This is a genomic window from Streptomyces sp. NPDC058751, from assembly GCF_042746485.1.
GTDB lineage: Bacteria > Actinomycetota > Actinomycetes > Streptomycetales > Streptomycetaceae > Streptomyces.
Genome location: NZ_JBHYPZ010000009.1, coordinates 1 through 57,671, shown reverse-complemented (window position 1 = coordinate 57,671; position 57,671 = coordinate 1). Strand labels below are relative to the sequence as shown.

The following is a 57,671-nucleotide window of genomic DNA, read 5'->3' as shown; positions in this document are numbered from 1 at the left end:
GCGTCCGGGTCGAGGCGGCTCGCGGCCGCGTCCAGCTCGGCCTGCACGTCGGCACCGGCGCGGGCCACCTCGCGCACCAGCGGGCCGGCGTCCACACCGCCCGTCGGCCGCATCCGCAGGCCCGGCCGCGCCCGGTCGAGCCGGGAACGCAGTACGTCGTGCCGGTCCAGGACGGCTTGCAGGGTGGCGACCAGTCCCGCGCGGTCGATTCCTTCCGGCAGGGTCAGTAGCGCGGACATGCAGAACCGTCCGATGCCGCCGCCCAGCGCGAGCACGTGCGCCGCCGTCGGCGGCAGCGGCGCCCAGCCGACGCCCCCGCCCTCCAGCTCGGCCAGCGTCACCCGCTCCTGTTCGGCCCGGCCCTCGACCAGCTCCGCGAGCCGGGCGACCGTACGGTGCTCGAAGATCTCCCGCGTACTGACGACGACGCCGCGTGCCCTGGCCCGTGCCACCACCTGGATGGAACGGATGCTGTCCCCGCCGCCGGCGAAGAAGTCGTCGTCGGCACCGATCCGTCCGGGCCCGGCGCCCAGTACGTCGGCGTACACCTCGGCGAGCACCCGCTCCGTCCCGCCGCGCGGCGCCCGGTACTCGGTACCCGCGAACTGCGGCTCCGGCAGGGCCGCCCGGTCCAGTTTCCCGTTGGCGGTCAGCGGCAGTCCGTCGAGGACCACGAGCTGGGCGGGCACCATGTAGTCGGGCAGCCGCCTGGCCGTGAACCGCCGCAGGTCCGCCATCGAGACGCCGGCGTCCAGGGCGAAGTCGCCGTCGCCGGCACCGCCGTCGACCGGCACCACGTAACCGACGAGGCGCCTGCTGCCGGAGGGGTCCTCGCACACCGTGACCACCGCCCGGCTGACCGCGGGGTGCCGGGTCAGGACGGCCTCGATCTCGGTGGGTTCGACGCGGATGCCGTTGACCTTGACCTGGTCGTCGGCGCGTCCGACGTGGTGGAGCCGGCCGTCGGCGTCCCACCGGGCCAGGTCACCGGTGCGGTACATGCGGGTGCCGGGCGGGCCGAAGGGGCAGGCGACGAAGCGTTCGGCGGTGGCGGCGGCGTTCCGGTGGTAGCCGCGGGCGACCGGTCCTGCCACGTACAGCTCCCCGGTCACGCCCGGTGCGACGGGGGCCAGTTCGGGTCCGAGGACGTGGGCGCGCATGTTGGCCAGCGGGGTGCCCACCGGCACCGAGCCGGTCCCGGTCCACTCCTGCGGGACCGTGAAGGTGGAGGCGTAGAAGCTCTCGGTCTGGCCGTAGGCGTTGACGACGCGGGTGCCGGGCAGCGTCCGGTGCACCCTGCGGACCAGGTCGCCGGAGAGCGCCTCACCGGCGAACACGACGGTGTCCACGTCGAGGCGCGGGCCTGCCGCGGGGTCGTCGGCGGTGGCGAGCTGGTCGAGGAGGGCGGCGAACACGGCCGGTACGGCGCTGACCGTGGCGCCCGACCAGGTGTCGCGCTCGGCGAGTTCGAGGACGTCGCGGACGATCTCGACGCACGCGCCGGCGGTCAGCGCGGTGAAGATCTCGAAGACGCTGACGTCGAAGTTCACCGAGGTCGCGGCCAGCATCAGGGAGCCGGCCTCGACGCCGGTGCGCCGGGCGAGGTCCCGTACGCCGTTGACGACGGCGGCGTGGGTGAGGGCGACGCCCTTGGGGGTGCCGGTCGAACCGGACGTGAACATCACGTACGCCAGGTGGTCGGGCCCGACGCCGGCCGTCGAGGCGTCGACGACGGGGCCGTCCAGGTCCAGGTCGAGGTCCAGGTCGTCGAGGTCCAGCAGCGGGGCTCGGTGACCGGCCACGGTGTGCGCGGCGGTGTGGTCGGTGAGCACCAGGGCCGGGCGGGCGGTGTCGAGCAGGAGGGAGACGCGTGCGGAGGGGTGGTCGGGGTCGACGGGCAGGTAGGCGCCGCCGGCCTTGAGGACCGCGAGCAGGGCGACGGCCAGGTCCGCGGAGCGGGGCAGGGCCACGGCGACCAGGACGTCCGGTCCGACACCGTGCTCGCGCAGCACCGCGGCCAGCCGGCCCGCGCGGGCCTCCAGCAGCCCGTACGACAGCGAGGTGCGGCCGTCCGCCACGGCGGTCGCGTGCGGGACCCGCGCCGCCCGGTCGGCGACCAGCTCCGGCACCGTCGTGGCCTCGACGGGTGCGGCCGTGTCGTTCGACCGGGCCGTCCGGACCCGCTCGTCCTCGGTGAGCACGTCCACCCCGCCGAGCCGCGTCCCGGGATCGGCGACCACCTGCCGCAGCACGCGCACGTAGCGGTCGACGAGGCTCTCGGCCGTGGCGTGGTCGAACAGCTCGGTCGCGTACTCCAGGCGTCCGTACGCCCGCCCGGAGGCGTCGGGGACGATGTTGAGGAACAGGTCGAACTTCGCCGTCTCGGTGCCCGGCCAGACAAGGGTGCCCCGCAGCCCCGGAACCTCGATCCGCGGCCACACGAACTGCCAGGCCAGCATCACCTGGAACAGCGGCTGGTAGGCGGTGGTGCGCTCCGGGTTGAGCAGCTCCACCAGGTGCTCGAAGGGGACGTCCTGGTGGTCGTACGCGGCGAGCGCCCGCTCCCGCACCTGGTCCAGCAGATCACCGAACGCGGGGTTGTGCGACAGGTCGACGCGCAGCACCCAGGTGTTGGCGAAGTACCCGATCAGGTCCTCGAGCTGTTCGTCGGGGCGGCCCTCGATCGGGCTGCCGATGGTCAGGTCGTTGCCGGCGCCGAGGTGGTGCAGCAGTACCGCGAGTGCGGCCTGGGCGACCATCGGCGCGGTGGCGCCGTGCTCGGCGGCCAGCTTCCGCACCCCGGCCAGCAGCTCGGGTTCCAGCTCGAACATGACCTCGTCGCCGCGGTGGCCGGCCGAGCCGGACCGGGGCCGGTCCAGCGGGAGCTGTACCGGCTGCGGCACACCGGCGAGTTCGCTCCGCCAGTGCTCCAGCTGCTCCGCGGCCACGCTGTCCGGGTCGCCCTCGTGGCCGAGCATCCGCCGCTGCCACACCGTGTAGTCCTTGTACTGGACCGGCAGCGGAGCCCAGTCCGGCGCGGTGCCCTGCCCGCGAGCCGCGTACGCGGACAGCAGATCCCGTACGAACGGCGCCATCGACGCCCCGTCCGCCGCGACATGGTGGAACACGAACACCACCACGTGTTCCAGCGGAGAGACACGGAACACGGTGGTCCGCAGGGGCAGGTCCCTGTCCAGCTCGAACCCCGCACGCACGGCCTCGCGCATCGCGTCGTCCACCGCGTCCGCGGCCACGCCGACCACCCGGAACGGCGGTTCCGCCTCCCCGGCGGGCAGGATGCGCTGCTCGGGAACGCCGTCCTCGTTCTCCACGAGCAGGGTGCGCAGGCTCTCGTGCCGGGAGACGACGTCCGTCACCGCCGCGGCCAGGGCCTCCGTGTCCAGCTCCCCCTCCAGGCGCAGCGCGAAGGGGATGTTGTACGTCGCGGACGGCCCCTCCAGACGGTGCAGGAACCACAGCCGTCGCTGAGCGAAGGACAACGGGATCATCGTGCTACTCCTCGGCGTTGGTCTGGCGCAGCTGGAGGCGGTCGCACCCGGCCGGTTCCCCGGTCCACCGAGCTCGTTGCGCATGCGGCCGACCAGCCGGGGTGACCAACAGAGGATGCCCACCACAGGAGGGAAATCGAAGGCCGTACGGCCTTTTCCCTATTGGTCGACTCGGCGAACTACCATCAGGCGCCATCGAATTGACTTTCCGGTCGAGCCATCGGCCGTCCGGGGAGCCGGCGGGCGAGCACCTTTTCGGCAGGGGCCGGTCGACGTGACAGGCATGACACGGGCACTTCCCGGCACGGTCCCGCGGACCGTGGCCCGTACTGCCGACGGGACATCCCGCACCGTCCACATGTGACCGGTCCGCCCCGAATCACAGAAACGCATATACCATGGGCATAATTCGCACGTGTCGGGCCGAGACGCGATCCAGTACGCCCCCGACGCGGGCCTCCTCATGATCCCGGGCGATCCCGCGAAGGACTTCGCCACGGGGTTCGCGGTCTTCGACGACTCCGTCCCCGCCCTGCGCGCGCTCGTCCTGGACCGGCTGCGGAAGGAACACGTCAGGCCGGCACCGCCCGGGGCGAAGTGCGACGCCGTCATACCCGTACGCGCGGGTCTCGTCCCCCGGCCCGACAACGACCACGACACGCGTGCCGTGTCGGTCGCCGCCTCGCCCCACCACGGCGGGTCCGTCCTCGACCGGCACATGGGCTACCTCTGAGGACGGCGAGGACGCGGACGACGCGGACCGGGTGCCCGACCGCGACGAACCGGTGTCGTGGACAGAGCAGAAGGCCTTCGGCCACGCGGTCGGTTCCGTACGGGTCCTGCTGCCCGGGCGTCAGACCGTGCGCGCCCTCGTCGACTCGCACCTGGCCGCTCGCCGGCAGGAGGCCGGCCGGCGCACGGAGAAGGAGCCGGCCCCGGCCGGTGTCGAGCGGGGCCTGCGCGGGCGCTCGCCGAACGGCTCGCCATCCGGCTGCGGGCGGACCTGAGCCACCGCGCCGCCGTCACCCTCACGGCCGAGGACCTGGGCCGCCTCCCGGAGATCTTCGCGGACTGGCTCCCCGAGAACCCGGCCGGCCGATCCCGGCCGGGGTGACCCATCAGCCCCGCCCCGGCGACCCGGTGTGGTCCCGCCCTTCACCCCGACCTGGCACGACTCCGAGTTCGCACGCCGCGCACCGGCGGACGTCGCAGGGTCAGTCGACGGGCGGAAGCATCGGGTCGGGGCGTGTGCTTCTCCACTGGTCGAGCAGACGGCGCGTGGAGGCGGCCGTCGGGTTGCCGGCGCCGAGCGCGCGTTCCATGTCGTCGACGACGGCGGCCAGTTCGTCGACCGCGGCGGCCGCGTCCGCGGGCGTGGCGTCGGAGCGTTCGTGGCGCAGGATCGTCAGGGAACTGCGGGCGACGAGGGTGATGTCGCTGTCGGGTCCGACGTTCCCGGTCGCCGTGGTGACGACGTCGGCGAAGGCCGTCTCGGCCTCGTCGGTGCGGCCGTCCTGGGAGAGCCATTCGGCGCGGCAGTAGCGGGCGGCCAGTGTGTCGGGGTGGCCGGGACCGAGGACCCGGGTGAGGTCCCCGATCAGGTCCTCCATCGCGGCGAGCCGGTCCGGCAGACCGCCGTGCTCCCCCCGCATCTGGAGGTTCAGGCTCCGGGCGGAGAGGGTGTCGGGGTGGTCCGGCCCCAGCACGCGGACGAGGTCCGGCAGCGCACGCTCCAGCCGGTACACCGCCAGGCCCACCTGCCCCCGCTGCAGTGCCATCGCCGCCGACATCGTCCGGGCGCGCAGCACTTCGGGGTGGTCCCCGCCGAGCCGCCACTGTGCCACGGCGATCGGGAGGGGAATCTCGCGGTGCGCGAGACGCACGAGTGTGAAGACCGCGCTCACGGCCACGCAGAGGTGCAACCAGAGCAGCACGCCGATCGGCACGAACAAGGCGCCCACCGCGGAAGCCACGAGGCCGCCCAGGGGCCAGCGCCATGCCCTGGACAGTCGCCTCACACGCCGCACCTGCTTCACACTCCCCATGCGAACAGCATGTCGTCCCCCGCGATCGAAAGGCAAGACCGAAAGGCAAGACCCGAAGTCCCCTGCCCCGGGCTCCCGTTGGGGCAGGACGACGGTGGGTCCGAGCCTTCGCGACGGACCGGGGAGCACGGCTTCGCCGCCTCATGTGTGAGGGGGTGTCAGCCGTGTCCTCGATGATCGGCCGGGCCGTCAGCGTCGTTTCGGCGAGAGGCGAAAGGGGTCAGCGCTCCAGGTCCGCGCGCATCGCGACGAAGAGCTTCCCCGCGTCGGCGAGGGTGCTGTTCTCGAAGAGCGCGACGGCTGCCGTCCCCTCGTCGGCCCAACCGCAGATGACGTTGCCGTCCTCGCTGAGCGAGGCGAGCAGGCACTCCACCGAGCCGCCGAGCGGTCCCGTCTCCACCGGCTCCGCCTGCGGGTTCCCCAGCTCCGGATCCCACTGGATGTGCTCGAGCATGCCCCGGAACAGGTGCTCACGGCGCTTGTTGGTGTCCTCGGGCACGTGGTCGACGCCCTCGAACAGCACCGGTGCGCCCTTCACGTCGCCGTAATTGCCGGTGACCAGTTTCATGCCGTCCCGCATCTCGCCCGGGTCGACGGGCACGTCCGTCAGGGCCTTGTCGCCCGTCAGCTTGTCCAGACCGCCCGCCGTGGACGCGTCCACCAAGGTGCGCGGACCACTGGGCTTAGCGGTGGGCTTAGCGGTGGGCGTCGGCGACACGGATCCGGAGGCGTTTCCGCTCGGAGAAGCGACGGGAAGATCCGCCTCCTCTCCCTTGCAGCCACCGACCGTCAGGATCGCCAGTGCCACAACGGCCGTCAGGCCCGCTCTTCTCGCGGATGCACGCTTCATGGAATTCCCTGCTGCTCGACTCACGGTTCATCGCCGCCAGGGCGGCGACCATGACCAGTGACGAGTCTTTCCGGCCACACGGTTCCCGCCTCCCCGGACTGTCCGTGCGGGGTGCCGTCGCCTCGGTCGGCCGGATGGGGGGACGGGCGTCGTCCCCTGCAGGTGCGTCGTCGTCTTCGCCGGGAGAATCAACCTGTTCGAACGCGGCCGTGCCGGCCGGGCCGATCGAGCGGGAGACAGCCCATCAGCTGGTGGGCGGCCTCGAAGTCGTCGGCGGGAACGCCTCGTACGGTGTGATCGAACGTCCTGTGCCCGCGGGCCGCCGTACCGTGGTCGTCCGCTCGACCGGCCGGCAGGCCGAAGCCGGCGGTCAGGACGAGGCGGGGCGGTCGCGTCATCTCGTCCTGACCGCCGGCTTCTCGCGGGCCGACGGAGTTCAGCCGACCGTCGCGCCGTGCCCCGTCATCTCGCCGTCGACTTTCATACGACGCGTGCGGGCCGAGCTCGCCATCTTCTCGGCGGCCACTTCGGCGGTGAGGCCCTGAATCTCCTCGCCCGCCTCGATGACCGCACGCCTGACTTCGAGGCTCAGACCGACCGACGCCTTGATGACACCTCGTACCAGAGGTTTCCCCACTCTTTTGACCAGGGGGGCCGCCAGCATGCCGGCGATGAAGGGAGGAACTGCAGGGAGCATGTGTGAACCCTCTTCTTGTGTACACAGCACGACTGCCGACGCCGCACGAGCCGATACCGTCTGGCCGGCATGGCCGGGCAGGAATTTCACCCCCCACGAAAAACACGATAGTCGGGCCTCTACCGATGTGCCCGTAGACGCCGGGACTGTTCATTCGTTCGGGCGGAAGCGCTCCGGAGCGGGTCGTCGCCGCGCAACGGGATCAGGACGGGTCCGGCGCACCCGGGCCGCACCGGTCCAGCAGTGAGTCCACCACCTGTACGACGAACTCGGGTACCCGGTCAGGGAAATCGTGGCCGGTCCCCTCGGGGGTGTAAACCCTCCGGCTCCTGCTGGAGGCCATGAGGAACCGGTCTCTCACGGTGAGGAAGAAGTGCCGTACCCGGGCGCTCTCCTCCGGATCGTCGACCGCGTCGAAGATCTCTCCACCGCCCGTCAGATCCCGTGGCGCCACGAGAAGAAGGGGAAGCGAGCCGAGTTCACCGTCGTGCACGGCCGTCTGCCAGCCGTCCCTGGTGATGCCGTCCGGCGACAGCTCTCTCAGGATCGACGCCGCGGCGCAGTTCGCCCTGGTCCTGAGCTCGATCATGGCGAGAACCCGCGCCGGGTCCTCGGGGGCGTGCGTCTCCTCCTTGCCCGCGAGGGCGTGGAGGCCGAAGAGGTGGCGCAGTGCGAGGACGGTCTGGTCCCTCGAGGCACGCCGCAGCCCCGGAAGAGCCGGGCCGAAGGCGACGGCGTCGAACGGGGTGGGGTCGAGCAGCACCAGACCGGCCATCAGGTCGGGGCGGCGCCTGGCGGCGTTGGCCATGAGCAGTCCCCCGAACGAGTGCCCCACGAAGACGTAGGGCCCCTTCTCACCGGCCCGTTCCAGTGCCGTGAGCAGTTCGACGGCTTCCGTCGCCGTCGTACGCGGGAACGGGCCCGGGTCGCTCCAGCCGGACCCCGGACGGTCCACCAGGACCGAACGCGTCCGTTCCCGTGCCAGCGCGTGCAACCGGTACATGGCGTACCCGCCGGCATGGCCGCCGGGCATCCAGACCACGGTGGGCCCAGGTCCGGTGTCCCCCTCGGCCAGGACGTGCATGCGGTGGCCGCCCACGTCGACCATGCGTCCGGGTGCCGGATACCTCACCCGTACCCGGGTCACGTGCACCAGATGGCGGAACGACCCGAGGCCGAGCGCGAGGGACGCGCCCACCAGCGCACCGCCGAGAATCCGCCGGCCGGGCCCCCGGGTGACACACCACGCACCCGCGACCGCCGGCGGCAGAGCGATGGCCAGTCCGGCCCAGTCCCGGCTGAGCAGTCGGAGTGCCACGTCGGCGGCACGTGTGCCCGGTCGCATCGTTCCCTCTCCGTCCCGGCCTTCTCATGGCCGATGCCGGAAACGCCGCGCACGTCTCGGCGCCCGGCACGACCATCGTCCCCCGGGAACCCCGCGCGCGCCATGCGCGGTGTCGGGCGCCGCCTCCCGCACAGCCCTGCGGGCAGCCGCCGACGCCGTGGATCCACGGGTTCCCGGCACGGGCGTACCCCGTCAGGTCCGGGCCGCGTCGCACGCGCGCGCGAGGCGTGCCGCCACGTCCGTAACCACTTCGGCTTCCCGTGGCACGAGGTAGAAGTGGTCCCCGGGGAACGATCGCAGCTCGAAGGAACCCGGTGCGGCGAGGTCGGACCAGGCGAGGACCCGGTCGAGCGCGCAGCTCGAATCGTCCTGGCCGACGTATGCGGTGATCGGGGCCTTGACCGGAGCCGGGTTCGGGGGGTGGTAGCCCTCGATCAGCCGGTAGTCCGAACGGAGGGCGGGCAGCAGCAGGTCACGCAGCTCCGGGATGTCGTAGGCCTCCGAGTGCAGGTCTCCGAGGCCCCGGACATGGGTGATCAGGGTTTCGTCGTCGGTGTCGTGCAGCGCGGCGCGTTCGGCCCGTCGGGGGGCTTCGTGCGCGGAGACCAGCAGGTGTTCGGGGACGATGCCGCGGGCGTCGAGCCGCAGGGCCACCTCGTAGGCGACGCAGGCGCCCATGCTGTGCCCGAAGAACGCCAGCGGCCGGTCGAGCCAGGGCCGCAGTGCGTCCTCGACCGTGTCGGCCAGGGTGGCCATGTCCTCGACGCAGGCTTCCGCCAGCCGGTCCTGGCGTCCTGGGTACCGGACGGCGAGCACCTCGACGTCCTCCGGCAGCAGTGCGGGCCAGTTGTGGAACAGCTGCGCCGTGCCGCCTGCGTGGGGGAAGCACACCAGCCGGAGCCTGGGGTCCGCCGCGCGCCGGTGGACCCGGAACCATTTCTTCGCGTCGGTCGCCGTCATCGCCGACGGAACCCACGCAGGTTCGGGGAGTCGAGCTTGGAGAGAAAGGCGGGAAGCTGCTCCACCGCCCTCCTGGACACGTACGCGGTCTGCACGGTGTGGCGCAGGCGATCGGTCACGACGAGTTTGTAGGCACTGCCTTCCTGGACGAGTTCCGCGGAATACAGGGGGATTTCGGTCGTGGACATCTGACCTGCCTCCAAGGGAAATCACGTTCTCGCAGAGAACCGTGTCCGGGATCAGTGCGCCTTGGCCGCGGCCGGTGCGGCGCCGTGGGCCTTTCCGGTGGATCTGTTCTCGCCGACGCCCCGCGGGGCGTCGGTGCCGTGCTCGGCTCCTTGTGTCATCTGGTCCGCGAGCATTTCGGCTGTCGCCTCGGCCGCGAGGTCCTGGATTCCCTCGCCGGCTTCCCGGACGGCCCGCTGGAATTCGACTCCCAGGCTCACCGACGTCTTGACGATCCCCCGCACCAAGGGCTTGCCCAGCCTTTTGGCCAGGGGAAGAACGATCAGGCCGATCAGAAAGGGAGGTACTACAGGAGGCATGGCACAACATCCTTCTCTTCTGCCGAGGAGGTGGTGACGGAAAGGACGATGAAAGACGAACAGAGGAAACAGGAGGTGAACGGGGAAGAATTCGACGGAACGCACACGTCCCGCATCACCGGCCCCACGTCCTTCATCACAGAGAGTATCCGAGGCCGGGAAGGCGGCTACGAATTCCCCGCCGCCTTCACTCATTCGAGTAGGGCGGCCTTCCCTGACGGCGGTTCAGGCCGTTCGACGGCCGGGCCCGAGGTCGTACGCCGCCTCCGGACGACCGCCGTCGCCTCGCCGGCGGTCGAACGCCCCGCGCAGTTCTCTCGCCGCCCGTCGGCGCAGGGCGGGGAACGGCAGCGTGCCGCCGGACAGCACGACCTCGTGGAAGGCGCGCACGTCGAACGCGGCGCCCGCCTCGCGTTCGCACGCCGCCCGCAGCGCCGTGAACTCCGCATGACCCGCCCGGTACGTCAGCGCCTGCCCCGGCAGGTCGGTCGCGTAGCGCAGCGACTCGGTCGTGATCTGCCCTTCGGACTCGGCCGCCGCGTGGGCGCGCATGAAGGCGCGCGCCTCCTCCAGCGTCATCGTCCCGAGGTTGAGGCCGGTGTCGACGACGAGGCGCTGCGCGGTGAACCGTTCGTGGGCCAGTCGTCCGTACGCGTCCCACGGGTCGTCGTACAGCCCCATCTCCCAGCCGAGCCCCGCCGCGTACTCCGCCCATCCCTCCTCGAACCCGCTGAAGGCCGTCAGTTCGCGCCGCAGGTCGGGCAGTGCGGTGTTCTCGGCCTGACGGGCGAGGTGGAAGTGGTGCCCCGGCGACAGCTCGTGGTAGATCAGCGCGGCCGCGCCGAGCAGTGACCGGTGTGCCAGGTCCGAGGCGTTGTAGCGGTAGCGTCCCTCCGGTCTCCCGGGGGTCGGCGGTTCGTAGTAGCCGAACGTCATCGACCCCTCCAGCGCCGGGTCGAGCCGGGCCACGCCGTAGGGGGCGCGGGGCAGCACCGCGAACCAGCGCGGCAGCAGCGGCGCGAGGCGGTCGAGGTGTCCGCGGTAGCGGGCCTCGACCTCCTCCGGGGCGGCGGCGTACAGGCGCGGCTCGGTCGCGAGCCGTTCGTTGAACTCCGCCTCCGTCCCCGCGAAGCCGAGCGTGCCGCGCATCTCCCGCATCCGCTCGCCGAGTTCGCGGCACTGCTCCCGGCCGAGTTCGTGGAGGCGTTCGGGCGGCACGTCGCTGGAGGTGTACGTCCTGACGAAGGCCCGGTAGGCCGCCTCGCCCTCCGGATAGCGGGCCCAGCCGACGGCCTGCGGCGCCCTCCGGAGGTGGTCCGGGTCGCTCACGAGGGCGACGAGGCGGTCGAACGCCGGCTCCAGTTCGGTGGCCACGAGCCGTTCCACCGTGTCGCGCAGGCTCACCCGGCCCGCCGCGTCGAGCCGGGTGAGCCGCCCGTCGTCCGCCCGGACGCACCGTGCCGACGAGGCCCGCAGACGGGTGAGTGTGGTGCGGACGCCGGTCAGGGCCGGAGCGGGGATGCGGAAACCCCGCTCCGCCTGCCCGGCGACCTTGTCCCCGATCGTCACGACACAGCGGGCCAGGTCCCGTACGAGGGTCACGTACCGGTCCGCGTCGGCCCGGCGCTCGAAGCGGAACGGGCGGAAGACCGTGTCACCGTACTGCTGGAGGCGGAAGAGCTGGTACGGCGTGGCGGTGGGGGTGAGCCAGTGGAAACGTCCCGCCTCCGTCTCCTGCCCGGCCAGCGCCCGGAGGAAGCCCGCCGTGTCGGCCGCGGGCCCGGACGGCTCCGCGGGCCGCAGCGCGTCCAGTCGGCTCAGCACTCCCGCCGCGAACCCGGCGCGCTCGTCGGCCTCCGCCGCGGAGACCCCCGGCAGCGACTCGACCGGCAGCCCGCGGCGCGTCCGCAGCAAGGGCTCGCGCGTGAGCAGGAAGTCCCAGTACGAGGTCGCGAGCCGGTCGACCTCCCGCGCCGCCGGGTCGTCCGATGGGTCCCCTGGGTCGATCACCATGACGCCAGTGTGCACCAGGAGATGACGAGGCGTCAGAAACAGGGGCGTGGACCGCGCGTCGGGCGGCCTCAGCCGAACCGTGCCGTCTCCCGGGGCCCGGTGGAGGGCCCGGTGCCGTTCCCTCTCGGCCCGGGGCACGGGATCGCCCGCCGGTGGCCGATGCCCCCGACGCGGGCTTCGTCGACGATCCCCGGCTCGCGGCGCAGAACCTCGCGGACGCGGCGGCCCGCGCCGGGGTGCGTTTCCTCTTCCGGCGCGCGGTCGTCGGTGTGCTGCGCGGCGGGGACCGGGTGGCGGGCGTCCGGCTCGCCGACGGCACCGCGATCACGGCGCCGGTGGTGGTCAACGCCGCCGGACCCTGGTCGGCCGCGTTCAACCGGACGGCCGGGGTCGGGGCCGAGTTCACCGTCGGGGTGCGCCCGCTGCGCCAGGAGGTCCACCAGGTGGCCGCGCCGGTCCGGTCGTGGCCGATGTCGGCCTCGGGGTCTGTCTGCGCCCCCACGGCGGACACCTCCTCGTCGGCAGCACGCTGCCCGCCTGCGACCCCAGGGAGTGGATCGACGATCCCGACGGGTGCGACCCGCGCCCGACGCCCGCCCGGTTCGAGACCCAGGTGACCCGGGCCGCGCGCCGGTTCCCGCTCCTCGGCGTTCCGAACCGGCCGTCCGGCGTCGCCGGTGTCTACGACGTCGCCGACGACTGGTCCCCCGTCTACGACCGCACCGATCTGGCCGGCTTCTACGTCGCCATGGGCACGAGCGGCAACCAGTTCAAGAACGCTCCCCTGGCGGGCCGGTTCCTCGCCGCCCCGGTCGACCGCGTCGAGGCCGGCCACGACCACGACCGCGATCCGCTGCGGTACACGGGGGAACACACGGGCCTCGTCGTCGACCTGGGTGCCTTCTCCCGCAAGCGGCCCCTGGCCGAGGGCGCCGCCTCCGGGACGGTCCTGGGCTGACGTCCGGCAGGGGTACGGGGCCGGCATCGGACGGCGGTTGACGTGCCGTCGGGCACCGGCCCCGTGAAGCCGGGAGCGGTCTACCAGAGGCCGCGTGCCGACGCCGCGCCGAGCTTGGAACTCAGCACCGACAGGAAGACCGGGAGCTTGGCCACCGCGGATTCGGGAACCGGGGTGACCTGGACCGTGTCCCGCACCACGTCCTGCACCACGAGCTTGTAGGCGCCGTCCTCCCGGACGAGTTCGGCGGCGTAGAGCAGTGTTTCCACCAGAGGTCCTTCGGTCGTGTCGTGCGGAGGTCAGGCGCCGTTGAGCCAGGCGTTCCAGGCCTTGGTGGCCAGTTCCTCGTCCGTGTCCTCGGCGAACAGGTGGTGGCCCAGCCAGATCGGCACGTTCCAGGAGCTGCCGTTGAAGAACCGGTACAGCGCGTCCGGGCCCCGCAGGCCGAGGAAGTCGGGGCTCAGCCAGTCCACGACCACCTCCGTCGGGCCGCCGTCCGTGCCGGGGAGGTCGAGCGACAGCCGGTCGCCGACGGCCGTGTCGTCGGCGAGGCCGAGGCGCCGGCGCAGGGCGGCGAAGTCGGCCGGGTCGGTGGTGGCTTCGGGGCGGATCGCCCTGACGTAGACGGCGGGGCGGCCGGCGAAGTGCGTCAGGTACTCGGGAAGGGAGTGCTGGTAGAAGTCGACGTGCTTCTCGGCCGCGTCCGCCTTGGTGTCCCAGTTCCAGGCGTCGTCGACGACGCCCGTGTGCACCCAGTGGATCCCCATCCGCAGGTGGCTCGTGCCGCCGTCGGCCGGCTCGATGCGGTAGGTGAGCGTGTTGGAGAACCCGCCGTCCTGGGTCGCCCGGACCGCGAAGTGGCGCGGCGGTTCCCACGCCACGACGGTGCTGTCGCCGCGCGTGGCCTTCCCGCCGACGCGCGGTTCGACCTCCATCGGGTACAGCCAGCCGAGGTTGCCCGCGCCGGTGGCGACCGCGTCCCAGACCTGCTCGGGCGTGGCGGGCAGGTCCTGTTCCCGGCGGACCTCGAGCTCTTTGGCCATGGTCGGTTCTCCTTCGTCGTCGTTCATGGGTCAGTAGGTGAGCGGAAGCGCGGTGAGCCGCCGTTGCAGCGGGTTGGGCCGCCAGTCGAGGACCGCGTCGTCGGCCAGCCGCAGGTGCGGGAGCCGGCGGACCAGCGTGCCGACGGCCACCTCCGCCTGGAGCTTGGCCAGCGGGCCGCCGAGGCAGAAGTGCGGGCCGTTGCCGAAGCTGAGGTGCCGGTTGCCCGGGCGGGTCAGGTCGAGCCGGTCGGGGTCGTCGAAGCGCTCGGGATCCCGGTTGGTCGCGGCGAGGAACAGGTACGCCAACTCGCCCTCGCGCAGCGTCCGTCCGCCGATCTCGACGTCCTCGGCCACGACCCGGACGATCGCCTGGGTCGGCGTGTCGTAGCGGGCGAGTTCGTCGACGGCCGCGCGGATGAGTGCCGGGTCCTCGCGCAGCCGGGCCAGTTGGCCGGGGTGGCGCAGCAGGGCGAGCATGCCGTTCCCCACCAGGTGGGTGGTGGTCTCGTCGCCGGCGGTGATCAGGACGAAGCAGGTGGCCAGCAGTTCGGAGTCGGTGAGGCGGTCGTCCTGCGCCTGGGTGGCGACCAGGGCGCTGATGAGGTCGTCGCCGGGGTCGGCCCGGCGGCGGCGGACGAGGTGGGCGAGGTACTCCTCGTACTGCTCGATCGCCGCTTCGGACTCGTCGATGTCCTCGCTGAGCCGGCCGAAGCGGCGGAACCAGGTCTTGACCTGCGGGAGGTCCTCGGGCGGGATGCCGAAGAGCTCGCAGACGACGGACATCGGCAGCGGGGAGGCGACCGCCCCGATCAGGTCCATGGACGGCCCCGCCGCGACCGCCTCGTCGACGAGGCGGTCGACGATCCGCTGGATGCCGTCGCGCAGGGCTTCGACGCGCCGGGCGGTGAAGGCCCGGTTGGCCAGCTTGCGCAGCCGGGCGTGGTCCGGCGGGTCGGTGTTGCTCATCACCCGGCCGAGCCGGTCGGTGAGCCTGCTGAACGCCTTGAGGTCGCCGCCGAGCGCGGTGTAGGCGCGGGTCATCCGGTCTCGGTCGTTGGACAGCCGCAGGTCGCCGAGGGCCGCCTCGACGTCGGCGTAGCGGGTGAGGTACCAGATGCCCTGGGGGCTGCGGTGGACCGGGTCCTCGCGGCGCATGCGGGCGTAGAAGGGGTACGGGTCCCGGCGGGCCTCGGGCGTGAGCAGGGCCGCGGCGAGGTCGTCGGACCGGGCGGGGCCCGCGCTGTCGCGGGCCCCGCCGGTGGTTTCGGTCAGTGTCACTGCGAGGCCGCGCTACCGCTGGGCGTTCATGGCGTCGGCGAGGCTCCTGGGCCGCATGTCGGTCCAGTTCCGCTCCACGTACTCCAGGCAGGCGGCGTGGGTGTCGGGTCCGTGGGCGGCGCTCCAGCCGTCGGGGACGTCCGCGAACTGCGGCCACAGCGAGTGCTGGTTCTCGTCGTTGACGAGCACGAGGAAGGTGCCGTCCTGGTCCTCGAACGGGTTGGTCATGGGTCAGTCCTCCTGGTGGGAAAGGGTGGTGTCACCGGTGGCCTCGGCGAGGCGGGCGGCCAGGATCGGACCGATCTGGGCCAGTGAGCCGGCTTCGGTCATCCGGTTGTGCCGGGTGGTGATCTCGTGCGATTCGATCCGGCCGGCGATGTACGGGCGCCAGGTGTCGGGCCCCGCGTCGTCCCCGTCGCGGTCGATCGTGGAGTTGAACAGCAGCAGGTCGCCGTCGAACCCGGCGGGGACGAAGTCGACCGCCAGCTTCGAGTTGTTGATCATGATGTGGACGATGACCTCGATCTGCTGCTCCGTCAGGCCCTGCAGCGCGCTGCCCCGCCGGTTCAGGACCTCGGCGACCTCGCCGTAGGTCAGCTCCCGGTCGCCCAGCTCGTCCGGGTCGACGTCGAGCACGCCGACGAGCACGTCCCGCTCGGTGGGCACGGGCATCTCCTCGAACTTCACGTCCTTGACCGGGTAGGCGTCGAGGATGGCGAGGAGCGCGGTCCGCTCGCCGCGCGCCTGCAGCTCGCAGGCGAGCGCGTGGGCGATCAGCCCGCCGGCGGACCAGCCGAGCAGCAGGTACGGGCCCTCGGGCTGGATCTTGCGGATCTGGTCGGCGTAGTCGGCCGCCATCTCCTCGAAGGACGCCGGCAGGGGTTCGGGGCGGCCGAGGCCGCGCGCCTGGATCGCGTAGACCGGGTGCTGGGGACCGATGTGGTTCAGCAGCCCGCTGTACGACCAGCTGATGCCGCCGCCGGGGTGGACGCAGAACAGCGGCGTGCCGGTCCCGGTCGAACGCAGCGGCAGCACCACGTCCAACGCGTCGTCGGGATTGTCCATGACCAGGCGCTCGCTGAGACCGGCCACGGTCGGCGCCTCGAACAGCATGCGCAGGCCCAGCTCCAGGCCGAGGGTCTCGCGGACGCGGGAGGCCAGGCGGGCGGCCAGCAGCGAGTGCCCGCCCAGATCGAAGAAGTTGTCGTCGATGCTCACCTGTTCCCGGCCGAGGACCTCGGCGAAGAGGCCGCACAGCAGCTGTTCCCGCGGTGTCCGGGGGCCGCGTCCGGTGCCCGTCGTCCCGTACTCGGGGGCGGGCAGGGCGGCCCGGTCCAGCTTGCCGTTGGCGGTCAGCGGCAGCGCGTCCAGGGTGACGAACGCCGACGGCACCATGTAGTCGGGCAGGTCACGGCGCAGCCGCCCGGAGAGCTCGGCCGCCTCGGGCGCGCCCCCGGGGGCGGGCACCAGGTAGGCCACGAGCCTCTTGTCGCCGGGCCGGTCCTCGCGGGCGATCACGGCCGCCTGGGCGACGCCCGGGCAGCCCGCGAGGATCGCCTCGATCTCGCCGGGTTCGATCCTGAGGCCGCGGAGCTTGACCTGGTGGTCGGTGCGTCCGGCGAACTCCAGAGGACCTTCGGCGGGCCACCACGCCAGGTCGCCGGTGCGGTACATCCGGCTCCCGGGCGGCCCGTACGGGTCTGCGGTGAAGCGCTCCGCCGTCAGGCCGGGGCGGCCGAGGTAGCCGCGGGCCACGCCGGTCCCCGCGAGGTAGAGCTCGCCGACCAGGCCGGTGGGCACCGGCCGCAGGCGGTCGTCGAGGACGTAGGCGCGCATGTTCGCCATCGGCCCGCCGATCGGCACGGTCGCGGCGTTCTCGGGCAGGCCGTGCACCGGGTGGCGGGTGGCCAGGGTCGTGGCCTCGGTGGGCCCGTAGCCGTTGACCACCTCGATGCCGGGGCAGACCTCCAGCACCCGGGCGACGGCGGCCGGGGAGACCACGTCACCGCCGGTCCACACCTCGCGGACCCCCGCGAGCAGGGCCGGCCGCTCCTCGGCGACCAGGCGGAACAGGCCCGCCGTCAGCCACAGTCCGGTCACCCCGTGCGTGCTGATCGTGTGCTGGAGCAGGTCGAGGTCGAGCCGCTCGGGCGGTGCGACCACGATCCGGCCGCCGTTGAGGAGCGGCACCCACAGTTCGTAGGTCGAGAGGTCGAAGGCGGTCGGGGAGTGCATCAGCACCCGCTCGTGTCCCCCGCCGCGGTACTCGGGGGTGAGCGCGAGGCCCACCACGTCGCGGTGGGTGACGGCCACGCCCTTCGGCCGGCCGGTCGAGCCGGAGGTGTACATCACGTACGCCAACTGACTCGGGTCGCACGGGACTTCGGGATCGGACGCGTCGGGCTCACCCTCGACCAACGCGGTCAGCACGTCCTCGGTGAGGACCAGCGCGGCCCCGGACTCCCGGAGGATCAGGGCGATCCGGGACTGCGGGAAGCGCGAGTCGAGGGGCGCGTAGGCGCCGCCCGCCTTGACGATCGCCAGGAGCGCCACGACGAGGTCCGCCGAGCGGTCCAGCAGCACCGCGACCGGTGTCTCCGGTCGTACGCCCTGGCGGACCAGTGCCCGCGCGAGGCGGTTGGACCGCCGGTCGAGTTCCCGGTAGGTCAGCTCGGTGGCGCCCGCCACGACGGCCACCGCGTCCGGGGTGGCGCGCACCTGCCGGGCGAACAGCTCCGGCAGCGCCGCTTCGGGCAGCTCGAACGCGGCGCCGGTGGACTCGGACAGCAGCCGGCGGCGTTCCTCGCCGGACATGATGTCGATCCGGCCGATCGGCCGTCCGGGGTCGGCGACCACCGCGCGCAGCAGCCGTGCCCAGCGCTCGAACAGCAGCTCCACGGTGGCCGGTTCGAACAGGTCGGTGGCGTACTCCACCGCGCCGACCAGGCCGTCGGGGCTGCCGTCAGGACGGAACCGCTCGGCCAGGCTGAAGGTCAGGTCGACCCGCGAGGTCCCGGTCGACGCCTCCAGGTGGCCGGTCTCCAGGCCCGGCAGGGTGAACTCGCCCACCGGCGCGTTCTGCAGGGCCAGCATGATCTGGAACAGCGGGTGGTGCGACAGCGAACGGGCCGGGTTGACCACCTCGACCAGGTACTCGAACGGCACGTCCTGGTGGTCGTACGCGGCGAGCGCCTTCTGCCGTACCCGGCCGAGCAGTTCGGAGAAGCCGGGGTCGCCGCTGGTGTCGGTGCGCAGCACCAGGGTGTTGACGAAGAAGCCGACGAGGTCGTCCAGCGCCTGGTCGGTACGGCCGGCGATCGGACTGCCCACGGGGATGTCCGTGCCGGCGCCGAGCCGGGTGAGCAGCGCGGCGAGGCCGGCCTGGAGCACCATGAACATGCTGGCGCCGCGCTCGGCGGCCAGGTCCCGCAGTGCCTGGTGCAGTTCGGGTTCCATCCCGACCACGACCCGGCCGCCCCGCTGGGAGGCCACCGGCGGCCGGGGCCGGTCGGCGGGCAACTGCACCTGCTGCGGGATTCCCGCCAGCTCGTCCTTCCAGTAGGCCAGTTGCCGGGCGAACAGGCTGTCCGGGTCGGCGGCGATGCCGAGCAGGTCGCGCTGCCACAGCGTGTAGTCCGCGTACTGCACCGGCAGCGGGGCCCACCGCGGCTCCTCGCCCCGGCAGCGCGCCGTGTAGGCGGCCGCGAGGTCGCCGGAGAGCGGCCCCATCGACCAGCCGTCGGCGGCGATGTGGTGCACCACGACCAGCAGCACGTGCCGGTCGGGCGCGAGCGCGTACAGCTCGGCCCGGACCGGCGGCTCGGCGGCCAGGTCGAAGCCCCGCCGCGCCGTCCGCTCCAGCCGTTCGGCCAGCCGGCTCTCGTCGAGCTCGACCACCGGCAGTTCCGGGTACGCCCGCGAGGCGCTCAGCACGACCTGGTACGGCACGCCGTCCGTCTCGCGGAAGACCGTGCGCAGGCTCTCGTGCCGGGCGATCACGTCCGCGAGCGCGGCGTGCAGGGCGAGGCGGTCGAGTTCACCGTTCAGGCTCAGCGCGAGCGGCATGTTGTAGGTGGCGCTCGGCCCGTCCATCCGGTGCAGGAACCACAGGCGGCGCTGGGCGAAGGACAGCTCCACATTCCCCCGGCCTTCGGCCGGGGGTGCCCCCATGGGTCGCGGTTGTGCGGTCAGCGCGGGCCGCGCCGTGCCGGAGCCGTCGAGGCGGGCCGCGAGTCCTGCCACGGTGGGCGTCTCGAACAGCGTCCGGACCTCGAGCTCCGCGCCGAGGGCCGCCCGGACGCGGGAGGCCAGGCGGGTCGCCAGCAGCGAGTGTCCGCCCAGGTCGAAGAAGCTGTCCTCGACGCCGACCCGGGCCAGGCCGAGCACCTCGGCGAACAGCCCGGCGAGGAGCTGTTCCTGCGGGGTGCGCGGTGCCCGCCCGGCCGCGGCCGGGCCGAGGTCGGGCGCGGGCAGCGCGCGGCGGTCGAGCTTGCCGCTGGCCGTCAGCGGCAGCGTCTCCAGTGCCACGAACGCCGACGGGATCAGGTAGTCGGGCAGCCGCCCGCGCAGCCATTCGCGGAGTTCGCCGATGAGGGCGCCGGTGCCGCGGCTGCCCGTCGGACGGTTGGTCAGCGACGACAGCGGCCTGTCGGCGGTCCGGGCCGGCCGGTACGTCTCGGCCGGGGAGCCGTGCCGCGCCCGCTGGTCGGCGAAGACGACGTCCACGGCGTCGGCCGCGGCGGCCGACCAGGTGACGCCCACCCAGTGGTCGGACTCCCGCCCGAGGGCCCGGAAGTCCTCCGGGTCGGGGAGTCCGCTCTCCTCCGGGCCGTGCAGCCGCTCCAGCAACTCGGCGAGCGAGCCGTCGCCGTTCTGCACCGCCCGGGAAAGGGCGGCCTCGCGCAGCACCCGGCGGTTCGGCACCCCGGTGATCCGCAGCACGTCGGCGGACGGCCGGTCGAGGAGTTCGCGCAGCTCGTCCAACCCGGTGACCTGCCGCCCCCACTCCAGCTCGACCGTCCGGCCGGGGGCCGCCGGAACGACCGGGGCCTTGTGCAGCGTCACGTCGTAGCGGTAGCGGGTCAGTTCGTTGTGGTGGCGGCCGCTCTTGACCTCCACGGCCACCGCGCCGATGTCCGTGCCGTGCTCCCGCAGGACGGTGAAGAAGTCCGGGTCGACCAGGAGTTCCTTCTCCACCCTGACGGCCTGCTCCACCGCGCGGCGCACCGCCGCGAGGTCGCCGTCGGCACTCGTGCGGTGCAGCTGGACCGCGGTGGCCAGCGGGCGCAGCAGCCGCAGGTTGCGGACGTCGCCGACGAAGAGCGTCCCGCCGGGGGCGAGCAGCCGCATCAGCTTCCCGATCACGTCCGCGAGGTAGTCGGCGGACGGGAAGTACTGCACCACCGAGTTGATCACGATGGTGTCGAACCGCCCGGCCGGCAGACCGTCGGTGTCGTGCGCCGGGCGGGTCTCCAGCACGACGCGCCCGGTCAGATCGGCTTGCCGGGCGACCTGCGCGGTCAGCGCGTCGACCGCCGTGGCGGAGAAGTCCGTCGCCCAGTAGGACTCGCAGTGCGGCGCGATCTGCGAGAGCAGCAGTCCGGTGCCGACGCCGACCTCCAGCACCCGGCGGGGGCGCAGGGCCAGGATGCGGGCCACGGTGGCGTCCCGCCACTGACGCATCTGCTCGACCGGGATCGGGCTCGCGTCGTAACTGCTGTTCCAGCCGACGAAGTTCTGGCCGAAGCCCGCTTCCTCGGGGGCGATGGGCAGGGCGTCGTAGATGTCCTGCCACTCGCCCACGTGGTCCGCCTCCAGACCGCTGTCCCGGGTCTCGTCCTGCTTCGGGACGACGTAGCCGACGAGCCGGTCGTCCTTCGCGAGGACGGCGGCCCGGGCCACGGCCGGGTGCTCGGACAGCGCCGCCTCGACCTCGCCGGGCTCGACGCGGAAGCCGCGCACCTTCACCTGGTCGTCGGCACGGCCGACGTACTCCAGCTCTCCGGTGCCCAGCCAGCGCACCAGGTCCCCGGTGCGGTACATGCGCTCACCGGACCCGAACGGACAGGCGACGAACCGCCCGGCCGTCAGCCCCGGCCGGTTCAGGTACCCGCGCGCCAGTCCCGCGCCCGCGACGTACAGCTCCCCCGCCACGCCCGTCGGCACCGGCCGCAGCAGTTCGTCCAGCACGTACACCCGGGAGTTGGCGATCGGACGGCCGATCGGCGGCACGCCCGACCCCGGCGAGAGCGGGTCGCTCATGGTCGCGCACACCGTCGTCTCCGTCGGACCGTACGCGTTGATCATCCGGCGGCCCGGTGCCCAGCGGTCCACCAGCTCCGGCGGGCATGCCTCACCCGCCACCACCAGCGTCGGCACGTGCGCCGAGCCCTCCGGCACGGCGGCGAGGACGGACGGGGGCACGGTCACGTGGGTGACCGCGAGGTCCCGGTCGGTCAGCGCGGCCACCGGGTCCGCCGTCGGGGGCAGCACCAGGGCCGCGCCCCGCAGCAGGGCGGTGTAGATCTCCGACACCGAGGCGTCGAAGCTGGGCGAGGCGAACTGGAGCACCCGGCTGCCGGGTTCGATCGCGAAGCGCTCGATCTGCGCGGCGACCAGGCTCGCGACGCCTCCGTGGGCGACCACGACGCCCTTGGGACGGCCCGTCGAACCCGAGGTGTAGATGACGTAGGCCGGGTGCCGGACGTCGAGCGCGACCACGGGGTCGGGCTCCGGCCGGGAGGACACCTCGGTCACCAGCGCCGGGTCGTCGACCATCAGGGCCGGCCGCGCGTCGTCCAGCATGTACGCGATCCGTGCCGCCGGATACGCCGGATCCACCGGCAGGTACGCGGCCCCGGCCTTCAGCACGCCCAGGACGGCCACCACGGACTCCACCGAACGCGGCAGGGCCACCGCCACGACCTGCTCCGGACCGACACCCCGGGCGATCAGCGCGTGCGCGAACCGGTTCGCCCGGGCATCGAGTTGACGGTACGTCAACTCGACGTCACCGCAGACGAGCGCGACCGCGTCCGGCGTCGCCGCCACCTGCTCCGCGAACGCTTGGGGCACGGGAACGGCCGCCACCTCCCGGGCGGTCGCGTTGCCCCGCTCCAGCAGACGGTGCCGCTCGTCGGCGTCGAGGAGTTCGATCCCGCCGATCGACCGGTCCGGGTCGGCGGTAACCGCTTCGAGAAGCCGCGTCCAGCGAGTGACGAGCGTTTCGACCGTCGAGCGGTCGAACAGGTCGGTGGCGTACTCCACCGCGCCGACGATCCCCGCCGGGCTGGGGGCACCTCCCGGGCCGTCAGGCCCAGGCGGACCGTCCGGAGCGAACTGTTCGACGAGGCTCACGCCGAGGTCGAACTTGGCGGTGCCGGTGGCCACCGCGTAGGTGGCGACGTCCAGACCGGGCAGGGAGAACCGGCCCATCGGGGCGTTCTGCACGGCCAGGATGGTCTGGAACAGGGGGTGGTGGGACAGCGAGCGGGACGGGTTGAGTACTTCCACCAGGTGCTCGAAGGGCACGTCCTGGTGCGCGTACGCCGACAGCGCCGTCTCCCGCACCCGCCCCAGCAGCTCGGCGAAGCTCGGGTCGCCGCTGGTGTCGGTGCGCAGCACCAGCGTGTTCACGAAGAAGCCGACCAGATCGTCCAGCGCCTCGTCGGTGCGCCCCGCGATCGGAGACCCGATCGGGATGTCCGTGCCCGCACCCAGCCGCGTGTACAGCGCCGCCAGCGCCGCCTGCAGCACCATGAACAGGCTCGCGCCCGACTTCCGTGCCAACTCCACCAGGGAGGCGTGCAGTTCGGGACTCAGCTCCAGGCCGACGTGGTCCCCGTGCCGGCCTGCGACGGCCGGCCTCGGCCGGTCGGCGGGCAGCCGGAGCAGCTCCGGCAGATCGGACAGCTGACGCTTCCAGTAGTCGAGTTGTTCGCCGAACCGGCTCTCCGGATCGGCGGCGTCGCCGAGCAGGTCACGCTGCCACAGCGTGTAATCGGCGTACTGCACCGGCAGGACCGGCCAGTTCGGTGTGCGCCCTTCGCACCGGGCGGCGTACGCCTCGGCCAGGTCGCGGGCCAGCGGGCCGGTGGACCAGCCGTCACCGGCGATGTGGTGCATCACCAGCAGCAGCACGTGCTCGTCCGGCGCGAGCGCGAACAGCTCCGCCCGCAGGGGCGCCTCGGTCTCCAGGTCGAAGGGCCGCCGGGCGAACTCGGCGAGCCGCTCGAAGAGTTCGGCCTCCGGCACCTCGGTCAGCCCCGCCCGGGGCCGCGCCTCGGCCGGGTCCAGGACGCGCTGGCACGGTACGCCGTCGACCTCCGGGAAGGCCGTCCGCAGGCTCTCGTGCCGGACCACCACGTCGGCCAGCGCCTCGTCCAGCGCCGCCCGGTCGAGCGTCCCGGTCAGCCGGAGCGCCAGCGGGATGTGGTAGGTCGCGGCGGCGCCGTCCATGCGGTGCAGGAACCAGAGCCGGCGCTGCGCGAAGGACAGCGGCAACGCCTCCGGCCGCTCGTGCGCGGTCAGCGCCGGGCGGGCGTGGCCGGCTCCGGCCAGCGCCTCGGCCAGGCCCGCCACGGTGGGCGCGAGGAACAGCGCCCGCAGCCCCAGTTCCACACCGAGCACCGAGCGCACCCGCGCGGCCAGCCGGGTGGCGAGCAGGGAGTGCCCGCCCAGGTCGAAGAAGTCGTCGTCGACACCGACCCGCGGCACACCGAGCACCTCGGCGAACAGCTCGCACAGGATCTGCTCCTGCGGGGTGCGCGGCGCCCGGCCGGCCTCGGCCGGTCCGGGGTCGGGAGCGGGGCCGGGAGCGGGCAGGGCCGCCCGGTCCAGCTTCCCGTTCGGCGTCAGCGGCAGCACGTCCAGCACCACGAAGACGGCCGGCACCAGGTAGTCGGGCAACCGGTCACGCAGGTGCGCCGCCAGTTCCGCGGGACGGACAACTGTGCCGGGACGGGCCGCGACGTAGCCGACGAGCCGGTCGTCCTTCGCGAGGACGGCGGCCCGGGCCACGGCTGGGTGCTCGGACAGCGCCGCCTCGATCTCACCGAGTTCGACGCGGAAGCCGCGCACCTTCACCTGGTCGTCGGCACGGCCGACGTACTCCAGCTGATGGTCGCCCAGCCGGCGCACCAGGTCCCCGGTGCGGTACATGCGCCCACCGGTCCCGAACGGACAGGCGACGAACCGCCCGGCCGTCAGCCCCGGCCGGTTCAGGTACCCGCGCGCCAGTCCCGCGCCCGCGACGTACAGCTCCCCCGCCACCCCCGGCGGCACCGGCCGCAGCCGCTCGTCGAGGACGTACACCCGGAAGCCCGCGACCGGCCCTCCGATCGGCGGCACGCCGGAGCCCGGGGACAGCGGGTCGCTCATGGTCGCGCACACCGTCGTCTCCGTCGGACCGTACGCGTTGATCATCCGGCGGCCCGGTGCCCAGCGGTCCACCAGCTCCGGCGGGCAGGCCTCACCCGCCACCACCAGGGTGGTGGCCGTGAGGTCGGCGCTCTCCAGCGCGGCCAGGGCCGAGGGCGGAAGCGTCACGTGGGTGACGTCGAGCCGGCGGCCCGTCAGGGCCTCCAGCGGGGTCTCGGACGGGGCCAGGACGAGGGCGGCGCCGGTGAGCACGGCGCTGCACAGGTCCCAGAAGGACGCGTCGAAGCTGGGCGAGGCGAACTGGAGCACCCGGCTGCCCGGCGCGACGCCGAGCCTCTCGACCTGTGTCGCCACCAGGCCCGACACTCCGGTGTGGCTCACCACGACGCCCTTGGGCCGGCCCGTCGAACCCGAGGTGTAGATCACGTACGCCGGGTGCCGGGCGTCCACCACGACACCCGGATCGGTCTCCGGCCGGCTGAAGGCCTCGGCCACCAGTGCCGGGTCGTCGACCATCAGGGCCGGCCGCGCGTCGTCCAGCATGTACGCGATCCGTGCCGCCGGATACGCCGGATCCACCGGCAGGTACGCGGCCCCGGCCTTCAGCACGCCCAGGACGGCCACCACGGACTCCACCGAACGCGGCAGGGCCACCGCCACGGTCTGCTCCGGACCGACACCCCGGGCGATCAGCGCGTGCGCGAACCGGTTCGCCCGGGCATCGAGTTGACGGTACGTCAACTCGACGTCACCGCAGACGAGCGCGACCGCGTCCGGCGTCGCCGCCACCTGCTCCGCGAACAGCTCCGGCAGGCTCGCCCCGGCCGCTCCTCCCCCGACGGCGGGCAGCAGTTCGCCGCGCTCCCGGTCGGACAGCAGGTCGATCCCGCCGATCGGCCGGTCGGGCGCGGCGGCGACCGCGGCCAGCAGCCTGGTCCAACGGGCGGCCAGGGCCTCGACCGTCGGGCGGTCGAACAGGTCGGTGCTGTACTCGACCGCACCGCTCAGCCCGGCCGGCGCTCCGTCGGGTCCGTGCTCCTCCGCGAACCCGAAGGTCAGGTCGAGCCGCGCGGTTCCGGTGAGCACGGTCACCCCGGAGACCTTCAGGCCCGGCAGTTCGAAGTCGCCGCCCGGCGCGTTCTGGACGACCAGCCCGGTCTGGTACAGCGGGTGGTGGGACAGCGAGCGGGACGGGTTCAGCGCCTCCACCAGGTGCTCGAAGGGCACGTCCTGGTGCGCGTACGCCGACAGCGCCGTCTCCCGCACCCGCCCCAGCAGCTCGGTGAAGCTCGGGTCGCCGCTGGTGTCGGTGCGCAGCACAAGGGTGTTGATGAAGAAGCCGACCAGATCGTCCAGCGCCTCGTCGGTGCGCCCCGCGACCGGGGACCCGATCGCGATGTCCGTGCCCGCCCCCAGCCGCGTGTACAGCGCCGCCAGCGCCGCCTGCAGCACCATGAACAGGGTCGTACCCGAGCGTCGCGCCAACTCCGCCAGCGCCGTGTGCAGTTCGGCGTCGATCCGGAGTTCCAGCAGGTCGCCGCCGTACGACATGGTGGCCGGGCGCGGCCGGTCGGCGGGCAGTCGCAGCTGCTCGGGCAGCCCGGCCAGCGCCTCGGTCCAGTGGGCGACCTGGCGGGCGAACACGCTGTCCGCGTCGTGCTCGTCGCCGAGGATCTCGTGCTGCCACAGGGTGTAGTCGCCGTACGTCACCGGCAGCGGCGGCCATGCCGGCGCCCCGCCGGCCCGCCGGGCGGTGTAGGCGGTGGTGAGGTCGCGGGCCAGCGGGCCCATGGACCAGCCGTCACCGGCGATGTGGTGCATCACCAGCAGCAGCACGTGCTCGTCCGGCGCGAGCGCGAACAGCTCGGCCCGCAGCGGTACTTCCGAGGTCAGGTCGAACGCCCGTACCGCCGCCTCGCGCAGCAGGGCGGGCAGCTCCGCCTCGCCGGCCGCGCGCACGGTCAGCGGGGCGGCGGCCTCGGTGGTGTCCAGCACCCGCTGGTACGGGACTCCGGCGGTGTGCGGGAAGACCGTGCGCAGGGTCTCGTGCCGGGCCACCACGTCCGCGAGCGCGGCGCTCAGCGCGGCCCGGTCGAGGTCGCCGGACAACCGCAGGGCGAGCGGCATGTGGTACGTGGCGCTCGGCGCCCCGAACTGCTGGAGGAACCAGAGCCGGCGCTGGGCGAACGACAGCGGCATCGGTTCGCGGCGGGGCCTGGGGGCCAGGGCCTGTCGCGCGGTGCCCGCGTCGTGCAGCCCGGCCGCGATCCCGGCGGGCGTCGGCGCCAGGAACAGGCCGCGCAGCTCCAGCTCGACCCCGAGGGTCGCCCGGACCCGCGAGACCAGCCGGGTGGCGAGCAGCGAGTGCCCGCCCAGGTCGAAGAAGTCCTCGTCGACCCCGACCCGGGCGAGGCCCAGCACCTCGGCGAACAGCTCGCACAGGATCTGCTCCTGCGGCGTGCGCGGCGCCCGGCCGCCGGTGGTCGTGCCCGGCTCGGGCGCGGGCAGCGCCGCCCGGTCCAGTTTCCCGTTCGGGGTCAGCGGCAGCGCGTCGAGCAGCACGAACGCGGACGGCACCAGGTGGTCGGGGACGCGGTCGCGCAGGTACGCCGTCAGCGCCGTCGCGGTCGCCCCGGTCCCGGCCAGGGGAACGACGTACGCGACGAGCCGGTCCTCCCGGGCGAGCACCGCGACCTGGGCGACGCCCGGGTGCGTGGTCAGCTCGGCCTCGATCTCGCCCGGTTCGACCCGGAACCCGCGGATCTTCACCTGGTGGTCGGCCCGGCCCGCGAACTCCAGCTCCCCTTCGGCACTCCAGCGGACCAGGTCACCGGTGCGGTACATCAGCGCGCCGGCCGGACCGTACGGGTCGGCGACGAATCGCGTGGCGGTGAGCCCGGGCCGGTTCAGGTAGCCGCGGGCGAGGCCCGCTCCGGCGAGGTACAGCTCGCCCAGCACACCGGGGGCGACCGGCCGCAGCGCCGAATCCAGCACGTACACCCGGCAGTTGGCGATCGGCCGGCCGATCGGAACCGGCAGCGGGCAGTCGGCGGGGTCGGCCGGCAGCGGGTAGGCGGTGATCACATGGGTTTCGGCGGGGCCGTAGTGGTTGTGCAGCTCCCGGCCCGGCCGCCGGGCCTGGAAGAGGCGTACGGCGGCGCCGAGGCGCATCGCCTCGCCGGCCTGCGCGATCAGCCGCAGCTTCGGCAGTCCGAGTCCGGCCTCCTCGGCGGCCTCGGCCAGCGCCTCGACCACCAGGTTGGGCGCGAACAGTTCCTCGACCCCGTGCCGGTCCAGCCAGTGGGCGAACAGCTCGGCACTGCGGCGCTGTTCCTCGGTCGGTACCACGAGGGTCTTGCCGTACAGCAGCGCGGAGAGCGTCTCCTGCACCGAGACGTCGAAGCTGATCGCGGTGAACTGCGCTGTACGCGTGCCCACTTCGCCGCCGACGGACCCGTGGTGCCACGCCAGCAGGTTCAGCAGCCCGGCGGCGGGCATCACCACGGCCTTGGGCCGCCCGGTGGAGCCCGAGGTGTAGATGACGTAGGCCGGGTGCCGCGGGTCCACGGCGACGGCCGGGTCGTGCTCCGGCCACTCCCCGCCCGGTGCGACGGCCGCGAGGTCGTCGAGCACCACGGCCGGCCGCGCGTCGTCCAGCATGTACGCGATGCGGGCGGCCGGATAGTCGGGGTCGACCGGAAGGTAGGCCGCGCCCGTCTTGAGCACCGCGAGGACGGCGACCACCAGCTCGGCGGAGCGCGGCAGCCGCAGGGCCACGACCTGCTCCGGCCCCACCCCGCTCGCGATCAGCGCGTGCGCCAGGCGGTTGGCCCTGCGGTTCAGTTCCCGGTAGGTCAGCACGGTGTCCTCGAACACCACCGCCGGGGCCTCGGGGGCCGTCCGGACCCGCGCCTCGAACAGGGCGGGCAGCGTGGTGGCGGGCACCGGACGCGCCGTGTCGTTGCGTACGACCAGCAGCTCGTGCCGCTCCTCGGCGGTGAGGACGTCGATCCGGCTCAGCGGCCGGTCCGGCTCGGCGACCACCGCCGCCAGCAGCCGCAGCCACCGGGCGACCAGTGCCTGGACCGTGGCGGGGTCGAAGAGGTCGGTGCTGTACTCGACCCGCCCGACGATGCCCTCGGCGGGCCCCCCGGTGCCGCCGCGCTCCAGCAGGTGGAAGCCGAGGTCGAACATCGCCGTCGGCGTCCGCACCAGGACGATCTCGGCGGTCAGACCGCTCAGCGTGAACTCGGTTCGGGGCACGTTCTGCAGCGCGAGCAGCACCTGGAACAGCGGCTGACGGGCGAGCGACCGGGACGGGTTGAGTGCTTCGACGACGTGCTCGAACGGCAGGTCCTGGTGGGCGTACGCGGCCAGCGCGGTCTCCCGGACCCGGCCGAGCAGCTCCGCGAAGGTCGGGTCGCCGCTGGTGTCGGTGCGGAGCACCAGGGTGTTGACGAAGAAGCCGACGAGGTCGTCCAGGGCCTGGTCGGTCCGGCCGGCGATCAGGCTTCCGACCGGGATGTCCGTCCCCGCGCCGAGCTTGTCCAGCAGCGCCGCCAGGGCGGCCTGCAGCACCATGTAGGCGCTGGCGCCGTGCTCCCGGCCCAGCCGGACGAGACCGGCGTGCAGTTCGGCGTCCAGTTCGATCGCGAGGTGGCCTCCGGAGTAGGAGGGGGTCGCGGGGCGAGGACGGTCGGCGGGGAGCCGGATCTGCTCCGGAAGATCCGCCAGCTGCCCGGTCCAGTAAGCCTGCTGGCGGGCGAACAGGCTGTCCTGGTCGGCCGCGTCGCCGAGCAGTTCGTGCTGCCACAGGGTGTAGTCGGCGTACTGCACCGGCGGTGGCGTCCACCGCGGTTCCTCGCCCCGGCGGCGTGCCGCGTACGCGGTGGCCAGGTCGGCGGCCAGCGGGCCGAGCGACCAGCCGTCGCCGACGATGTGGTGCATCACCAGGAGCAGCACGTGCTCGTCCGGTGCCGTCGCGAACAGCTCGGCGCGCAGCGGCGGTTCGGCCGCGAGGTCGAATCCGCGCACCGCGGTCGCCGTCAGCAGCTCCGGCAGGCCGGTCTCGTCGGCCTGGGTGACCGACAGCCTTGGGCGCGCCTCACCGGTGGCCAGCACCTGCTGGCAGGGCACGCCGTCCACGGCCGGGAAGACCGTGCGCAGGGTCTCGTGCCGGTCGGTGAGGTCGCCCAGCGCAGCCTCCAGGGCCGCCAGGTCCAGCGGTCCCGAGAGCCGCCAGGCGAGCGGCATGTTGTAGACCGAGGCGGCGCCTTCCAGCTGGCGCAGGAACCACAGCCTCCGCTGGGCGGACGACAGCGGCACCCTCTCGGGCCGCTCCGCCCGCCGCAGGGCGAGCCGGGCCCGGTCCGCGCCGCCCAGACCGGCGGCCAGCCCGGCCGGCGTCGGGGTCTGGAACAGGGTGCGCAGCGCCAGTTCCACGCCCAGGGCCGCACGGATCCGGGCCACCAGCCGGGTGGCGAGCAGGGAGTGCCCGCCCAGGTCGAAGAAGTCGTCGTCGGCACCGACCCGGGGCAGGCCGAGGACCTCGGCGAACAGGTCGCACAGGATCTGCTCCTGAGGAGTGCGCGGGGCCCGGCCGGACCGCGTCACGGTGACCTCGGGTTCGGGCAGGGCGCGCCGGTCCAGCTTGCCGTTGGCGTTCAGCGGCAGGACGTCGAGGGAGACGAACACGGCGGGCACCATGTAGTCGGGCAGCCGCTCGCGCAGGTGCGCCCGCAGGTCCTCCGGCCGGAGCTCCGCCCCGGTGACGGGCACCAGGTAGGCGACCAGGCGGGCGTCCCGCCCCCGGTCCTGCCGGACGATCACGGCGGCCCGCGCGACCTGCGGGTGCTCCGCCAGTGCCGCCTCGATCTCGCCGAGCTCGATCCGGAAGCCGCGGACCTTGACCTGGTCGTCGGTACGGCCGAGGAACTCCAGGTTCCGGTCCGGACCCCACCGCACCAGGTCCCCTGTGCGGTACATCCTCGTGCCGGCCGGACCGAACGGGTCCGCCACGAACCGTCCCGCGGTCAGCCCCGGCCGGTTCAGGTAGCCGCGGGCCAGCCCCGCACCGGCGATGTACAGCTCACCCGGCACACCCTCGGGCACCGGCCGCAGCGCGGCGTCGAGCACGTGCAGCCGGACACCGCCGAGCGGCCGGCCGATCACCTGGCGCGGGCTCGACTCCAGCGGCGCGACGACCGCGTCCACCGTGCACTCGGAGGGCCCGTAGTAGTTCAGGAAGGACACCCCGTCGACTGCCCTCAGCCGCTTCCACAGCTGGTCCGGAACGGCCTCCCCGCCCATCGAGACCACCGCCGGACACCACCGCGGGTCGTCCAGAAGCCCCCGCTCGACGAGGACCTGCAGGTAGGACGGGGTGGCGTTGACGTAGTCCAGCCCGGCGCGCGCGGCGTACTCGACGAAGGCGTCCGGGTCGGACCAGGTCTCCTCGTCCGGGATGTGCAGCTCGTGGCCCGCGTACAGGCAGGACATCTGGTCGCAGGAGGCGTCGAAGGACACCGAGGTGGTCAGCCCCACCCGCAGCCGTTCCTTCGTCCGCCGGGAGAACAGCAGCGATCGCTGGTCGGCGAACAGGTTGCGCAGGCCGCCGTGCGTCACCACCACGCCCTTGGGCCGTCCGGTGGAACCGGAGGTGTAGATGACGTAGACCGGGTGGTCCTGGTCGACGGCCACCATCGGGTCGGCCGCCGGGCACGCCGCCACCAGGGCGGCCGTCTCCGGGGCGTCGAGCACCAGCCGTCCGGCGGGCCCGGCCTCGGGCAGCCGGTCCCGGGTGCGGGAGTCGGTGACCATCAGGACCGGCCGGGCGTCGTCGAGCATGTACGCGATCCGGGCGGCCGGGTACTCGGGGTCGACCGGGACGTACGCCGCACCGGTCTTCAGCACCGCGAGGATCGCCACCACCAGCTCGGCCGAGCGCGGCAGGGCCACCGCCACCAGCCGCTCCGGACCCGCTCCCCGCGCGATCAGCGCGTGCGCCAGCCGGTTCGCCCGCGCGTCCAGCTCCGCGTACGTCAGCGATGTCTCAGGACCCACCACCGCAACGGCGTCCGGAGTCGCACGCACCTGGTCCCGGAACAGCTCCGGCAGGCTCTCGGTGAAGGCGTGGGCCGTCGGGCCGGTGCCCAGTGCCGTCAGCTCGCCGCGTTCCTCGGCGGTGAGCAGGCCGAACCGGCTGAGCCGCTGCCGCGGGTCGGCGACCGCGGCACGGAGCAGCCGGACCCACCGCCCGAGCATCGTCTCGACGGTGGCCGGGTCGTACAGGTCGGCGGCGTACTCGACGGACACGTCGATCCCCTCCGGGGTGGGGGCACCTCCCGGGCCGCCAGGCCCAGGGGGACCGTCCTCCGCGTGCCGCTCGGACAGCGTGAAGATCAGGTCGAGCTTGGCGGTGACCGACGCCGACGGCACGTCGCCGACGCGCAGCCCGGGCGGCGCGAAGTCGGCCCGGGGCGCGTTCTGCAGCACCAGCATGACCTGGAACAGCGGGTGGTGCGCCAGCGACCGGACCGGGTTGAGGGCCTCGACCAGGTATTCGAACGGAAGGTCCTGGTGCGCGTACCCGGCCAGCGCGGTGTCCCGGACCCGGTCCAGCAGTTCGGCGAACGTCGGATCGCCCGAGGTGTCGGTACGGAACACCAGGGTGTTGACGAAGTAGCCGACCAGCTCGTCCTGGGCCTGGTCGGTCCGGCCCGCGACCGGGCTGCCGACCGGGATGTCGTCGCCCGCGCCGAGCTTGCTCAGCAGCGCCGCCAGCCCGGCCTGGAGCACCATGAACAGACTGGTGCCGTGGGCGCGGGCGAGTTCGCGCAGACCACGGTGCAGCTCGGCGTCCAGTCCGGCGCGCACGGAACCGCCCTGGTGCGAGGCGACCGCCGGGCGGGGCCGGTCGCCGGGGAGCTGGAGCTGCTCGGGCAGTCCGGCCAGTGCCTTCGTCCAGTAGGCCGCCTGGCGGGCGAACAGGCTGTCCTCGTCGGCCCCGTCGCCGAGCAGCTCGTGCTGCCACAGGGTGTAGTCCGCGTACTGGACCGGCAGCTCCTCCCACTGCGGCTCCTCGCCACGGTGGCGCGCCGCGTAGGCGGTGGTCAGTCCCTGCGTGAGCGGGCCCAGCGACCAGCCGTCGCCGGCGATGTGGTGGAGCACCACCTGGAACACGTGCTCGTCCGCCGCCAGCTCGAACAGCCCGGCACGCAGCGGCACGTCGACCGCCAGGTCGAACGGACGGGCCTTCGCCTCCGCCATGACGGCCTGCAGGTCGGCCTCGGTGGTCCGGCTCACGAGCAGCCGCGGGCGGCCCGCCACGACGTCCAGCACCCGCTGGTACGGCACTCCGTCCACCGCCGGGAAGACGGTGCGCAGGCTCTCGTGCCGGGCCACCACGTCCGCCACGGCGGCCTCCAGGGCCCGCCTGTCCAGATCTCCGGACAGCCGCCAGGCCAGGGAGATGTGGTAGTTCGCGCTCGCGCCCTCCAACTGGTGCAGGAACCACAGCCGCCGCTGCGCGAACGACAGCGGAACCTCCCCCTGGCCTTCGGCCGGGGGTGCCCCCACGGGGCGCTCGCGCCGTACCAGGGCGGCCTGCGCCGGTCCGGCGGCGACCAGGGCGGCGGCCAGGCCGGCCGGGGTCGGCGCCTCGAACAGGGTGCGCAGCGGCATCTCCACGCCGAGCGTCGCGCGGATCCGGGCGGCCAGGCGGGTGGCCAGCAGCGAGTGTCCGCCGAGGTCGAAGAAGCCGTCCTCGACGCCGGCCGACGCCACGCCCAGAACCTCGGCGAACAGTTCGCAGAGGATCTGCTCCTGCGGGGTGCGCGGGGCGCGGGAGGAGGCCGCCGGGGCGAGGTCGGGGGCGGGCAGCGCCCGGTGGTCCAGTTTTCCGTTGGCGGTCAGCGGCAGCGCGTCCAGCGCGACGAACGCCGACGGCACCATGTACTCCGGCAGCCGCTCGCGCAGGTGCCCGCGCAGGTCGGCCGGACTCGGTGCGGCGCCCGCGGCCGGCACCAGGTACGCGGCCAGCCGGGTGTCGTCGGCCCTGTCCTTCCGGGCCAGGACGGCGACCTGGGCGACGCCGGGGTGCGCGGCCAGCGCCGCCTCGATCTCACCGAGCTCGATCCGGAAGCCGCGCACCTTCACCTGCTGGTCGGCCCGGCCGACGTAGCGCAGGCTGTTGTCCGCCGCGCGGCGCACCACGTCGCCGCTGCGGTACATCCGCGATCCCGGCGGTCCGAACGGGTCGGCCACGAAGCGCCCGGCGGTCAGGCCGGGCCGGTCCAGGTAGCCGCGTGCCAGTCCGGCGCCCGCCACGTACAGCTCGCCGGGCACGCCCGGGGCCACCGGCCGCAGGTGGGCGTCCAGTACGTACGTCCGCAGGTCCCCGATGGCCGTGCCGATCTGGCCGGCGGCGGTTTCGGCCCGGTCGAGCGCCGCGTACGTGACGTGCACCGTGGTCTCGGTGATGCCGTACATGTTGACCAGCAGCGGCGCGTCCGGGTGCCGCTCGTACCAGCTCGCCAGCCGGGCGTGCTCCAGCGCCTCACCGCCGAACACCACCGTGCGCAGCGCGAGCGAGCGGCTCGTCTCCGGGGTCTCCGCGTCCGCCTGCATCAGCTGGTGGAACGCGGACGGCGTCTGGTTGAGCACGGTCACCCGCTCGCGGGCGAGGAGCTCCAGGAAGCGGCCGGGCGAACGGCTGGTCTCGTGGTCCACGACCACCAGACGGCCGCCGTGCAGCAGCGGACCCCACAGCTCCCACACCGAGAAGTCGAAGGCGTAGGAGTGGAAGAGCGTCCAGACGTCGTCGGCCGAGAAGCCGAACAGCTCCTCGGTGGTACCGAACAACCGCACCACGTTCCGGTGCGTGACCACCACGCCCTTGGGGTTGCCGGTGGACCCGGAGGTGTGGATGACGTAGGCGGCGTGGCCCGGGTCGACGGACACCTCCGGATCGGTGTCCGGCAGCCCGTCCAGGTCGGTGGTGTCCAGCAGCAGCCGGTCCACCGCCTCCGCGCCCGGCAGGTCACCGATCCGGCTCGTGGTCACGAGCAGCGCGGGCCGGGCGTCCTGGAGCAGATAGGCGATCCGGGCGGCCGGGTAACAGGGGTCCACCGGCACGTAGGCGCCGCCCGCCTTCAGCACCGCGAGGACGGCCACCACCTGCTCCGCCGAGCGCGGCAGGGCCAGCGCCACGCGCTGCTCCGGGCCCACTCCCCGGTCGATCAGGGCGTGCGCGAGCCGGTTCGCGCGGGCGTTCAACTCGCCGTACGTCAGGGTGACTTCGCCGTCCGTGAGGGCGGCGGCGGCCGGGTTCGCCCGTACCTGCCGCTCGAACAACGCGGTCAGGCCGCTCTCCGACGGCTCCTCGCTCCGGCCGGTGGGCGCCGGGAGCAGGGCGCGGAGCTCGTCGGCGGACAGCACGTCCACCTGGCCGATCCTCCGGCCGGGGTCGGCGGCGACGGCGCGCAGCAGCCGCAGCCACCGCTCGACGATCCCGGTCACGGTGGCCTCGTCGAACAGGTCGGTGCTGTACTCCACCACGCCCGACAGACCGTCCTCGCCGGGCTGTTCGGCCAGGATGAAGGTCAGGTCGCACTTGGCCGTCCCGGTGTGGACCAGGTCGGTCGCCACCCGCAGCCCCGGCAGGTCGAACGTGCCGAGCGGCGCGTTCTGCAGGGTGATCATGGTCTGGAACAGCGGGTGGTGCGCCAGCGTCCGGGCCGGGTTGAGCGCCTCCACCAGGTGCTCGAACGGCACGTCCTGGTGCGCGTACGCGGCCAGCGCGTCGGTGCGCACCCGGCCCAGCAGTTCGGTGAACGACGGGTCGCCGGAGAGGTCGGTGCGCAGCACCAGGGTGTTGACGAAGAAGCCGACCAGATCGTCCGCGGCCTCGTCGGTGCGTCCGGCGATCGGCGTGCCGACCGGGACGTCGGTCCCCGCACCGAGCTTGCCCAGCAGGGTGGCCAGCCCGGCCTGGAGCACCATGAACAGGCTGGCCCCGCCGTCGCGGGCGAGCGTCCGCAGGCCCTGGTGCAGCTCGGTGTCGATCCGCACCGGCAGATGGGCGCCCCGGTAGGACATCGCGGCCGGCCGGGGCCGGTCGAACGGCAGCTCCACCTGCTCCGGAAGGCCCGCCAACCGATCACGCCAGTAAGCGAGTTGGCCGTTCAGCAGGCTGTCCGGGTCCGAGCCGTCGCCGAGCAGCTCCCGCTGCCAGAGGGCGTAGTCGGCGTACTGGACCGGCAGCGGCGACCACTCCGGCTTCGTACCCTCGGCGCGGGCCTCGTAGGCGGCCGTGAGGTCCCGCGAGAGCGGCCCCGTCGACCAGCCGTCGCCGGCGATGTGGTGCACCACCAGCAGCAGCACGTGCTCCTCGGCCGCCACCTGGAAGAGTTCGGCGTGCAACGGCGGCTCCTCGGCGAGGTCGAAGCCGTACCGGGCCGCCTGTGCCAGCCGCTGTGGCAGCTCGTGTTCGCCGAGCTCGGTCATCCGCAGCCGCGGCCGGGCCTCCTCCGGGTCCAGCACCCGCTGGCACGGCACGCCGTCGGCCGTCGGGAAGACGGTGCGCAGGCTCTCGTGCCGCTCGACCACGTCCGCCAGGGCGGATTCCAGGGCCCCTTGGTCCAGGCTCCCGGACAGCCGCAGGGCCAGCGGGATGTTGTAGGTGGCGCTCGGGCCCTCCATGCGGTGCAGGAACCACAGCCGGCGCTGCGCGAAGGACAGCGGGACGGTCTCCGGCCTCTCGCGCCGCCCCAGCGCCGGACGCGCCCGGCCCGCGACGTCCACGGCCGCCGCCAGTTCCGCCGGCGTCGGCGCGTCGAACAGGTCGCCGAGCCGCAGCTCCACGCCGAGGACCGAGCGGACCCGGGCGACCAGCCGGGTGGCCAGCAGAGAGTGCCCGCCGAGGTCGAAGAAGCTGTCGTCGGGGCCGGGCTCGGACACCCCGAGCACCTCGGCGAACAGCCCGACGAGCAGGTGCTCGGTCGCGGTCCGCGGTGCGCGGCCCGGCGCGGCGGGCCGTCGCCCGGGGGCCGGCAGGGCGCGCCGGTCGAGCTTGCCGTTCGGGGTCAGCGGCAGCGCGTCCAGCACGACGAACGCCGACGGCAGCATCTGCCGGGGCAGCCGGTCCCGCAGGTGGTCGCGCAGGGCGGTGTCGGTCACGGCGGCACCGGGCGCGGGCACCGCGTAGGCGACCAGACGGGGTTCCTCCTCGGTGCGCACCGTCACTGCGGCCCGGGCGACCTGGGGGTGTTCGGCGAGGACGGCCTCGATCTCGCCGAGCTCGATGCGGAAGCCGCGGAGCTTGACCTGGTCGTCGGTGCGGCCGAGGAACTCCAGGTTCCCGGCCGCGTCCCAGCGCACCAGGTCCCCGGTGCGGTACATCCTCGACCCGCTCGGTCCGAACGGGTCGGCGACGAACCGTCCGGCGGTCGGCCCCGGCCGGTTCAGGTAGCCGCGGGCCAGCCCCGCGCCCGCGATGTACAGCTCACCCGCCGCGCCGGCCGGCAGCGGCCGCAGGGCACCGTCGAGCACGTACAGCCGGGTGTTGGTGACCGGTCGGCCGATCACCGGACGCGGGCTCGAACCCATCGGCGCGACCACCGAGTTGACGGTGCATTCGGACGGTCCGTAGAGGTTGAGGCAGGACACGCCCTCCACCGCCCGCAGCTGCTCCCACAGCCGCTCCGGGACGGCCTCTCCGCCCGCCGCGACCAGTGCCGGACGCCACTGCGGATCACTCAACAGCCCGTGGGAAACAAGTACTTGGAGGTAGGACGGGGTGGCTTCGATGTAATCCAGTCGGCGGCGCGCCGCGTAACCGACGAAGGCGTCGGGATCGGTCCAGGTCGCGTGTTCCAGGACGTGCAGCTCGTGCCCCCCGAACAGGGCGAGCAGCTGGTTCCAGGAGGCGTCGAAGGACACCGAGGTGGTCAGCGCCACCCGCAGTCGCCTCCGCTCCCCCAGCAGCGGCGCGAGGTGCACCTGCCGGAGGTCGGCGAGCAGGTCGAGCAGGCCGCCGTGGGTCGGCAGCACGCCCTTGGGCCGTCCGGTGGAGCCGGAGGTGTGGATGACGTACGCCGGGTGACTCGGATCGACGGCCACCATCGGGTCCGTCGCCGGGCACGCCGCCACCAGGGCGGCCGCCTCCGGGGCGTCGAGCACCAGCCGTCCGGCGGGCCCGGTCTCCGGCAGCCGGCCCCGGGTGCGGGAGTCGGTGACCACCAGGACCGGCCGGGCGTCGTCGAGCATGTACGCGATCCGGGCGGCCGGGTACTCGGGGTCGACCGGGACGTACGCCGCACCGGTCTTCAGCACCGCGAGGATCGCCACCACCAGCTCGGCCGAACGCGGCAGGGCCACCGCCACCAGCCGCTCCGGACCCGCTCCCCGCGCGATCAGCGCGTGCGCCAGCCGGTTCGCCCGCGCGTCCAGCTCCGCGTACGTCAGCGAGAGGTCGCCGCACACCAGCGCGACCAGGTCCGGAGTCGCCCGGACGTGCTCCCGGAACAGCTCCGGCAGGCTCGCGGCCGGGACCTGCGCCACCGGCCCGGTGCCGAGCGCCGCCAGTTCGCGGCGCTCCTCGGCGGTGAGCAGTTCGATCCGGGCCACCGGCTCGTCCTGGTCGCAGTCCGCGAGGGTGTCCAGCAGGGCGAGCAGCCGCTCCTGGTGGGCGGCGAGGTCGTCGTCGCCGTACGCCTGCGGCGAGCCGTGCAGCCGGAGCAGCGGCGGGTTGCCGTCCCTGTAGTCGAAGACCCAGACGGCGACGTCGGTGGTCGACCCGGACACGAAGTGGTGCACGTCGGCCGGGTGCCCGGCGAAGCTCGGCCTGGAGTTGAAGGCCATGATGTTGACGATCAGCGGGAACGCCGTCCCGATGCCGCCGGGGGCTCCGAGGTCCCGCAGCAGGTCCTCGCTGCGGTAGCGCTCGTGCGCGACGGCCGTCTCGACCTCCCGCGCCGCCTGGGCCACGAGTTCGCGCCACGGCATGTCCGGCCGCACCGTCAGCCGCAGCGGCACCACGTTGGACATCGTGCCCGGCACCGCCGTCAGGTCGCGGTCGGCGCCCCGGCGGGCGGTGACGGGCAGGGCGAGCACCACGTCCTGGTCGCCGGTCAGCCGGTGGGCGTAGAGCGCCGTCGCCGCGACCACCAGCCGCGACCACCGGACGCCGCAGCGTCCCGCCGCCGCCCGCAGGGCGTCCGGGCGGCGCAGTTCCCGCTCTCCGGCCACCCGGAGGGCGCGGTGCGGGTCGGTCGCGGAGGTGTCGGTGAGCCGGGTCGGGGCGGGCAGGTCGGCGAAGCGCCCGGTCCAGTAGGCGCGGTCGGCGGTGAAGTCGGCGGAAGCGCGGTAGGCGGCGTCGCTGTCGACCAGGTCCCGCAGCGAGCCGAACGGGCAGGGCGGTACGGCGCCGCCCCCGGCCAGTGCCGAGTACACCTCGCCGACCCGCTGCCGGAGCATGGAGCTGCTGATCGCGTCCAGCACCACGTGGTGGTAGTTCAGGTACCAGAGGTACTCCGTCGGCGACGCCTTGATCAGCGCGTGGCCGAACAGCGGGTCACGGGCGAGGTCCAGCGGGCGCAGCAGGTCCCGCTCCATCCATTCCAGGGCCGCCGCCCGGGGGTCGGGCTCCCCGCTGAGGTCGAGGTGGGCCGGAGCCCAGTCCCAGCTCTCCCGGAGGACCTGGCGCGGGCCCTCTCCGTCGTCGACGAAGGTCACGTGCAGGGCGTCGACCTCGTCGACCACCCGGCGCAGCGCGGTCTCGAACGACTCCCGGTCCACCGGCCCGTGGATCTCCAGGCACTCGCCGACGCGGTAGCCCGGGATCGGCGTCCGGGAGCTCTGCTCGGCGAGCCAGATCTCGCGCTGGGCCGCTGTCAGGGGAAGGGAGCCGCCGTCGCGACGGGACATGGGGGGATACCTCCAGAAGTGGGGGGAGGAGCGGGGGCGGTGCACGCCCGGACGCGTCGACCGGGGTGGTGTCGCACGGTCGGCGGTCGGGAGGGGGTGCGGCAGCTGCGGTCAGGCGGCGGGTCCGCCGGTCCGGAGCCGCCGGAGGGACGTGGGGAGTCCGTACCGGGCGAGGAGTTCGTCGTGGGTGCGCCGGACGGCGGCCCCGGTCTCGTCGGCCACGGCGGAGGTGGCCTCGCCGAGGGCAACGACAGGCGCGTCCTTTCCGTCTTCATCGGGGATCGCGACCGGCGTGTTCTCGATGACCGCGCGCGCCGGCGCGATCCGCTGCCGTCGGCCGCCGCAGAGGGGGGTGCCGCGTTCACCGAGCAGCACGCTGCCGGGCACCGGGTCGACATCCCGGAACCGACGGCCCGGGGTGACCGAGCGTGGACTCGCATCCAATTCCACGGAACGGAATCCGACCGCGGCACCCAGTAGCGATAACATGTGTATGATCACCTGTTTTGCAAAAGTCACGGGTTTTGCGAAAGTCATGGGTTTTACGAAGGTCGCGGATGCTCCACCGACGGGCGCGACGGAATTCGGCACACGACGGATTACCGCGACGGAGTGGAAATTCCAGAAGAGGACGGAGACACGACCGAAAGGCCCACGGCCGACCACCGCCAGGAATCGCCTTCCGAGGCCGACCCGGAAGACGCGCCCGGACAGCGGGCCGAGTCGCCGGTCAGGGCGTCACCGCACCCTCCCGGCACCGACGGTCGCGCGGCTCTTCGGACAGGAACGGCGGAACGACGGGCGCATGGTGCTCCGAACCTCTCTACGCAGACGTATGACAGGAGACCCAGGGCACTGCGAACCCCGGAGTACGCACAGCAGGAAAGGCGGAAGCACCCGTTTCCGGAATCCTCGATCACCGTGCCGGCCTCTCCGCCGGATCGAATTCCTCGTCCATGAGGTACGCCGTCCGCTCCTCGATCACCGTAGTCCAGTCATGCCCATCCAGGCCAAACCGCATCGGAGGGTTTCACTCGTGCGAGTGCTATCCGCGTTCCAGGCCGTTACGTATTTTCGGCGGGAACACCCGCCGAGCGAATTGCTTTTCCAATTTACCTATTACCGGTGACCGCCTTCACGGACGGGTGAACTCCCAGCTCGCCGCCGACGGAATCGACGGGGTGGTGTTCGGCTGGGTCGACAACGCTCGCCGCCCAGGCCCGGCCGGGCCTGGGCCCCGGCCGACCGCTACACCCAGGACGGCACCCCGCACCCCGGCCGCCAGCGGGGCTTGGCCCGCCGGGTCACCGAGGCCGTCGAACGGCGCGGGCTCTCGGTGCGAGCCGGGATCGAGGTCGAGTGGGTGGCGGCCGACGCCGCCGGGACCCCATGACGGTCGGTCCCGCGTTCGGGATGACCCGCTTCGTCGAGCACTCCGACTACGTGCGGGACGTGCTGCGCGCCCTCACCGCTCAGGGGCTGACCGTGCTCCAGCTCCACCCCGAGTACGCCGCCGGGCAGTTCGAGGTCTCGGTCGCCGCCGAGGGTCCGGTCGAGGCGTCCGGCACCACGATGCTGGTGCGCCACACCGTCCGTACCGTCTCCGCCCGGCACGGCCTGCGGGTCTCGTACGCACCCGTCTTCACCGAGGGCTCGATCGGCAACGACGGCCATCTGCACCTCGGCCTCTGGCGGCAGGACCAGAACCTCGGGCGCGGCGGCCCTGGCCGCCACGGGCTGCACCCCGGGGCCGAGCAGTTCCTCGCGGGCGTACTGGCCGAGCTGCCCGCCCTGCTCGCCCTCGGTGCGCCCGGCGTCGCCTCCTACCTGCGGCTGGTCCCCTCCCGCTTCGCCGAGGCCTACCACTGCTGGGGCCTGGAGAACCGTGAGGCGGCGCTGACGGCGCGCAGCCGTTCCATGCCCTCGCGGATCACCACGAACATCTTGTCCAGCGGTGGTTCCAGCGGCCGGCCGCGCCGGTCGAGGACGCCGAGGGCGGGCAGTCCGCCACCGAGGTCGATCCGGTCCGGGGTGATGCCGCGCCGGTCGAGCGCCTCCAGGACGGCGGCCAGCGAGTCGATCGCCGCGGCCCAGGCCTCGGCGGTCATCTGCTGCGAGCCGACGTGCACGGACAGTCCTGAGGGCACCAGCCCGGCGGTGCGGGCGGCGCCGAGCACCCGCAGGGCGTCCTCGGGCGAGCAGCCGAACTTGCGGCCGAGACCCCACGGCGCGCCCTCGCCGGTGGTCGCGATCCGGCAGAAGACCCGGGAACCGGGGGCGTGTTCGGCGATCGCGGCGACGTCCTCCAGGCAGTCGGTGGCGAAGTCACGCACGCCCAGCCGGTGGGCCTCGGCGATGTTGCGGTCGGACTTGACGGTGTTGCCGTAGTGGATCAGCCCAGGGGCGACCCCGGTGCGCAGCGCCTGGGCGATCTCCTGCGGGCTCGCCGCGTCGAAGCCGGAGCCGAGCCGGGCGAGGTGGCCGAGCACCTCGTCCACCGGACATGCCTTCATCGCGAACCGGACGGCGACTCCGGGCAGTTCGGCGCACAGGGCGGCGTACTGGCGGCCGATGCCGTCCAGGTCGTAGACGACGGTGTCCTCGACGGCGGCGGCGAGCGCGGCGCGCAGGGCGGGGTGGTCGTGCCGGTCGGGGAGAGAGGCGGTGGATGCTGCGTACATGGCGGCCGACGCGGTCGGGGCACGGTGGCCGGTTCTGCCGTGGCCGGCCGTCCAGCGCTGTTCGGCGCTCTGGCGCATGTCGGTGGTCTGAGGCCTCACGTATGAACTCCCGGTCCGACTGGATGGATGATGCCGAGGGCTTGCCGGCCCGCACGAGACGAAGCGAGGGAGTCCAGAGGCCGGCTGTGACGCCTGACCTGGACTCCCTCCCAGCCGCACTTCATGCACTTCCGGGGACTGCTCCCGCACCTGCCGCGCACCCCCGCACGGCCTGTCCGCCGCCCGGACCTCCAGGGCCCGGCTCACCCCCGAACGCCTCAGGACCTCGCACGAGGCGGAGCGGTGGTCCGAGCCCCCCCGTCGCCCGGCGCGGCCGGGCGGTCGCGGCGGCGCCCCGAGCCACGCTCGACGTGCAGAACCACCCGAACGACGTCGGTGTGATCGTTTACGGCCTTGACGATCAAGCACCACCGGCCACTGTCACTGCCGACGGCGACTGCACTCGATCGAGGGGTGGCCCGGGTAAGAGAACACAGGCCGTCCACCAGCCCACTAGACTCACCTGAACCACCCCATGGACAGGGAAAAGCCAAAGTGCTGCTGGAGTACCGAGCAGCAGTAGGCGGCTGACCGGCATGTGAGGTCACCAGCCTTGCGCTGAAAGCGCAGACCCCGTTCCAGGGCCGCCACCGGCCGCCTTCGGAGGCTCCCGGCCGGCAGGAAACCGACTCCCCCGCCCCAAACGTTTCGATGTCTGCCCGCGAAGGGCACCCCCTTGCGGTGCCTCGGCGCGCAGACGTCTCCGAACGACATTTCGCCCCGACAACGGGAAGGTGCCATGAGCGCGCGTCGTCTGCTGCCGAACGAGGAGTCCCTCGACCTCATCAGGCTGGTCCGGAAGCTTGCGTCCGACGAGCTCGCGTCGCGGGTGGATGCCGACGAGGCGAACGAGGCGTTCCCGCGTGACGTCTTCAGGCTTCTCGGACGGGTCGGCCTGCTCGGTCTGCCGTACTCCGAGGCGTACGGTGGCGGCGGCCTGTCCTACGAGGTGTACCTGCAGGTCGTGGAAGAGATCGCGTCCGTGTGGGCTTCGGTCGGTGTGGGTGTCTCCGTGCACGTGCTGTCGTGCTTCGGTCTGGCGACGGCGGGTACCGAGGAGCAGAAGCGGGAGTGGCTGCCCGCGATGCTCGGTGGCGAACTGCTGGGCGCCTACTGCCTCTCGGAACCGCACGCGGGCTCGGACCCGGCCGCGATGCGGACCCGGGCCCGTCCGGACGGCGATCACTACGTCCTGAACGGCGCGAAGGCCTGGACGACCCATGGCGGCCACGCGGACTACTACAAGGTCATGGCCCGTACCTCGGAGGACCGCACGGGCATCTCGTGCTTCATGATCCCGGCCGGCACCGAGGGCATCACCTTTGACGCGCACGAACGGAAGATGGGCCTGACCGGGTCGACGACGGCGACCATGGTGCTCCGGGACGTCCGTGTCCCCGTCGAACGGCGCATCGGTGCCGAGGGCGGCGGCCTGCGTATCGCTCTCGCGAGCCTGGATTCCGGCCGTCTCGGTATCGCGGCCGTCGCGGTCGGCCTCGCCCAGGGCGCTCTCGACCACGCGATCGCCTACGCACGCGACCGGGAGACGTTCGGATCGCGCATCATCGACCACCAGGGAGTCGCGTTCCTGCTGGCCGACATGGAGGCCGCGGTCGTTTCGGCGCGTACCGCGACCCTCCACGCCGCCCGGTTGAAGGACGCGGGACTGCCGTTCAGCCGTGAGGCGTCGGTCGCGAAGCTCGTCGCGACCGACAACGCGATGCGGGTCACCACCGACGCGGTGCAGGTGCTCGGCGGGGTCGGCTACACGCGGGAGTTCCCGGTCGAGCGGTACATGCGTGAGGCCAAGGTGACTCAGATCTTCGAAGGCACGAACCAGATCCAGCGCATGATCATCGGACGGTCGCTCGCCAGGTCCAACAGCGGTGATCTCGCCCTGGCCCCCTGGATCTGACGCGGAACGCGGGCTGCTCCCTCCGTGCGGAGCAGGTCGTCCGACGGCCGCGACACCGGCAGCGGAGCCGAGTCGCCGGCGGTCGGTGTCGTGCGCGCCGGCGGTCGGTGTCGTACGCGTCCGCATGCTCCACCGCCGAACGAGAAAGGCCGTACCCGTCCACCACCAGGCGGTGGTGGACGGGTACAGGAGGCGACGCACCGGCGAGAGACCGGCCGGGGCGAGGCCGAGGGTCGGATCGCGGACGGGTCACACTCTCGGGAGGTACGGCGGCCGCGTTCAGGCGGCGAGTTCACCGGCCTGGAGCTGCCAGAGGGACGCGTAGAGCCCGTGCCGGGCGAGGAGTTCGTCGTGGGTGCCCTGCTCGGCCACGACTCCGCCCTTGTCCATGACGTAGATCCGGTCGGCGTGGCGGACCGTGGAGAGCCGATGGGCGATGATCACCATCGTCCGGTCCTCCGAGAAGACGCGGAGCGTGCTCTGGATGGCGGCCTCGGTCTCGTTGTCCACTGCGGAGGTGGCTTCGTCGAGGATCACGACCGGCGCGTCCTTGAGGATCGCGCGAGCCAGTGCGATCCTCTGCCGCTGACCGCCCGAGAGGGCGGCGCCGCGTTCGCCGATCACCGTGTCGTAGCGGTCCGGCAGGGTCGCGACGAAGGCGTGCGCCTCGGCCTTCACGGCCGCCTCGACCACGGCCTCGTCCGAGGCGGCGAAGCTCCCGTAGCGGATGTTGTCGGCGATGGTGCCGTCGAAGAGGAAGGGGTCCTGGGCGACGAACCCGATCGCGTGGCGCAGATCGTGCCGCGGCAGGTCGCGCACGTCCTGGCCGTCGAGCAGCACGCTGCCGAACTCCGCGTCCTGGAACCGCATCAGCAGCTTGGCGATCGTCGTCTTTCCGGAGCCGGTGGCGCCGACGAGGGCGGTGACCTGCCCGGCGGGAATGGTCAGCGAGAGGTTCTCCAGCGTCGGCTGCCGACCGGGGTAGGCGAAGGTCACGTCGTCGAGGACGATCTCCCCGCGCACCTTCTCTACGTCGAGCGGTCCGCCGGTCCCGTCCGTCTCGACGGGCAGGGCACGCAGCCACCGGACCCGGTCATAGGCGGCGATCGTGCGCTGGTACTGGTCGACGATGCCGCCGAGCCGGTTCATCCGCAGCATCACCATCTGGGGCAGTCCGATCAGCGGGCTGAACACCTCGAACGGCAGACTGCCGTTGAGCACCGACCGGCCGCCGATCAGCAGGGTTCCCGCCATCGAACCGGTCGTGCAGACCCGGACGATCTCGGCGTGACGGATCGTGCTCCGGTCGGTCTGCCGGTTGCTTTCCTGGGCTTCCCCGCTCAGCCGGTCGATGCGCTCGGACTCGTACTCCTCGGTGCAGAAGCTCTTGACGGTGGCGCCGGCCTCCAGCGTGTTCACCAACTGGCTGTGCAGCCTGGCCCGGTGCTCCCCGGAGACGGCGTAGTCGGCCGCGACCTTGTCCTGGTAGTGGAACGACAGCCAGGCGATGACCGGGATGGGCAGGAACGCGATCCAGGCGATCTGCGGTGCCAGCAGCAGGAACAGCGGCACCAGGAAGACCACGCTGGTGCCCAGTTGCAGCAGGTCGTTGGCCGAGGTGGCGAAGTAGGCGCCCAGTTGACGGACGTCGTCGGTGAGCGCGCCGGCGATCCGGGTGGTCCGTTCGCCTTCCAGGTGCCGCAGTTCGAGGTGCTGCACGTGGGCGTACGTCCGGTTGCGCCAGTCGTGCTCGATGTCCTGGCCGAGCCGGCGCCACTGGAGGTTCGAGGAGTAGGAGAGACCGGCCACGGCGGCGCAGGCGAGGGTCACCAGCCCTGCCAGGCCCCATAGTTGGGCGGACGCGGTCGTCAGGCCGAAGCGGACGAGCGGCGCGGCCCTGCCCTTGATGAGGACCAGCGCCGTCCAGCCGAGGAAGGTACCGAGCGCCATCTCCGAGACCTGGCAGGCGACCGACAGGACGGAGGCCCGGCAGAGACGCCGCCGGTGCGGTCCGACGATCTCCAGCAGGGGATGTCGTTCGGCTCCGGTTCCGGGCAGGCTCCGGGTCGCGTCGACCGTTCTGCGCCATGCCTTTCGGACGACGACCCCGGTCGCCACCGCCACCCCGCCCAGCGCCACCATCTGCTTGCTCAGCGATGTCCCGCGGATCAGGGCGAGTCCGGCCGCCACCCCGCTCCCGACGGCGAGCGCGGGACGTACGACGCTGCGGTCCGCGGCGCGCGGGACCGGCTCGGTGGCGGGCCGTGCCGGGGCCGGACGCCCCGCTCCGGCCGAGCCCTCCATGACCAGGGCGACGGCCCTGCCGACGAGCCTGCCGATGTCCGCCGCCTTCACCCGCGCGTCGTGCCGGACGAGGAGCCGGCCGGTGACCGAACTGGCCTGCGCCTCGGTGATCCCGGGAATTCGCCGCAGGAGCACGGCGAGGATTTCGGCCGCCTGCGGCCGTCCGAGAACCGGCTCGACGTCCCAGCGCTGGCGGCCCGGGACAACCGAGCGCGGGCGAATTCCCACATCCATGGAACGATACCCGACTGCGGAATCCAGCAGAGATGGCATGTTTACGATCACCCGTTAAGGAGGTCGCAAATGCCGTCACGAGCACGACGGGTCAATGCGACGGAGCGGAAATTTCAAAGAGAGCGCTGAAATAGGTGGGGCTGTGGCCGGCTGCACCCCGGGCGCGCTCCTTCGAACCCGGCCGGAATGCACGCCCGCCCGGGCGAGGAGCCCGAAATACCGACCGGACCGTCAGGACGTCTTGCCGACGCCGGCGTTCGCACGGATCTTCGGGGTCCTCGCCTCGCCCTCGGGCCGGGCGGCGGTCTCGCCCTTCTCGCCGCCCGGCCCCCTGCTCACGGCAGTCCCCTGAGCGTCACTGGCGGCGACCTGCGCCGCCACCATCTCGGCAGCCACCTCGGCCGCGAGGTCGTGGATGTTCTCCCCGGCCTCATGGGTGGCCTTCTTCACCTCGAGGGCGATGCCCACGGACGTCTTGACGACACCGCGCATCAGCGGCTTGAAGAGACGCTTGGCCAGTGACGCGGCGACGAGGCCGACCAGGAAGGGCGGTACTACGGGGGGCATGATGCTCCATCCTTTCCACGCGCATATATATGACAGGCGCTCCGGAAATTTCGAACTCCAGGGCAGCACACGACCAGGAAGACGGCAGCACCCATTTTCGAGGATTTACGATTGTCCTGCCGGTCCGCATTCCTCGTCGATGGGGTCCAGTACCTGTTCTTCCGTCACCGTAGCGGAGCCACATCCATCGAGGCCAAACCACCTGGTCCGGTTTCACTCATGTGAGTGCTATTGACCTTCCCGGGCAACAAGGATTGCCGTACACGCACCCGCCGGACGATCCACCGGGTGATTTTCCTACCTGCTGAGGAATGCCGGTTCTCGGGCCGCCCGTCACCACGGGACCGGAGACGACGGCTCGCCCCGGCGCGGCCTTCACGGAAAACTCACACGTCGAATGCGGCACCCGGGCCGGTGCCCTGCGAGCAGTTCGCGGGCCGGACCGGTCCGGGCGCCACTGCCCGCGCGTGCGCCGTGGTCACAGCCGGCTCCGGATCAGCGCCCAGGTCAGGTCGGCGGCCGCGGCCACGCTCATGCCGCGCCCGTCTTCACCGTCGAACTCGCCGCGGGTCCAGCGGCCGATGACCGCCAGCATGGCCCCGCCGAGGAAGTGCGCGCGCACCAGCAGCGCCGTCTCGTCGGACGCGCCCGCCGGGGTCTCGGTCAGCAGTTGCTCGAACCACGCCTGTGCCAGCAGGTGTTCGAGGCGGGCGGCGAAGCGTGGACTGCCGTCCTCGCCGAGCATCCTGCGGTAGACGGCGCGATGATGGTCGACCTGGGCGAACAGGCTGATCAGATGCGCCGGAGCGGTGTCGGACAGGGCGTGCGCGTCCGCGGTCAACCGACAGGCCCGGGCCGCCTCGACCACCCCCTCCATCGTCGACTCGGTGGCGTCGAGCAGCAGGTCCTCACGATCCTTGTAGTGCAGGTAGACCGTGGCCCGGTTCACCTCCGCGCGCTGGGCGATGTCGCCCATGGTGATGCTGTCCAGGTCCTTCTCCATCGAGAGGTCCAGGACGGCGGTACGCAGCAGTGCCCTGGTCCGCCGGGCGCGAGGGTCGAGCGAGGTGCCTCGGGTGCTCGGCTTGTTCGACATGGGACCACGGTTCCACACCGCGTGACGCAAATACAACACCCGTTTGTTATGCGACACATGTCGCACGGTCGAACCCTGCGACGAAGACGAGCACGCCCTGGCTGTCGGCCAGGACCCCGCCGAGACACCGACCTCGAGTCGATGCCGCGGCCGAAGACACCGGACCCCCACGGGACGGATCACCAAGGCGTTCGCGGACGCGGGCCTCACCGAGGACGGCACCGGGTGCGGCGTCGGTGGAGGTCAGTGGGCCTTGCCGTACTCGGGATTCATCGCGGCGGCGATCCGCAGGTGCGGCGCGGCCTCCTCCCCGGCCCCCTGGCGCTCCAGGGTCCGGCCCAGCAGCAGCCGGACGTACGGGTCGTCGGGACTCTCCGCCACCAGCGCCTCCAGCCCGCCGCGCGCCCGCGACAGCTGCGCCGAGTGGAAGTGGGCGCGCGCGGCGAGCATCCGTACGCTCCGCTCCTTCGGGTGCTCCGCCATCAGCGGGTCCAGCAGCGTCAGGCAACCCAGCGGATCGCCCTTGTCGAGCAGCGCCTCGGCCAGCCTCAGCCGCTCGACCTCGGCCGGCAACGCACGCTGCGGTTCGGCCACGGCCCGCGCCACGAACCGCGCGATCACACCGGGAGCGTGCGCCCCGGCCAGCGCCTCCCCGCCGATCACCAGGGTCGGCGAGGTCGCCACACCGATCGCCCTGCCCCGCAGCAGGTTCTCCCGCACGTACCCCTCGGCCCCGCCCCCGCCCAGCAGCCGGCCCCCCTCGGCGAACCCGGCCGCCGAGGCGATCTCCTGAAGCGTCTGCGCCCGGCCGATGTCCCTCCGCTCCACGAAGTGGGCCCGCAGCACCCCCTCCACCACGGCGTCCTGGAGGACGGCTCCGCCCCGTTCGTACGCCAGGGCGATCAGCCGGTGCGCGTCATGACTCGACACCCGCCACGCCGCACCCCAGCGCGGCCCGATCCCCTCGGCGGCGGCGATCTCCGAGACCCTGACCCGGTTGTCGGCCACGGACATCCCCGGCGCACAGCCCCGCAGCGCCGCGTCCACCACCGGATCCCGCAGCACCTCCTCCAGCGGCTCCGCCCGGGCGGGCGCCATCGGATCGATCCGGAACGGCCGCCACACCACCTCGACGGGCTCCCCCTCCCACTCCTCCAACGCCGCCGCCAGCCGCCGCTTGCCGATGTACGCCCAGGCGCAGACCACGTCCGCCCACACTTCGATGTGCCTCATACCCCCAAGCTATTCAACACGTGTCGCTTATTCAACACTCGTCGCACATCGCTCGCGAGCACCTGCGCCCAGGCGCCCGCCCACCGCCCTTGACCGTCTCCGAGACTCACCCACCAGGCTCAACCGGCGGTCACAGACCGTATTCTCAACACGGCGGTCGCCAGTACGGTCGGCTCTCCCCCTGGCATGTCCAACGTGCCGTCGTCTCCGCCTCGCCACGGCCACGGTCCCAGGAAACCGACATCGCCTTCCGCAGGCGGAAACCGGCCAAGTCCACAGGGGCACATCCGCCGCCACGCCAAAAGCGTGCGCCGCCAGCGCTTCCCGAACCCGCTCACGTCGAGCCAGAAACCCTTTCTCGGTCACGGAGCCGAGTCAGTAACATCCGACGATGATGACGCCGACAGACAAGCCCTTTCACGATGCGGTACGCCGGGCTGACGTCGACTGGTTGTCCGACCGTCTTGACGCGAAGCTCTGCACGCCGTCCGTTTTCGGACGTCTCATCCGGCACGAGGATCCCCGATTGCGGTACCTGGGGCTGACCCTGCTGGCCGAGCGCGTCACCTCGGACCGGACGGGCGACGAGTCCGAGACGGCCGAACTCGCGGAGCTGCTGCCGGTGTCGGCGGAGGGACCGCCGGAAGCGATGCTCGTCCTGGCGCGACTCTACGAACACCTGGGGCCGTATCTCCGGGGGCGGCCCTGGCCGTCGTGGCGTACGGCCGAGCTGCCGGCACGGGTACGGATCGCTTGGCTGCGCGCCGAACTCCTCAACGAGCCCGCGGTGATCCGGACGGAGTCCGCGGGCGAACCGCTCTACCAGGCCGTACGGGAAACGACCGTCACCTGCGCGCACCGGCCTGCGCAACTCGTGAACGAGTTGGTGAACAGCGGTGACCCGGTACTGCAGGCCGCGGCCCTGCGGTTGGCCCGGCAGGGGCTGCACGCCGGCCTGCTGGCTCCCGCGCTGGTCCGCGGCCACGCGATCAGCCTGCTCGGTGCCGGCAGCGCGACCGTCGTCGGCGCCGCGCTGGGTGAACTCACCGAACCGTGGGCGGCGTTGGACCCCCTGCCGCAGGGACGCCTGTCGCCGTTCCTCGCCGCCGGTTCGGTGGCCGCATGGCCCGAGGTGGCCGATGCCGCACTCACGGCTGCGGCCCGTCACGGGCACGGTGACCTGCTGCGGCAGGTCATCGACGATCCGGATCTGCCGCCGCGTCTTCGCCGGCGCGGCATGGAACTGCTCGGTGACCTGGCGGACCGCGGTGACATCGGCGCATTGACGGCCATCGCCGCACGGGACCCCTTGCTGTTCGGCGGGTCTGCGGTGACCTGCCTGCGCGGACTCCACCGGCGCGGACACTTCCCGGACGGTCCGCACGTCCCGTCCGTCATCGGCCTGGCACTGGCCGATCACTCGATCGCGCCCGACGAGGTCGCGACGATCCTCTTCACCTGCCGACAGGCAATGTTCCGTGTACTGGTGGATGCGCCCGCCGACGATCCGGGCTGGCCGCGGCGCCTCGCCCTGCTGGTGGCCCTGGCCGGGCAGGGAGCAGGCAACCTTCCCATCGGGGACACGATCACACGGATCCTTCCCGCGGCTCCCGCGCCGGGGCCGTTCCTCGACGCGATCCGTTCCCTGCGCCATGCCGATGCCGAAGACGCCGTGATCGCCCTCCTGCCATCGGCGCCCGCAGCGGCCCTGGAGGCTCTGGAGGCCATCGGCGGACACCGGACGATCACAGCGTTGCGGGAAGGACTCGCTCTCGCCACGGACGAGAACACGAGTGTGATCGCCCCCCACCTGCGCGCCGTGCGCAGCCGCGCCCTCGAGGTGCTGTGGCATCTGACCCACGATCCGTCACAGCGGCGTGCCCTCCTCGTCCACCTCGATCCCGCCGATCTGCCGGCCCGCATCGCGGCGGATCTCGGCGGCCCGGACGAGCAGGAACTGGCACTCCTGAGTTCCCACCTGGACCCGGACAAGCCGGTGGCGGCACTGTGCAGACTCGCCGCCCACGGCGGCGCCGGTACCCTGCCGGCCATCGCGGACCTGCTCCTGCGCATCGTGTCCGAGCTGGCCGCGTCCTGGGAGCCGGGCGGAGCCGCCCCGCGACTCGAGAACGGAGAACCGGCCGGGGAGCCCGTGGTACCCCAGGAGATCCTGGACTCCATACGCGGCCTGGGTCGTCGCCTCCACGAGCGGCGGCGTATCAGGCCGTCCTGCCTGCTCGACGCGGCGACCGCCCCCGAAGCCGGAAACGCGCTCGTCGCGACCCTCACGCTGGATCTGCTGGACCGGCCCGGACTGTCCGACGGCGAGCAGGCGATCCTGCTCGAACTCCTGCTCCGTGCCCCCTACGCGCGCGCCCGCGCGCGAACGCACCGCCTGCTGCGGCACCACGACCGGCACGTGCGCAAGCACGTGATCGCGCTGCTCGCCCGCGACGCCACGGGGGACGACGCGCAGGCATTGTCGGCGACCTTGATCGCACTCACCGCCGCCCAGGACATCCAGACCATCCGTCAGGCGCTGCTCGCCCTCGGCCACGCGCGGGCCCGCTGGGCCTCCCCCGCGATCGCCGCATGTCTCGGCCATCCGAACATGAACATCAAAAAAACCGCAGCCGAGGTCCTGGTCCGCGTGGGCACGCCCGCGACGGTACCGGCACTGCTCTCGCTGCTCGGGCGCCACGACAATCCGGGCCTGCGCGGCACGCTCGTCGAAGCGCTGCGCGCCATTCTCGGCGACGCCTACCCGGCGACCCTCCTCGCCGCCGCCGAACGCAGCGAAGACGGCCGCGCCCGCGGACTGCTCCTGGAAGGTCTCGACCGCACACTGCCGACGTGCTCGCTCCTCGCGCTGGACGACCAGGCGGCACGGGTCGCACCGGCCCTGCTCACCCTGGTGGCGACCGGCCGGGTGGGCCTCGCCTCCGGGACGATCGAGGAACTGTCGGCGGCCATGGCCAAGCACCGGATCACCACGCCCGCCTCGCCGCGGCCGGCGGCGGACGCCGCAACAGACGCAGACCTCGACGTCAGGTCACTGACCGCGACGGGATGGAATTCGTCGGTCGCGCTGCGCATCGCCGAAAGGCACGAGCCGCCGCATCCCACCCGGCTGCGAGCACTGCGGCCCATGCTGCCGGACTGGCTTCGCCTGGCCGGCTCCGAACCCGTCGTCCGGGGCCGCGTGCTGCGCCTGACGCTACGGCTCTGCCCTGCACCGTGGACGACCGGGGAACTGACGGCCTTCGCCCGGTCCACCAGGGTCCTGCTCGACGGGCTCGCCGAGGCTCCGACCGAAGACCGGCACGACATCCTCGCGGTACTCGAAGCGGTCGCGCCGACTCTGTCGGCCGTCCGGAAGCAGGCTGTCGCCGACGCGGTACGCGCGCTGCCACCCGCACCCGCAGGAGGCCGGTCCGTGCTGGCACTGCTCCGCAGTCTCGGCGCGGTGCTGGTCCGCGCCGACCTCGAGCGGGCACTCGCTTCGGCCCGGCTGGGCGCCGACCCCTGGCAGGCCGAAACCGCTGTGCTGCGGGACGCGTTCGGCGTCCCGCAGCCCGCTGCGGCCGCCACCGCGCCGACCAGGGCCGAGACCCAGGCATGGAGAACCTCGCTGGAAGCCGCGGTGCGCGCGCCGAGTGCCCTGGAGGAACTCCGTCGATTCCGTGGGCAGCACGACGGTCTTCCAGGCTCCCGGGACCGCCTGACCGTGCTGATCGACGCCTACGCCGCCGCCGGCCCCGAGATCCGCGCCGCCCTCGTCGACTGGATGGCGGCCGTCCAACCCCTCGACGCACCACCCTGGACCATCGCCGAGACCACCCACGCACCGGCGCCACGACCGCGGACCGTGCACATCGACGACCTCGACCAGCCCCGTTCGGCCGCACTGCGAAAACGCCTGCTGGCCATGCTGCAGGCATCCGCCCCGGACCGCCGGCATGCTGCCGCCCTGGCGCTCTCGACCTGGCCCGAGCCCGAGACCCGGCTCCTCGTGCTCCGAGCCTTCCTGCGAGGCCGCATCGACATACCCGTCGATGCCGACCTGGCCCGCACACTGAGCGCCGTCGACGAGACGGAACTCCGCGCCGACGACGTCCTGCACGACAGAGTGGCCCTCACGGCAAGCCGACTCGACCCGTGGGAACTGGAACCGCTGGTCCCACTGCTGCTCGAATGGTGGGAGCACGACCCGCCGTCCGGCAGCTCGGCGGCCGGGCACGCGCTGCGCCGGGTTCCCGCCGACGTGCTGGCGGAGCACCTCGCCGACCGCCTCGACACCGGCGCCTGGGGATTCCTCGACCTGCTCCACGAGCGCTCCCTGTTGCGTACCCCCGCGCTGACGCGGACCTGCCGACGACTGCGAGCCGAAGGACTCGACGACCTCGCGGACCGGCTGTGCCTCGTCGAGGGCCCGCTGCGCCGCCCGGACTCGGCACGGCAGGACGCCGCCGCGCTGGCGGCGCTCCGTGACCGTGCCCCGGCCGCGTCGACAAGAGCTGCACAAGAGCTGTCCCGGCAAGAGCTGTTGAACCTGGCCCATACCGGTGACCCGGTCCGGATACGCCAGGCACTCACGCGACTGGTCGAAAGACACGGCGGCCCGGACGCGGACCGGGACCCCGGCCTGCGGGACCTGATCGGCGAGCTGCTGCAGCATCCCAGGTCCAAGGTCCGCCTGCACGCCCACCGGACTTCGCGGGCGATGCTGGACCGGGAGATCTACCTGCACCACACATCGATCCTGCTGGACGACCCCCAACCGGACCTGGTGCGCACGGCGATCCGGACCCTCTGCCACGCGATGTGGACACCCGCGATCCCCGCCGTGACGGGAATGCTGGAGCACTCCCATCCCGTCGTCCGCAAGGCTGCGGCCGAGGGGCTGACAGCGATGGGCACGCCGGCGATCCCCGCTCTCAGGCATGCCGCCGCCCATGCCCGTCCCGACAAGCGGTCCCTCTACACAGAGGTACTCGAACAGATCACGACCGCCGGAGCGAGGTCTCCGGAGCAACCCGCCGGCCCGCACCGGAATGGACCGCACGGGACAGGCCGGGGCCGGTGACGGGCACTCGCCAGACGATTCCGCGTCTTCGCCCGGACCTTGGGCCGACAACAACTCCCTTACCCCGTACGGGTTTCCGTGAGCTTCCTCCCGGGATGCGGCTGGTCGTGCCGACTTCCGCCGTCGCCGGAGCCGGGCCCGTCGTGAGGGGTGCGGGTATTGAGCGGGAACAGGCGGGGGATGCCGTCGTCGATGGAGGCGTTTCGCCCCAGTACCCCGCATCACCACCGCCCCGCCACCTGGCTCTACCACGACCAGCCCGGTGACCACCTCCTCGAAGGTCGCCCGAGGGGCCGTGACCACTCCGGCGGCCGAAGACGACCGTCCTGGCCCTCCAAGCCGCCGGCCGCGCCAAGTACGCGAGAGGTTGCCCAGTGACCGCCACGCCCCGTCCCAGCCGAACGTCCCGACCACCACCACAGCGACGACGAGGGCCAGGAGGTGGGCGCATGACACCGCCCAGGCGCCGCACCACCGGCGGACGCGGCGCGAGGCGGGTCGAAACGACCGGGACACCGGACCCGGCCCGATCGGCGGGGCCCGGTGTCCCGGGACAGAGACGGACAATACGCGTGGGTCAGTGGAACTTGACGGAGCTGGTCGCGTCATTCAGGGCGTCGAGCGAGCTCTGGTTGCCGGTGCAGCAGGCGTTCGCGCCCTGGAAGTACCCGTGCTCGAAGAGAGTCGCCAGGGTGACATCGGCGGCACGGGCCGCGCCCGGCGTTGCCGAGTACCGGCCACTGCGGAAACGGGATGGTCCACAAGATCCGAACCGGCGTCTCCTGGGGTGATCTGCCGGAACGCCACGGGTCGTGGATGACGGTCCGCACCCGCTTCCGCCGCTACGCGTTGGACGACGTGTCCACCCGGGCACTCCAGCAGATCCAGGCCGGCGCGGACGCTCGTCCGTGCCCACCAGCACGCCGCCACCGGGCGAAAAAGGGGATCCGCCGACCGGACGGACCGGACGATCGCGTCCTCGGTCGGCCCGGGTGTGTCGAGGGGCGGAGTCGACGCCGGACCGCGTACCACCACGGCCGCGCCCGACGACCGTCGCTGTACCGGCGCGTCACTCGGGTACGGGACCTGACACCGCCGGGGAGCCTGGTCCCCGTCATCCGTCTGGCTGATCAAGGGGAGCTCGGACGTGTGGCCTTCGCGCCGTCGCGGTCCCGGCGCAGCAGGGCGGTGCCGAGCGGGGTGAGGGTGTGGAGGACTGCCTGGCCGATCTGTCGGCTGGTTGTCAGTCCAGCCTCCTGGAGTACGGAGGCGTGCCGGCTCGCGGTGGAAGGCGAGACCCCCACGGCGTGGGCGAGCTCTCCGGTGGTCAGGCCGTCCGCGACACACCTGAGGACACGCGCTCGTGTGACTCCGAGGAGTGCCCCGAGGGGCGCTCCCTCATCGTGGCGGGGGTCCTGCGGCACCGGCGCGTGGTTCAGCGGATACGAGAGAACGGGCGGCAGCTCGGCGTTCGCCAGTGCGACCGGGGTGCCCCACAGGAAGTACGTCGGAACGATCCGGAGCCCTCGTCCCCGCAGGTGGAGGTCGCGATCCGTTCTGTAGTCCACTTCGAGGACCGGTTCGCGCCAGCGCATGCGCGGCCCCAGGCTCGACAACACCCCCTCGATCCCGCCGGTCAGCAGCGCGCGTGCGAGAAGGCTCCGGTGCGCGATGACCCCACTGTCCATGCACTCCGTGAAGGGCGCGACCGCGACCGCGTGGTAGCGACGGATCAGGTCGGTGAGCTCCCGCCGCTCGACCGGCCGGCCCAGCCGCAGAGCCCAGGACGGCACGCCGCGCACGCGGTCGAGGAGAGCTATCTCATGGAGCACGTCCTGCCGGGGCAGACGAAGGATGCCGTCAAGGCCCGGCTCAAGACCACCCTCGGACTCCGGGGGCGTCAGGAAGTCGGGCAGGTACGGCCCGAGCGGATACAGGGAGAGCAGCACCTCCCGTACGGGCCGGGCCAGTCCGGCAGCGCCCAGGTCGACACGGACCGTCCGGCGCCAGGCGGCGAACTGACTGCGGCCGGTGCGCGACTGAAGACGGTGAAGTGTCGCGAGCACTTCCCACATCGGGTCAGGCTGCGCGGCGACACGGACGCGAGCGAGATCGACCTCGGTGAAGTGAATACGGAGCACGCGATTCCCCTCGGGGGCCTCCTTGTTTGCACTCAGCCGCAAGAGTGTGTCCCCGCCGACGCGCGCATGCCAAGGTTCCGCAAGGCCAAGTGGCCCCAGTGGCCCGAATCCGACGGTCCACCGTCACCCGAACCAGGAGGAACTCCCGTGACCTCGAAGACATCCAGGCTTGCCGCCTGCACGATCGGTGCCCTGACCGCCACCGTCCTCGCGGTGAGTGCCACCCCGGCGTCCGCGAGCGGTAGCTACAGCGGCCTGGCCTATGTCTACGGCGGGGGAGTCTTCGCCGACGACTGGGACAACGAAGGCATCGTGGACACCACCCACAACAAGCAGTCCAACGCGACCTGCCTGTGGCAGAAGATCCTCTGGGCCGACGGCGAACTCGCCGCTTCCGGTATCGACGGCGACTTCGGGAGCACCACGGCCTCCGCGACAGCGCGGTGGCAGACCAAGTTCCAAGTACCCAGCGACGGCTCGGCCGGAGAGAAGACGTGGACCGCGGCCGGCAATTGGCTGCGCAACTCCGACTACCTGCCGAGCGGCAATACCGTGGCCCTCTACATCGGCACCAGCCATACCATCAGTCTCTCGCGCGACAGCGACGGCTACTACCACTTCACCGACGGCGACGGCAGCGGGCGCATCGCAGGCTACAACTACCGGACCTGCGGCTAGGGCGTGTATCGAAAGTGGCTGGTAGCGGCCTGTGGGGCATGCTCGAGAATCTGGTGCAACTGCTCGCATCGCGGATCTGTGATGCTGTCCG

Annotated in this window: 28 protein-coding genes and 3 pseudogenes (1 of these 31 running past the window's edge); 9 read left to right on the top strand and 22 right to left on the bottom strand. The window is 72.7% G+C overall.

What is annotated here, in order from left to right; translation table 11 throughout:
* A protein-coding gene (locus ACFW6B_RS11130) for an amino acid adenylation domain-containing protein (RefSeq protein ID WP_386594405.1) crosses the window boundary here: on the bottom strand, positions 1–3,509 show its start. It extends 7,927 nt beyond the left edge of the window; the window shows 3,509 of its 11,436 coding nt (coding positions 1–3,509); the start codon lies at positions 3,507–3,509; its stop codon lies off the left edge, out of view.
* Between the two features lie 415 nt (positions 3,510–3,924).
* Between ACFW6B_RS11130 and ACFW6B_RS11125 the strand changes: the two genes are divergently transcribed.
* The gene (locus tag ACFW6B_RS11125; RefSeq protein ID WP_386594403.1) at positions 3,925–4,242 is read left to right on the top strand and encodes a hypothetical protein; all 318 of its coding nucleotides are present in this window, start codon (positions 3,925–3,927) and stop codon (positions 4,240–4,242) included.
* A 31-nt stretch (positions 4,243–4,273) separates the two neighbouring features.
* Positions 4,274–4,516 carry a hypothetical protein gene (locus ACFW6B_RS11120; protein WP_386594402.1) on the top strand — a complete coding sequence of 81 codons (243 nt, stop codon included), beginning with the start codon at positions 4,274–4,276 and terminating at the stop codon, positions 4,514–4,516.
* A gap of 207 nt (positions 4,517–4,723) precedes the next feature.
* On the opposite strand, the gene ACFW6B_RS11115 is transcribed toward ACFW6B_RS11120, so the two are convergent.
* The 9 genes from ACFW6B_RS11115 to ACFW6B_RS11075 all read right to left on the bottom strand — a co-directional run bounded on the left by ACFW6B_RS11115 (position 4,724) and on the right by ACFW6B_RS11075 (position 11,964).
* Positions 4,724–5,554, bottom strand: a complete 831-nt coding sequence (locus ACFW6B_RS11115) for a tetratricopeptide repeat protein (RefSeq protein WP_386594400.1) — start codon at positions 5,552–5,554, stop codon at positions 4,724–4,726.
* Between the two features lie 220 nt (positions 5,555–5,774).
* Positions 5,775–6,218 carry a hypothetical protein gene (locus ACFW6B_RS11110; RefSeq protein WP_386594398.1) on the bottom strand — a complete coding sequence of 148 codons (444 nt, stop codon included), beginning with the start codon at positions 6,216–6,218 and terminating at the stop codon, positions 5,775–5,777.
* 374 nt (positions 6,219–6,592) lie between these two features.
* The gene (locus tag ACFW6B_RS11105) at positions 6,593–6,802 is read right to left on the bottom strand and encodes a hypothetical protein (RefSeq protein WP_386594396.1); all 210 of its coding nucleotides are present in this window, start codon (positions 6,800–6,802) and stop codon (positions 6,593–6,595) included.
* A 38-nt stretch (positions 6,803–6,840) separates the two neighbouring features.
* Positions 6,841–7,191: a DUF5132 domain-containing protein gene (locus tag ACFW6B_RS11100; protein ID WP_386594394.1), complete on the bottom strand. Its 351-nt coding sequence runs from the start codon at positions 7,189–7,191 to the stop codon at positions 6,841–6,843.
* A gap of 112 nt (positions 7,192–7,303) precedes the next feature.
* Positions 7,304–8,446, bottom strand: coding sequence for an alpha/beta fold hydrolase (locus tag ACFW6B_RS11095; RefSeq protein ID WP_386594392.1), 1,143 nt, complete (start codon positions 8,444–8,446; stop codon positions 7,304–7,306).
* Positions 8,447–8,638: 192 nt separating this feature from the next.
* Entirely contained in the window at positions 8,639–9,406 is a 768-nt protein-coding gene (locus ACFW6B_RS11090; RefSeq protein WP_386594389.1) for a thioesterase II family protein, read from the bottom strand.
* A complete protein-coding gene (locus ACFW6B_RS11085) occupies positions 9,403–9,594 on the bottom strand; it encodes a hypothetical protein (protein WP_386594388.1) in 192 nt (63 codons plus the stop codon). The genes ACFW6B_RS11090 and ACFW6B_RS11085 overlap by 4 nt, the downstream gene beginning before the upstream one ends.
* A gap of 51 nt (positions 9,595–9,645) precedes the next feature.
* Positions 9,646–9,951, bottom strand: coding sequence for a DUF5132 domain-containing protein (locus ACFW6B_RS11080; RefSeq protein ID WP_386594386.1), 306 nt, complete (start codon positions 9,949–9,951; stop codon positions 9,646–9,648).
* A 225-nt stretch (positions 9,952–10,176) separates the two neighbouring features.
* Positions 10,177–11,964, bottom strand: coding sequence for a DUF885 domain-containing protein (locus tag ACFW6B_RS11075; protein ID WP_386594384.1), 1,788 nt, complete (start codon positions 11,962–11,964; stop codon positions 10,177–10,179).
* 152 nt (positions 11,965–12,116) lie between these two features.
* On the opposite strand from ACFW6B_RS11075, the gene ACFW6B_RS11070 reads away from it, so the two are divergent.
* Positions 12,117–12,581 carry an FAD-dependent oxidoreductase gene (locus ACFW6B_RS11070; RefSeq protein WP_386594382.1) on the top strand — a complete coding sequence of 155 codons (465 nt, stop codon included), beginning with the start codon at positions 12,117–12,119 and terminating at the stop codon, positions 12,579–12,581.
* Positions 12,578–12,922, top strand: coding sequence for a hypothetical protein (locus ACFW6B_RS11065; protein ID WP_386594380.1), 345 nt, complete (start codon positions 12,578–12,580; stop codon positions 12,920–12,922). The genes ACFW6B_RS11070 and ACFW6B_RS11065 overlap by 4 nt, the downstream gene beginning before the upstream one ends.
* A gap of 80 nt (positions 12,923–13,002) precedes the next feature.
* Here ACFW6B_RS11065 and ACFW6B_RS11060 read toward each other — a convergent pair whose 3' ends face one another.
* The 6 genes from ACFW6B_RS11060 to ACFW6B_RS11035 form a co-directional block, all read right to left on the bottom strand.
* Positions 13,003–13,191 (bottom strand): hypothetical protein, encoded by a 189-nt coding sequence (locus ACFW6B_RS11060; RefSeq protein ID WP_386594378.1) that lies wholly within the window; start codon positions 13,189–13,191, stop codon positions 13,003–13,005.
* A 30-nt stretch (positions 13,192–13,221) separates the two neighbouring features.
* On the bottom strand, positions 13,222–13,965 hold the full coding sequence (locus tag ACFW6B_RS11055) for an SRPBCC family protein (protein ID WP_386594376.1): 744 nt from the start codon (positions 13,963–13,965) through the stop codon (positions 13,222–13,224).
* Between the two features lie 30 nt (positions 13,966–13,995).
* A complete protein-coding gene (locus ACFW6B_RS11050; protein WP_386594374.1) occupies positions 13,996–15,243 on the bottom strand; it encodes a cytochrome P450 in 1,248 nt (415 codons plus the stop codon).
* A gap of 12 nt (positions 15,244–15,255) precedes the next feature.
* Positions 15,256–15,471, bottom strand: coding sequence for an MbtH family protein (locus ACFW6B_RS11045; protein ID WP_386594372.1), 216 nt, complete (start codon positions 15,469–15,471; stop codon positions 15,256–15,258).
* Positions 15,472–15,474: 3 nt separating this feature from the next.
* Complete coding sequence (locus ACFW6B_RS11040; protein WP_386594370.1) at positions 15,475–39,546, bottom strand: non-ribosomal peptide synthase/polyketide synthase; 24,072 nt, start codon at positions 39,544–39,546, stop codon at positions 15,475–15,477.
* Positions 39,547–39,657: 111 nt separating this feature from the next.
* Entirely contained in the window at positions 39,658–39,933 is a 276-nt protein-coding gene (locus ACFW6B_RS11035) for a hypothetical protein (protein WP_386594368.1), read from the bottom strand.
* 1,002 nt (positions 39,934–40,935) lie between these two features.
* Here ACFW6B_RS11035 and ACFW6B_RS11030 point away from each other — a divergent pair.
* Positions 40,936–41,394 (top strand): annotated as a pseudogene (locus ACFW6B_RS11030) (glutamine synthetase); the annotation flags it as partial.
* 47 nt (positions 41,395–41,441) lie between these two features.
* Here the strand turns inward: ACFW6B_RS11030 and ACFW6B_RS11025 are convergent.
* Positions 41,442–42,227 (bottom strand): annotated as a pseudogene (locus ACFW6B_RS11025) (type III PLP-dependent enzyme); the annotation flags it as partial.
* An 838-nt stretch (positions 42,228–43,065) separates the two neighbouring features.
* On the opposite strand from ACFW6B_RS11025, the gene ACFW6B_RS11020 reads away from it, so the two are divergent.
* Positions 43,066–44,241 (top strand): acyl-CoA dehydrogenase family protein, encoded by a 1,176-nt coding sequence (locus tag ACFW6B_RS11020; protein WP_386594366.1) that lies wholly within the window; start codon positions 43,066–43,068, stop codon positions 44,239–44,241.
* A 279-nt stretch (positions 44,242–44,520) separates the two neighbouring features.
* Here the strand turns inward: ACFW6B_RS11020 and ACFW6B_RS11015 are convergent, their stop codons facing one another.
* The 4 genes from ACFW6B_RS11015 to ACFW6B_RS11000 form a co-directional block, all read right to left on the bottom strand.
* The gene (locus ACFW6B_RS11015) at positions 44,521–46,779 is read right to left on the bottom strand and encodes an ATP-binding cassette domain-containing protein (RefSeq protein WP_386594365.1); all 2,259 of its coding nucleotides are present in this window, start codon (positions 46,777–46,779) and stop codon (positions 44,521–44,523) included.
* Between the two features lie 231 nt (positions 46,780–47,010).
* The gene (locus ACFW6B_RS11010) at positions 47,011–47,346 is read right to left on the bottom strand and encodes a DUF5132 domain-containing protein (RefSeq protein WP_386594362.1); all 336 of its coding nucleotides are present in this window, start codon (positions 47,344–47,346) and stop codon (positions 47,011–47,013) included.
* A gap of 478 nt (positions 47,347–47,824) precedes the next feature.
* Positions 47,825–48,442, bottom strand: coding sequence for a TetR/AcrR family transcriptional regulator (locus tag ACFW6B_RS11005; RefSeq protein ID WP_386594359.1), 618 nt, complete (start codon positions 48,440–48,442; stop codon positions 47,825–47,827).
* A gap of 243 nt (positions 48,443–48,685) precedes the next feature.
* Positions 48,686–49,675, bottom strand: coding sequence for a DsbA family protein (locus tag ACFW6B_RS11000; RefSeq protein ID WP_386594357.1), 990 nt, complete (start codon positions 49,673–49,675; stop codon positions 48,686–48,688).
* Positions 49,676–50,201: 526 nt separating this feature from the next.
* Here ACFW6B_RS11000 and ACFW6B_RS10995 point away from each other — a divergent pair.
* Together ACFW6B_RS10995 and ACFW6B_RS10990 are read left to right on the top strand one after the other, a co-directional pair.
* On the top strand, positions 50,202–54,761 hold the full coding sequence (locus ACFW6B_RS10995) for a HEAT repeat domain-containing protein (RefSeq protein ID WP_386594354.1): 4,560 nt from the start codon (positions 50,202–50,204) through the stop codon (positions 54,759–54,761).
* A gap of 723 nt (positions 54,762–55,484) precedes the next feature.
* Positions 55,485–55,619 (top strand): annotated as a pseudogene (locus ACFW6B_RS10990) (transposase); the annotation flags it as partial.
* Positions 55,620–55,891: 272 nt separating this feature from the next.
* On the opposite strand, the gene ACFW6B_RS10985 reads toward ACFW6B_RS10990, so the two are convergent.
* A complete protein-coding gene (locus ACFW6B_RS10985) occupies positions 55,892–56,902 on the bottom strand; it encodes an ArsR/SmtB family transcription factor (protein WP_386594352.1) in 1,011 nt (336 codons plus the stop codon).
* A 147-nt stretch (positions 56,903–57,049) separates the two neighbouring features.
* On the opposite strand from ACFW6B_RS10985, the gene ACFW6B_RS10980 reads away from it, so the two are divergent.
* Positions 57,050–57,580, top strand: a complete 531-nt coding sequence (locus ACFW6B_RS10980) for a peptidoglycan-binding protein (RefSeq protein ID WP_386594350.1) — start codon at positions 57,050–57,052, stop codon at positions 57,578–57,580.
* Positions 57,581–57,671: the final 91 nt, after the last annotated feature.

Excerpts from the sequence above, each read along its gene's own strand:
- ACFW6B_RS11115 (WP_386594400.1), bottom strand. The coding sequence starts at position 5,554 with ATGGGGAGTGTGAAGCAGGTGCGGCGTGTGAGGCGACTGTCCAGGGCA.
- ACFW6B_RS11105 (WP_386594396.1), bottom strand. The coding sequence starts at position 6,802 with ATGACGCGACCGCCCCGCCTCGTCCTGACCGCCGGCTTCGGCCTGCCG.
- ACFW6B_RS11095 (WP_386594392.1), bottom strand. The coding sequence starts at position 8,446 with ATGCGACCGGGCACACGTGCCGCCGACGTGGCACTCCGACTGCTCAGC.
- ACFW6B_RS11090 (WP_386594389.1), bottom strand. The coding sequence starts at position 9,406 with ATGACGGCGACCGACGCGAAGAAATGGTTCCGGGTCCACCGGCGCGCG.
- ACFW6B_RS11085 (WP_386594388.1), bottom strand. The coding sequence starts at position 9,594 with ATGTCCACGACCGAAATCCCCCTGTATTCCGCGGAACTCGTCCAGGAA.
- ACFW6B_RS11080 (WP_386594386.1), bottom strand. The coding sequence starts at position 9,951 with ATGCCTCCTGTAGTACCTCCCTTTCTGATCGGCCTGATCGTTCTTCCC.
- ACFW6B_RS11075 (WP_386594384.1), bottom strand. The coding sequence starts at position 11,964 with ATGGTGATCGACCCAGGGGACCCATCGGACGACCCGGCGGCGCGGGAG.
- ACFW6B_RS11055 (WP_386594376.1), bottom strand. The coding sequence starts at position 13,965 with ATGGCCAAAGAGCTCGAGGTCCGCCGGGAACAGGACCTGCCCGCCACG.
- ACFW6B_RS11045 (WP_386594372.1), bottom strand. The coding sequence starts at position 15,471 with ATGACCAACCCGTTCGAGGACCAGGACGGCACCTTCCTCGTGCTCGTC.
- ACFW6B_RS11040 (WP_386594370.1), bottom strand. The coding sequence starts at position 39,546 with ATGTCCCGTCGCGACGGCGGCTCCCTTCCCCTGACAGCGGCCCAGCGC.
- ACFW6B_RS11020 (WP_386594366.1), top strand. The coding sequence starts at position 43,066 with ATGAGCGCGCGTCGTCTGCTGCCGAACGAGGAGTCCCTCGACCTCATC.
- ACFW6B_RS11015 (WP_386594365.1), bottom strand. The coding sequence starts at position 46,779 with ATGGATGTGGGAATTCGCCCGCGCTCGGTTGTCCCGGGCCGCCAGCGC.
- ACFW6B_RS11010 (WP_386594362.1), bottom strand. The coding sequence starts at position 47,346 with ATGCCCCCCGTAGTACCGCCCTTCCTGGTCGGCCTCGTCGCCGCGTCA.
- ACFW6B_RS11005 (WP_386594359.1), bottom strand. The coding sequence starts at position 48,442 with ATGTCGAACAAGCCGAGCACCCGAGGCACCTCGCTCGACCCTCGCGCC.
- ACFW6B_RS11000 (WP_386594357.1), bottom strand. The coding sequence starts at position 49,675 with ATGAGGCACATCGAAGTGTGGGCGGACGTGGTCTGCGCCTGGGCGTAC.